Annotated in this window: 62 protein-coding genes, 2 pseudogenes and 1 riboswitch; of the genes and pseudogenes, 14 read left to right on the plus strand and 50 right to left on the minus strand. The window is 42.1% G+C overall.

Going from position 1 to position 57,671, the window contains the following annotated elements; genetic code table 11:
- The 15 genes and pseudogenes from BLT91_RS10710 to BLT91_RS31480 all read right to left on the minus strand — a co-directional run.
- Positions 1 to 264: pseudogene (locus tag BLT91_RS10710) on the minus strand (hypothetical protein); the annotation flags it as partial.
- Positions 265 to 757: 493 nt separating this feature from the next.
- The gene (locus BLT91_RS10715) at positions 758 to 925 is read right to left on the minus strand and encodes an aminoglycoside adenylyltransferase domain-containing protein (protein WP_090820609.1); all 168 of its coding nucleotides are present in this window, start codon (positions 923 to 925) and stop codon (positions 758 to 760) included.
- Between the two features lie 369 nt (positions 926 to 1,294).
- Positions 1,295 to 2,503: an MFS transporter gene (locus BLT91_RS10720; protein ID WP_090820611.1), complete on the minus strand. Its 1,209-nt coding sequence runs from the start codon at positions 2,501 to 2,503 to the stop codon at positions 1,295 to 1,297.
- On the minus strand, positions 2,500 to 2,658 hold the full coding sequence (locus BLT91_RS31475; protein ID WP_175532229.1) for a hypothetical protein: 159 nt from the start codon (positions 2,656 to 2,658) through the stop codon (positions 2,500 to 2,502). The genes BLT91_RS10720 and BLT91_RS31475 overlap by 4 nt, the downstream gene beginning before the upstream one ends.
- A gap of 26 nt (positions 2,659 to 2,684) precedes the next feature.
- Complete coding sequence (locus tag BLT91_RS10725; RefSeq protein ID WP_090820613.1) at positions 2,685 to 3,542, minus strand: carbohydrate ABC transporter permease; 858 nt, start codon at positions 3,540 to 3,542, stop codon at positions 2,685 to 2,687.
- An 11-nt stretch (positions 3,543 to 3,553) separates the two neighbouring features.
- Positions 3,554 to 4,510 carry a carbohydrate ABC transporter permease gene (locus tag BLT91_RS10730; protein WP_090820616.1) on the minus strand — a complete coding sequence of 319 codons (957 nt, stop codon included), beginning with the start codon at positions 4,508 to 4,510 and terminating at the stop codon, positions 3,554 to 3,556.
- Between the two features lie 74 nt (positions 4,511 to 4,584).
- The gene (locus BLT91_RS10735; RefSeq protein WP_090820618.1) at positions 4,585 to 5,946 is read right to left on the minus strand and encodes an ABC transporter substrate-binding protein; all 1,362 of its coding nucleotides are present in this window, start codon (positions 5,944 to 5,946) and stop codon (positions 4,585 to 4,587) included.
- Between the two features lie 223 nt (positions 5,947 to 6,169).
- Positions 6,170 to 7,291, minus strand: coding sequence for a response regulator (locus tag BLT91_RS10740; RefSeq protein WP_090820620.1), 1,122 nt, complete (start codon positions 7,289 to 7,291; stop codon positions 6,170 to 6,172).
- 5 nt (positions 7,292 to 7,296) lie between these two features.
- Positions 7,297 to 9,084 (minus strand): cache domain-containing sensor histidine kinase, encoded by a 1,788-nt coding sequence (locus tag BLT91_RS10745; RefSeq protein ID WP_090820622.1) that lies wholly within the window; start codon positions 9,082 to 9,084, stop codon positions 7,297 to 7,299.
- On the minus strand, positions 9,081 to 10,472 hold the full coding sequence (locus tag BLT91_RS10750; protein WP_090820624.1) for an extracellular solute-binding protein: 1,392 nt from the start codon (positions 10,470 to 10,472) through the stop codon (positions 9,081 to 9,083). The genes BLT91_RS10745 and BLT91_RS10750 overlap by 4 nt, the downstream gene beginning before the upstream one ends.
- Positions 10,473 to 10,795: 323 nt before the next feature.
- Positions 10,796 to 11,668, minus strand: coding sequence for an NAD-dependent epimerase/dehydratase family protein (locus BLT91_RS10755; RefSeq protein WP_090820626.1), 873 nt, complete (start codon positions 11,666 to 11,668; stop codon positions 10,796 to 10,798).
- A gap of 326 nt (positions 11,669 to 11,994) precedes the next feature.
- Positions 11,995 to 12,864 carry a hypothetical protein gene (locus BLT91_RS10760; RefSeq protein ID WP_090820628.1) on the minus strand — a complete coding sequence of 290 codons (870 nt, stop codon included), beginning with the start codon at positions 12,862 to 12,864 and terminating at the stop codon, positions 11,995 to 11,997.
- 51 nt (positions 12,865 to 12,915) lie between these two features.
- Positions 12,916 to 13,230: a hypothetical protein gene (locus BLT91_RS10765; RefSeq protein WP_090820630.1), complete on the minus strand. Its 315-nt coding sequence runs from the start codon at positions 13,228 to 13,230 to the stop codon at positions 12,916 to 12,918.
- 316 nt (positions 13,231 to 13,546) lie between these two features.
- Positions 13,547 to 14,407 carry an alpha/beta fold hydrolase gene (locus BLT91_RS10770; RefSeq protein WP_090820632.1) on the minus strand — a complete coding sequence of 287 codons (861 nt, stop codon included), beginning with the start codon at positions 14,405 to 14,407 and terminating at the stop codon, positions 13,547 to 13,549.
- Between the two features lie 96 nt (positions 14,408 to 14,503).
- Positions 14,504 to 14,668: a hypothetical protein gene (locus BLT91_RS31480; RefSeq protein WP_175532231.1), complete on the minus strand. Its 165-nt coding sequence runs from the start codon at positions 14,666 to 14,668 to the stop codon at positions 14,504 to 14,506.
- Between the two features lie 309 nt (positions 14,669 to 14,977).
- On the opposite strand from BLT91_RS31480, the gene BLT91_RS10775 reads away from it, so the two are divergent.
- Entirely contained in the window at positions 14,978 to 15,892 is a 915-nt protein-coding gene (locus BLT91_RS10775) for a polysaccharide deacetylase family protein (RefSeq protein WP_175532232.1), read from the plus strand.
- A 287-nt stretch (positions 15,893 to 16,179) separates the two neighbouring features.
- Positions 16,180 to 16,338, plus strand: a complete 159-nt coding sequence (locus BLT91_RS31485) for a hypothetical protein (RefSeq protein WP_175532233.1) — start codon at positions 16,180 to 16,182, stop codon at positions 16,336 to 16,338.
- 166 nt (positions 16,339 to 16,504) lie between these two features.
- Here BLT91_RS31485 and BLT91_RS10780 read toward each other — a convergent pair whose 3' ends face one another.
- The 3 genes from BLT91_RS10780 to BLT91_RS10795 all read right to left on the minus strand — a co-directional run bounded on the left by BLT91_RS10780 (position 16,505) and on the right by BLT91_RS10795 (position 20,626).
- Complete coding sequence (locus BLT91_RS10780; RefSeq protein WP_254776883.1) at positions 16,505 to 17,488, minus strand: aldo/keto reductase; 984 nt, start codon at positions 17,486 to 17,488, stop codon at positions 16,505 to 16,507.
- A 715-nt stretch (positions 17,489 to 18,203) separates the two neighbouring features.
- Positions 18,204 to 18,806, minus strand: coding sequence for a manganese efflux pump (locus BLT91_RS10790; protein WP_090820640.1), 603 nt, complete (start codon positions 18,804 to 18,806; stop codon positions 18,204 to 18,206).
- Positions 18,807 to 19,009: 203 nt separating this feature from the next.
- Entirely contained in the window at positions 19,010 to 20,626 is a 1,617-nt protein-coding gene (locus BLT91_RS10795; RefSeq protein ID WP_090820642.1) for an S-layer homology domain-containing protein, read from the minus strand.
- A gap of 375 nt (positions 20,627 to 21,001) precedes the next feature.
- Between BLT91_RS10795 and BLT91_RS10800 the strand changes: the two genes are divergently transcribed.
- The 6 genes from BLT91_RS10800 to BLT91_RS10820 all read left to right on the plus strand — a co-directional run bounded on the left by BLT91_RS10800 (position 21,002) and on the right by BLT91_RS10820 (position 26,362).
- The gene (locus tag BLT91_RS10800) at positions 21,002 to 22,501 is read left to right on the plus strand and encodes a spore germination protein (RefSeq protein ID WP_090821183.1); all 1,500 of its coding nucleotides are present in this window, start codon (positions 21,002 to 21,004) and stop codon (positions 22,499 to 22,501) included.
- Positions 22,502 to 22,517: 16 nt separating this feature from the next.
- Positions 22,518 to 22,763 carry a Ger(x)C family spore germination protein gene (locus BLT91_RS32755; protein WP_254776884.1) on the plus strand — a complete coding sequence of 82 codons (246 nt, stop codon included), beginning with the start codon at positions 22,518 to 22,520 and terminating at the stop codon, positions 22,761 to 22,763.
- The gene (locus tag BLT91_RS10805; RefSeq protein WP_254776885.1) at positions 22,708 to 23,721 is read left to right on the plus strand and encodes a Ger(x)C family spore germination protein; all 1,014 of its coding nucleotides are present in this window, start codon (positions 22,708 to 22,710) and stop codon (positions 23,719 to 23,721) included. Before BLT91_RS32755 ends, BLT91_RS10805 begins: the two co-directional genes overlap by 56 nt.
- A gap of 29 nt (positions 23,722 to 23,750) precedes the next feature.
- A complete protein-coding gene (locus tag BLT91_RS10810) occupies positions 23,751 to 23,957 on the plus strand; it encodes a hypothetical protein (protein ID WP_254776886.1) in 207 nt (68 codons plus the stop codon).
- 19 nt (positions 23,958 to 23,976) lie between these two features.
- Positions 23,977 to 25,062, plus strand: coding sequence for a GerAB/ArcD/ProY family transporter (locus BLT91_RS10815; RefSeq protein WP_090820646.1), 1,086 nt, complete (start codon positions 23,977 to 23,979; stop codon positions 25,060 to 25,062).
- A gap of 514 nt (positions 25,063 to 25,576) precedes the next feature.
- Complete coding sequence (locus BLT91_RS10820; protein ID WP_090820648.1) at positions 25,577 to 26,362, plus strand: class I SAM-dependent methyltransferase; 786 nt, start codon at positions 25,577 to 25,579, stop codon at positions 26,360 to 26,362.
- Between the two features lie 131 nt (positions 26,363 to 26,493).
- On the opposite strand, the gene BLT91_RS10825 is transcribed toward BLT91_RS10820, so the two are convergent.
- On the minus strand, positions 26,494 to 26,829 hold the full coding sequence (locus tag BLT91_RS10825; protein ID WP_090820650.1) for a hypothetical protein: 336 nt from the start codon (positions 26,827 to 26,829) through the stop codon (positions 26,494 to 26,496).
- Positions 26,830 to 27,484: 655 nt separating this feature from the next.
- On the opposite strand from BLT91_RS10825, the gene BLT91_RS31490 reads away from it, so the two are divergent.
- From BLT91_RS31490 to BLT91_RS10840, 3 genes are all read left to right on the plus strand, one after another.
- The gene (locus tag BLT91_RS31490; protein WP_175532234.1) at positions 27,485 to 27,718 is read left to right on the plus strand and encodes a hypothetical protein; all 234 of its coding nucleotides are present in this window, start codon (positions 27,485 to 27,487) and stop codon (positions 27,716 to 27,718) included.
- 258 nt (positions 27,719 to 27,976) lie between these two features.
- Positions 27,977 to 28,684, plus strand: a complete 708-nt coding sequence (locus tag BLT91_RS10835) for an AzlC family ABC transporter permease (RefSeq protein WP_254776887.1) — start codon at positions 27,977 to 27,979, stop codon at positions 28,682 to 28,684.
- Positions 28,681 to 29,004: an AzlD domain-containing protein gene (locus BLT91_RS10840; RefSeq protein ID WP_090820654.1), complete on the plus strand. Its 324-nt coding sequence runs from the start codon at positions 28,681 to 28,683 to the stop codon at positions 29,002 to 29,004. Before BLT91_RS10835 ends, BLT91_RS10840 begins: the two co-directional genes overlap by 4 nt.
- Here the strand turns inward: BLT91_RS10840 and BLT91_RS10845 are convergent.
- The 8 genes from BLT91_RS10845 to BLT91_RS10875 form a co-directional block, all read right to left on the minus strand.
- Complete coding sequence (locus tag BLT91_RS10845) at positions 29,001 to 29,222, minus strand: hypothetical protein (RefSeq protein WP_175532235.1); 222 nt, start codon at positions 29,220 to 29,222, stop codon at positions 29,001 to 29,003. The two genes, BLT91_RS10840 and BLT91_RS10845, sit on opposite strands and share 4 nt — an antisense overlap.
- Before the next feature lie 66 nt (positions 29,223 to 29,288).
- Positions 29,289 to 29,450 (minus strand): hypothetical protein, encoded by a 162-nt coding sequence (locus BLT91_RS31495; RefSeq protein ID WP_175532236.1) that lies wholly within the window; start codon positions 29,448 to 29,450, stop codon positions 29,289 to 29,291.
- Between the two features lie 208 nt (positions 29,451 to 29,658).
- Positions 29,659 to 31,377 carry a methionine--tRNA ligase gene (metG, locus tag BLT91_RS10850; RefSeq protein ID WP_302847486.1) on the minus strand — a complete coding sequence of 573 codons (1,719 nt, stop codon included), beginning with the start codon at positions 31,375 to 31,377 and terminating at the stop codon, positions 29,659 to 29,661.
- Positions 31,378 to 31,606: 229 nt separating this feature from the next.
- Positions 31,607 to 32,365 (minus strand): sugar phosphate isomerase/epimerase family protein, encoded by a 759-nt coding sequence (locus BLT91_RS10855; RefSeq protein ID WP_175532237.1) that lies wholly within the window; start codon positions 32,363 to 32,365, stop codon positions 31,607 to 31,609.
- Positions 32,366 to 32,415: 50 nt separating this feature from the next.
- The gene (locus BLT91_RS10860; protein ID WP_254776888.1) at positions 32,416 to 33,564 is read right to left on the minus strand and encodes a Gfo/Idh/MocA family protein; all 1,149 of its coding nucleotides are present in this window, start codon (positions 33,562 to 33,564) and stop codon (positions 32,416 to 32,418) included.
- Between the two features lie 109 nt (positions 33,565 to 33,673).
- Positions 33,674 to 33,955, minus strand: coding sequence for a hypothetical protein (locus BLT91_RS10865; RefSeq protein ID WP_090820661.1), 282 nt, complete (start codon positions 33,953 to 33,955; stop codon positions 33,674 to 33,676).
- Positions 33,956 to 34,060: 105 nt separating this feature from the next.
- Positions 34,061 to 34,531 carry a GNAT family N-acetyltransferase gene (locus tag BLT91_RS10870; RefSeq protein ID WP_254776910.1) on the minus strand — a complete coding sequence of 157 codons (471 nt, stop codon included), beginning with the start codon at positions 34,529 to 34,531 and terminating at the stop codon, positions 34,061 to 34,063.
- Between the two features lie 147 nt (positions 34,532 to 34,678).
- Positions 34,679 to 35,182, minus strand: a complete 504-nt coding sequence (locus BLT91_RS10875) for an AAA family ATPase (protein ID WP_090820665.1) — start codon at positions 35,180 to 35,182, stop codon at positions 34,679 to 34,681.
- A gap of 509 nt (positions 35,183 to 35,691) precedes the next feature.
- Between BLT91_RS10875 and BLT91_RS10880 the strand changes: the two genes are divergently transcribed.
- Entirely contained in the window at positions 35,692 to 36,207 is a 516-nt protein-coding gene (locus BLT91_RS10880; protein ID WP_090820667.1) for a hypothetical protein, read from the plus strand.
- A 431-nt stretch (positions 36,208 to 36,638) separates the two neighbouring features.
- Here BLT91_RS10880 and BLT91_RS10885 read toward each other — a convergent pair whose 3' ends face one another.
- From BLT91_RS10885 to BLT91_RS10930, 11 genes are all read right to left on the minus strand, one after another.
- Positions 36,639 to 37,151 carry a GNAT family N-acetyltransferase gene (locus BLT91_RS10885; RefSeq protein WP_090820669.1) on the minus strand — a complete coding sequence of 171 codons (513 nt, stop codon included), beginning with the start codon at positions 37,149 to 37,151 and terminating at the stop codon, positions 36,639 to 36,641.
- An 87-nt stretch (positions 37,152 to 37,238) separates the two neighbouring features.
- The gene (locus BLT91_RS10890) at positions 37,239 to 38,156 is read right to left on the minus strand and encodes an alpha/beta fold hydrolase (protein ID WP_175532238.1); all 918 of its coding nucleotides are present in this window, start codon (positions 38,154 to 38,156) and stop codon (positions 37,239 to 37,241) included.
- A 164-nt stretch (positions 38,157 to 38,320) separates the two neighbouring features.
- Positions 38,321 to 38,620, minus strand: coding sequence for a hypothetical protein (locus BLT91_RS10895; RefSeq protein WP_090820674.1), 300 nt, complete (start codon positions 38,618 to 38,620; stop codon positions 38,321 to 38,323).
- An 82-nt stretch (positions 38,621 to 38,702) separates the two neighbouring features.
- On the minus strand, positions 38,703 to 38,885 hold the full coding sequence (locus tag BLT91_RS10900) for a hypothetical protein (protein WP_090820676.1): 183 nt from the start codon (positions 38,883 to 38,885) through the stop codon (positions 38,703 to 38,705).
- A gap of 25 nt (positions 38,886 to 38,910) precedes the next feature.
- The gene (locus BLT91_RS33505) at positions 38,911 to 39,045 is read right to left on the minus strand and encodes a hypothetical protein (RefSeq protein ID WP_302847487.1); all 135 of its coding nucleotides are present in this window, start codon (positions 39,043 to 39,045) and stop codon (positions 38,911 to 38,913) included.
- A 107-nt stretch (positions 39,046 to 39,152) separates the two neighbouring features.
- Positions 39,153 to 40,181: a phosphotransferase enzyme family protein gene (locus tag BLT91_RS10905; RefSeq protein ID WP_254776889.1), complete on the minus strand. Its 1,029-nt coding sequence runs from the start codon at positions 40,179 to 40,181 to the stop codon at positions 39,153 to 39,155.
- 194 nt (positions 40,182 to 40,375) lie between these two features.
- Complete coding sequence (locus BLT91_RS10910) at positions 40,376 to 41,605, minus strand: hypothetical protein (RefSeq protein ID WP_090820678.1); 1,230 nt, start codon at positions 41,603 to 41,605, stop codon at positions 40,376 to 40,378.
- Positions 41,602 to 42,081, minus strand: coding sequence for an RNA polymerase sigma factor (locus tag BLT91_RS10915; RefSeq protein ID WP_090820680.1), 480 nt, complete (start codon positions 42,079 to 42,081; stop codon positions 41,602 to 41,604). The genes BLT91_RS10910 and BLT91_RS10915 overlap by 4 nt, the downstream gene beginning before the upstream one ends.
- Positions 42,082 to 42,575: 494 nt before the next feature.
- Positions 42,576 to 43,625 (minus strand): hypothetical protein, encoded by a 1,050-nt coding sequence (locus BLT91_RS10920; RefSeq protein ID WP_090820682.1) that lies wholly within the window; start codon positions 43,623 to 43,625, stop codon positions 42,576 to 42,578.
- Positions 43,626 to 43,653: 28 nt separating this feature from the next.
- Positions 43,654 to 44,427, minus strand: coding sequence for a class I SAM-dependent DNA methyltransferase (locus tag BLT91_RS10925; protein WP_090820684.1), 774 nt, complete (start codon positions 44,425 to 44,427; stop codon positions 43,654 to 43,656).
- 213 nt (positions 44,428 to 44,640) lie between these two features.
- Positions 44,641 to 45,756 (minus strand): phosphotransferase, encoded by a 1,116-nt coding sequence (locus BLT91_RS10930; RefSeq protein WP_217635206.1) that lies wholly within the window; start codon positions 45,754 to 45,756, stop codon positions 44,641 to 44,643.
- Between the two features lie 282 nt (positions 45,757 to 46,038).
- Between BLT91_RS10930 and BLT91_RS10935 the strand changes: the two genes are divergently transcribed.
- Positions 46,039 to 46,518 carry a hypothetical protein gene (locus BLT91_RS10935; protein ID WP_090820686.1) on the plus strand — a complete coding sequence of 160 codons (480 nt, stop codon included), beginning with the start codon at positions 46,039 to 46,041 and terminating at the stop codon, positions 46,516 to 46,518.
- A gap of 268 nt (positions 46,519 to 46,786) precedes the next feature.
- Here BLT91_RS10935 and BLT91_RS10940 read toward each other — a convergent pair whose 3' ends face one another.
- The 11 genes and pseudogenes from BLT91_RS10940 to BLT91_RS10985 form a co-directional block, all read right to left on the minus strand.
- Complete coding sequence (locus BLT91_RS10940) at positions 46,787 to 47,704, minus strand: aldo/keto reductase (protein ID WP_090820688.1); 918 nt, start codon at positions 47,702 to 47,704, stop codon at positions 46,787 to 46,789.
- Positions 47,705 to 47,834: 130 nt separating this feature from the next.
- Positions 47,835 to 48,491, minus strand: a pseudogene (locus BLT91_RS10945) (amino acid permease); the annotation flags it as partial.
- Positions 48,492 to 48,516: 25 nt separating this feature from the next.
- Positions 48,517 to 49,284 (minus strand): pirin family protein, encoded by a 768-nt coding sequence (locus tag BLT91_RS10950; protein ID WP_090820690.1) that lies wholly within the window; start codon positions 49,282 to 49,284, stop codon positions 48,517 to 48,519.
- Positions 49,285 to 49,298: 14 nt separating this feature from the next.
- On the minus strand, positions 49,299 to 49,754 hold the full coding sequence (locus tag BLT91_RS10955; protein WP_090820693.1) for a MarR family winged helix-turn-helix transcriptional regulator: 456 nt from the start codon (positions 49,752 to 49,754) through the stop codon (positions 49,299 to 49,301).
- 284 nt (positions 49,755 to 50,038) lie between these two features.
- A complete protein-coding gene (locus tag BLT91_RS31500) occupies positions 50,039 to 50,200 on the minus strand; it encodes a hypothetical protein (protein ID WP_175532239.1) in 162 nt (53 codons plus the stop codon).
- Positions 50,200 to 51,237, minus strand: a complete 1,038-nt coding sequence (locus BLT91_RS10960; RefSeq protein WP_090820695.1) for a phosphotransferase — start codon at positions 51,235 to 51,237, stop codon at positions 50,200 to 50,202. Before BLT91_RS10960 ends, BLT91_RS31500 begins: the two co-directional genes overlap by 1 nt.
- Positions 51,238 to 51,740: 503 nt before the next feature.
- A complete protein-coding gene (locus tag BLT91_RS10965) occupies positions 51,741 to 52,124 on the minus strand; it encodes a hypothetical protein (protein WP_090820697.1) in 384 nt (127 codons plus the stop codon).
- Positions 52,125 to 52,211: 87 nt separating this feature from the next.
- Positions 52,212 to 52,349: riboswitch (cyclic di-AMP (ydaO/yuaA leader) on the minus strand.
- Between the two features lie 74 nt (positions 52,350 to 52,423).
- Positions 52,424 to 52,633 (minus strand): hypothetical protein, encoded by a 210-nt coding sequence (locus tag BLT91_RS10970; RefSeq protein WP_175532240.1) that lies wholly within the window; start codon positions 52,631 to 52,633, stop codon positions 52,424 to 52,426.
- A gap of 313 nt (positions 52,634 to 52,946) precedes the next feature.
- A complete protein-coding gene (locus BLT91_RS10975; protein ID WP_090820701.1) occupies positions 52,947 to 53,396 on the minus strand; it encodes a DUF441 domain-containing protein in 450 nt (149 codons plus the stop codon).
- Between the two features lie 195 nt (positions 53,397 to 53,591).
- Positions 53,592 to 54,011: a GNAT family N-acetyltransferase gene (locus BLT91_RS10980; RefSeq protein ID WP_090820703.1), complete on the minus strand. Its 420-nt coding sequence runs from the start codon at positions 54,009 to 54,011 to the stop codon at positions 53,592 to 53,594.
- A 65-nt stretch (positions 54,012 to 54,076) separates the two neighbouring features.
- Positions 54,077 to 55,090, minus strand: a complete 1,014-nt coding sequence (locus tag BLT91_RS10985) for an alpha/beta hydrolase (protein WP_090820705.1) — start codon at positions 55,088 to 55,090, stop codon at positions 54,077 to 54,079.
- Between the two features lie 470 nt (positions 55,091 to 55,560).
- Between BLT91_RS10985 and BLT91_RS10990 the strand changes: the two genes are divergently transcribed.
- Complete coding sequence (locus BLT91_RS10990) at positions 55,561 to 56,052, plus strand: C40 family peptidase (RefSeq protein ID WP_090821189.1); 492 nt, start codon at positions 55,561 to 55,563, stop codon at positions 56,050 to 56,052.
- 290 nt (positions 56,053 to 56,342) lie between these two features.
- Here the strand turns inward: BLT91_RS10990 and BLT91_RS10995 are convergent, their stop codons facing one another.
- Positions 56,343 to 57,542, minus strand: a complete 1,200-nt coding sequence (locus tag BLT91_RS10995) for a polysaccharide deacetylase family protein (RefSeq protein WP_090820707.1) — start codon at positions 57,540 to 57,542, stop codon at positions 56,343 to 56,345.
- Positions 57,543 to 57,671 lie beyond the last annotated feature (129 nt).

The raw sequence follows: 57,671 nt of genomic DNA on the forward strand, positions 1-57,671 counted from the left end.
GTTATTGCGCAATGTCGCGATGTCAATGGACGAAGTACCAAAAGCCATTTGCGGCTGGTGATCGATCATGAGCAGCGTGTGGTTCGTCGGTGTTAACAATCTTGGAGATGGAACAGCTTTTGCATGAATCGCAGTTGTATCTTGGCTAGTTGCAGCAGGTGTATCCGCTTTTGCAACCATCATAGATCCGAATGCGCTTGTCGATACGACAGCAGTTAAAAGTGCGAGTGTTGTTACTGTGCGGCCTGTAAGATATTTTTTCATTGTTTTTAGCTCCTTTTGTTTTTTTGTCAGGTAATTATCTCTAATTCAAATATCTTTGTTTTAAGATAAATGACAACAGATAATATCCAAAAGAAATTTCTGAAAACTTTTTGTGGCATCAAACGCGAACTTACTTTTTCCCGTTATAACCCTCACATCTTTACTGTTTGTATTTGATATTGTGTAAGGAATTCCGATTACATTTATTATAATACTAACTTACATTAAATTAGTCAATACTTTTTTACAAGTTAATTATTTCTATGAAATAGAGTTTAAGTACAATTTTTCACAACATCAAAAATATAATAAAATTCTCAATATTTTAAAGTGATCATTCTATTAGATCAATACTCTGAACATATTTTACAAAGGAATATGCTTCCTGCAAACTTCCTTCTCGTGGCGTAGTATTTTCGTCAAATCCAAGTTTTCTATCTTCCTTTACTTGTTTTAACAGATTCAACCAACGAGAATCTAAATTCTTTGCAGCTCAATCTAAACCATGTGCTTTAGATGTTACTTCACCAGTTTTTATTGTATATAACATTCTACATGCTGTTGTAACAATATATCTTTGTCCCCAAGCGATTGTGGGTGGCATCCAACTGTGAGTAACTTCAACAATATTGACTAGTAATTTTTTTGCTTCATCTCTCATTATTTCTTTAGGTGTCTATATACAACCATTTCGCATCCAATTTTTCTAGGGTCTTGAATTCTGAGGCAATTGGATATGAGCCTTCTAAATGATGTGTCCAGTGTCCTTGTCGGGTAGGAATTTCATCATGTAACTTTCGTAACTCCAATAAAATTATCTCCAAGAATATTTCTAGCAGATGTAACTAGATTAATAAGTAGTTCGTTAAGTTCTGAAAACCTTGTAGGACTTGGATTTATATCATTAAAAGTATTCTCTTTAGTCATAAAATTGGACGACACTCCATTTCCCTCCCCTTCTCGATCGTAGACGGGTGAGCGTTCCAAGGATCCAGCTGCGTGCATCCGAATTCCTTGCAAATGCTGATCTTCATGATTTCCCCTCTGTGAGCTTCGCGTTATTAACCTTGCTATTTACAGCCTTTTCGCGCGCTATAAGCCTTGTAATTATCAAGATGGCGCATAAGACCAAAATAATCGGGATGATAAAAATGGCAGACGAAATCCCCTTTAGAAGCACCGGCAATAAATATCCGATTAAAGAAGCACCCTGCGTCAGAAATACGTATAAACTCGACCCGAATCCCGTACGGTGGACAAACATCCTCTGTACAACTCCCATGGCCACCCCGTACAGAATTGACACGTAAAACGAATAGAAAGGCTGAACCGCATAAAAGAGCGGCAAAGGTGCGGCAGTCGCATAAAGTATATAGGCGAGAACCGCAAATACGCTTCCCAGTACAATTATCTGCTTACTCCCGTACTTGACCGCCCAATAACTGGTTATCGTCATAAACAGCAGCTCAAATACAGCTTGTGCACTCCAGAGGTACGACATTAGCTGCGGCTTCCCGAATAAATGGTTCACAACCAACGGTAAATACAAGCCGCGAATGGAATCGGCACAGGTGAGCATTAGTAGAGCGAGCAGCATCACAAGAGAGAAAGGCTCCGCTTTCCCCCTGGGCACCTCTGAATGAGTAGGGCTGACTTCCTTGTATAACAGCAAAATAACGATCAGTCCGATGTACCCCGATAAATTCCCTATAAACACACCCTGAAAACCGAAAAGCAGATAAAGATTGGCCCCGAGCAGCAGCCCAATAAAAAATCCCACGCTGAATCCGGCCCGGAGCCATACTAGGGACATTTCCAAGATCGAAGGGGCCTTTAACGCAAAATGGTTTCGCGCCATCGCAAACAGTTGACCCATGATAAGCCCCGAGGGAGCCGTAGCAATTGACATGCCGATTAACGCGCCCACGAAACCATCCGCTCGCATATAGAGGGACAGTCCGGCCAAACAAATCAAAGCCGCCAAGAGCGGCAGCTTTTTTTTATGCCTCATGCGATCGCTGACGATGCCTACTGAAATTGTGGTGATCATATTCAGCAGGAGCGAAACGGAATATACTGTAGCCACTTCCCCCTTGGTCAAGCCGAGGAGATCATGCAAATAGATGGCGTTCATGGGCGCCAGGATTCCTGTCCCTATACCGTACAGCAGCATGATGGATATGAGCTTTCCCGCGCCTCCGACAGTCAAAAAGAGTCTCACATCTGAAACAAGTCTCATCGTCGTTCGCGATTATCGTCCATTTGAAAGCCGAGAGGTACGATTTCCACATGCTCACCCCCAACGCCGTCGATCCACTCCACTACATCCAGAATTTTCATTTCCCCTGAGGTTAACGACTTATACGGGTTGTAGGAACTAACATCCCATTTCAAGTTTCCGTCACTTCGCTTTCATGAAGCTATCCTTTAGAACCGGCAATCACAATACCCTGTATAAAATATTTTTGCGCAAAAAAGAACAACAGCAGCGGAGGCAAAACAGCTACTACGGAAGCAGCCATCAACAAATTCCAAGGGGTAGCGGAGTAAGCCGCCGTAAAGTTGGACAACCCCAGGGATAGAGGGTATTTGTCACCGTTACTTAAATAAATGAGCGGACCAATCAAATCATTCCACCTGTACATAAATTCCAAGATGGCCGCCGTCGCCAGAGAAGGAATCGAAAGAGGCAAAATGATCTTCAGGTATATCGTAAAATAGCCGCCGCCGTCGATTTTCACCGCCTCGTCCAAATCTTTAGAAAACCCCATATAAAATTGGCGAAGCAGGAAAATGATGAACGCACTGCCGCCAAATGCCGGAACGACCAGCGGCAAATACGTGTCGATCCAGTCGAATTTATTGAATAACAGATACTGCGGGATCAACGTCACCTGCGGTGGAATCATCATGGTGCTTAAGACAAGCAAAAATAAAAATTTACTGCCTCGCGCACGCAATCGAGCAAATCCAAAGGCCACCAGCGAAGAAGCTAACGCAACCGCAAACATTGTTATGGCCGTATAGCTCACCGTGTTGAGGATATATCGGGCCAAGGGGACATCATGGAACACCTTTGCGTAATTGCTCCAGCGGAACGGCGATGGGATCCAGGTCATCGGCAGCTTATGAACGTCTCCAAGATCTTTCAGGGAAGTAGTCAGCATCCAAAATAATGGGAAAGCAAACAACAACAATCCCAACAGCAAAAGTACGTAAACGACCGTTTTACTAATTCCGCTAAGCTCGCCGTGAGTGATTCTGCGATTTCTCAACATGCCATTCCCTCCTACTGTTTATTGTCATATTCATAATATACAAGCCGTCTGGATACCCAAAGCGACAGCATTGTCAGCAAGAAGATCACAATAAACAAAATCCAGGCTTGCGCCGATGCGTACCCCATCCGGAACTGGGCGAAAGCGGTGTTAAATAAATACAAAACGTAAAAATACGAGTTCCAGTCCGGACCGCCCTTTGTAATAACATAGGCTTGTGTGAAAACCTGAAACGAAGAGATGATGCCGATAATACCGTTAAATAAAATGACGGGTGAAATGAGCGGAATGGTAATTTTGAAAAACTTTTTAAATCTGCCTGCTCCGTCGATTGATGCCGCTTCGTACAGGTCGGACGGCAGACTCTGCAGGCTGGCCAGAAAGATCACCATTGTTCCCCCTAGCGAGGTAAGCTGCATCAGCACCATGGAAGGAATGACGGTATCGGGTTTGGTAAACCAACCTGGTCCTTTGATATGGAACCACTGGCTTAGGAGCGAATTCACAACCCCGAAATCCGGGTTCAGCAGCCAAGACCACAGAAAGGAAACGGCGACGCCTGATACGATCGAAGGAGTGTAATACAACGTCCGAAACACCGCTTGTCCTTTGATTTTGTTGTTTAAGAGCACTGCAAGCACCAGAGAACAAATGATGGTGAACGGGACCGACAATATGGCATAGTAAAAAGTCACGCTCAAAGATTTGTAAAAAAGTTTGTCTTGAAACAAAGCGGTATAATTGCCTAGTCCGACGAATTTAGGGGAGTCCACAACATTATAATCGGCGAAGCTAAGGAAAAGAGACGCTAATATAGGCCCTCCGGTGAAGAGCAAAAACCCAATGGCCCAAGGAGAGATAAAATACCAAAATGCTCGTTCCTCCCTGGCACGCTCCGGATTCCTCTTCTTTTTGATAAGTACAGCCGTTCCCCCAAGTTGAGTTCTAGCCTGATTGGTTTGGTTCATCAAATCACCTCGATTTGACAAAGTTTCCCTTGGTCCATCCCAAGGGAAACTTTGCAAAAAATATTAAGATATTGTTATTTCATGTTCAAGGATCGAAGGTTCTTGTCAATCTCCTGCAGGCCGTCGTCCACGCTCTTCTGGCCGTTCCATACGCCAGTAATCGTTTGGCCGATCGTGGTACTGATGACGGCGAACTTATCGATGAGATGGTTATCCGCTTCACGTCCGTTTTTAATGGCGCCTTCGTTTAACCCCTTAACATCCTCTACCTTCAAGCCAACTTTATCTGCAATTTGTTTGTACCACAGATCTGCAAGCGAAGTATCAGCAGGGGTAGCGGACGTTTTCTCCATGAATGTCTTGCCGCCACCTTTTGGATCGACAAGATATTTAATAAATTCCCAAGATTCCGCTGGATGCTTGCTCTTCGCGCTGATGTTCCACGGATCTACGAAAAGAGGGACTTTACGGCCGTCATGATACGGAATCGGCGCTACGCCCCATTTGAATTTAGCAGACTGGTAGCTCCAGAATCCCCAACCGCCGTTGACTACCATCGCCACTTTGCCGGTCAGGAACGGGTCTCCAATCGCGGAAACCGCGTCCAGTGTCGTTTGGTTTGGAGCCACTTTATATTTCTGAATCAGATCAACGTTAAATTGGATAGCCTCTTTATTAGCCGGATTGGAAGATGCCGTTGGATCACCCATTACAGCTGTCTTATAGGCGTCCGCCTTGAAGAAGTCCCCGCCAAATCCCCAAGACTGAAGATTAGGGCTCATGCTGTTCAGAACGCCGAACACCTGCTTATCCGCATTGCCCACATCATGAGTCAGTTTCTTAGCTGTATCCAGCATCTTGTCATAGGTCCAGGACTTATCGTCCCAGCTTGTTGGCGGATACGGTACCCCTGCCTTATCAAACAGATCCTTGTTGTAGAACATGAAGCTGCCGATTGCCAGCATAGGAATTCCAAGGATTTTCCCGTTAATATTGTAAATGTTCATGATATCTTTGTTAATTGTAGCCATTTTGTCGGCGTCTTTCTTCACGTAAGGAGTCAGGTCGAGGAGAGCGCCCATTTTGTTATAAGTTGCAAAGCCGGAGTTTGCCCAGTTGGCGGACCATACGTCGGGCACTTTGCCGCTAGAGATCATCGTCGTCAAACGCTGGTCAATTTCAGCTTGCGGAATTTGCTCCAATTTAATCGTAATATTGGAGTTTGCCTGTTGGAAACCCGAGATCATATCTTTTTCCCAGTCGATCATGTTAGGGTCGGTTCTAACTAGCCAAGTGATTTCCACTTTTTCTTTACTGCTCCCGGACTTGTCGCCACCGCCCGCTGCGGGCTGCGAATTGGAGCAACCGTATAACAGTGTGGATGTGGCTATTAGCGAAGCAAGTGTAATCAAAATCGGTTTTCCTCTTTTTTGCATTGGATGACCTCCTGATCTCCCCTAAGGATTTTCCTGAATGGAATGACTACAACTGCTGATGTTGGGCATGCCCGTCCATGACCAAGCGGTGCCTTCGATCCCCTTCCCTGCCCAATTAGTCGGCACACCAGATATGTAACCGCTTTCTTGATTTTATGACATTTTCCCTTACTTCCATATCCCACTAAATTACGATATAGTCGAAAAAATTAAACTTTGTTTGCTAAACTTTGCTTAGTTCCCGAAATTCCGAAGGAACAACACCGCAATATTTCCTAAATACATTGGAAAAGTATTTATAATCATTGTAACCAACTGTCAAGGCGATGGTCCCTACCAGCTCCGTGGTTGTTATTAGCATTTCCTTTGCTTTCTCAATTCGAATCTCGTTCAAATATTCATTGAAGGATTTTCCGGTTTCCTGTTTAAAAATGGAACTGAAATAGTTGGGCGTAACATGAATCATTTCGGCGAGCTCCCGCGATTTAAGCTCTATGTGATAGTTCTCAAGCATATAATTCTTGACTCTTTGGATAATCCAGCGGTTTTTCCCGACGCTGCCCCGTTTCAATAGCTCGGAGGTTTTAGCAAGCGTACCCCAAAACATGTGCATAAGTGAAGTAAGGGATTTGCTCCCCTGCACATTCGACGGATTTGACAATTGAGGCGCCAAATCCTTCAAGCAAGCCGTTTCCCGAAACCGACGGTGAACGAGCATAAGTATTTCCAGGCACACCTGAAAAGCATCTTCAAATGAATAATGATGCTGGCTAAAATAGGCAAATAAATGATCCACGGTCTGGCGGAGATCGTCATGGCGATGTTGAAAAAGGTATTCCAGCAGTCGTTTTTCCAGCTCTCTCGGATAAAGCTTACCCTCTGTTCTCTCGGTATGCTCCGGCGTTGGGGACACCCCCTTACGATCGGACCCTTCGGCTGTCTCTAGCCCCGCCTGCCCAGCTGATTCCTTCTTGATTTCCAAAACTAATCTCCTAATAACTTCCATGAGCTCATCGACGTCGACCGGCTTAAGCAAATAATCTCTGACGCCGAAGCGGATCGCTTTTTTTGCATAAGTAAATTCATCATATCCGCTTAAAATAATCATTTTGATTCGGTAGTCCTCACGGTGCAAAATTTCCACGAGCTCAAGTCCATTCATGGATGGCATTCTGACATCCGTTAAAATAACGTCAACCGGCGTTTTTTGTACGATAGCCAGCGCCTGCTCCCCGTTGTACGCCTCGCCGATTATTTCTACCCCGATCTCTTCCCAAGGAACCGTCAATCTGAGTCCCCTGCATATCACTGGTTCGTCATCTACGATTAATACCCTAGCTTTCATTCTCTTTACCCCTTTCCCATCCTATAGTTCATCGCTTCTTCGTTGTGAATGATAGGCAGAGTGATTCGGACGTGAGCCCCATTTCCCTCGCCACCAAAAAATTGCAGACCGCAGGTTTCCCCGAACAGCAGCGTGAGCCGCTCCTGAATGTTTCTTAGGGCAAAGCCATGCTCCGAATCCCCCGTAATAACGCTATGTGCCTGTTGTGGATTAAAACCTTCCCCATCATCCATTACATCGATAAATAAGCTCCCATCCTGGGACGTACAACGGATTTCGATAGACCCTGATTCGCGATTTTCTTTGAAACCGTGAATAATACAATTTTCCACCAATGGTTGAATAATTTTTTTGGGTACAAGGACGTTTGCTAGGTGGTCTTCCCTATCAATTTCGTAATAAAGCGGAAAGCGTACCCTTTGTTTTTGCAGTATCAAATAGTTTCTTACGTATTCCAATTCCTGTTCGAGTGTAATCCACAGCTTTCCTTTACTTAAACTAATGCGAAACAACTTGGAGAGCGCCACAATGAGCTTGCTGGTATCCTTGGCATTCTCCAACCGTGCGGTCCAATGAATCGTATCCAACGTGTTGTAGAGAAAGTGCGGGTCGATCTGATTTTGCAATGCTTTTAGTTCAGACTCCTTATGCTGAATCTCAAGCTTGTACTTCGTTTCTATCAAACGTTGAATCGTCCGCAGCATTTTATTGAAACGAAGACCGAGTCTTCCGATTTCATCATTACTTTTGACCTTGAACTTGGGTTCAAAATCGCCTTGTTCGACCTGAATGGTAATGCGGGTCAATTCGATAATCGGTCGAATAATCACCCAATAAAATCCTATTAAAGCCATGATTCCCAAAGTAATGGAAAACAGAGTCATCCCTTTAATCGAAGTTCGAATTGCATCTAAATTTTTGATAATTTCAAACTCGTCGACCTTGGCGACAAGATACCAATTCGTATGATCGATCTTTCGGGCAACAACGAGATAACCGCCCGATTTGTTCGAATAAGAGAACAGATTCTTTCCCTCATTCATTTGCTTGACCAGCACAGGATCCGGATACGTTTTGCCGATGTAAAATTTATTTTCATAGGACAAAATTTCTCCGGCGCTGTCAACAATAGAGACCGATCCTGTCAATGGCGAAAAGCCTTTCGTGCTAATCAGCGAATAAATATAGGACTCACTCAAACGGATTCGCACCAAACCGATGGTTTTATTTAAATCGTTTATGTCATGGATCTGCCGGATCAAAGAGATGACATATTTTTGTTCCCCTGTCCACGTGCTTCTTACGGGATAAGCGCCGCTCCACACATATCCGCCCTGCGCCTCTTCCGCTGCATGGACCCACTTGCTTTCATCTACCGTCACCGGGTCGCCTATTGTAAGTAACACGCCATCTAGGCCCTGAAGTTGGATGGAATCCAAATATCTCTTATTTATAATTTGAAATGCGCTAAATGCATGAATACTGTCCTGCAGGTTGCTGAACTCCTTTTCTTCTTGATCCTTCCCTCCATACAAGTATTTTCGGAACTGATTGTCATAAATCATGTACGAAGAGACATCCTCTACGTTTTCCATGATGGAAGTTACATTCTGGGCGAGCGTATCCAAAACACGTACAGTGGAATCCACGGCTTGCCGCCTTAACATTTGATCCGTTTGAAATAAAACGATAGCCCCCAGTACAAGACTGGGAATGGAGACAAGTATCATAAAGATGAGGAAGGATTTCCATTTAAGGCTTAGATTTTTGAATCGAATGATGGTCCATTTCATGGTGCCTCTTCCTTTTTTGCGACATTTGGATTATTGACGCTTTTTATGCTGTCGAACTGCCCCTTTCGTATTTCATCCATCTTGGATTGTAACGCTTGAGCGACTTGTTCGGGTCCGAAGCCTTTTCGCGTCGTCATATCTTGGAGGAGCTTATTCATAGTATCTATTAAGTCGCTTGGAAGCACTGCATCGTAAACGGGAGCAATTCCCCTGCTTGTGAGTTCGAACATTTCTTTAAACACCGGATCCACATATCTGGGTACGGGTATATTAGCGGGCACAAGCATTTGGCTCTGCAACAGCTTCTTATAGGTAATTTCGTTATTTATGTATTGAATGAATTGTAGAGCGGCTGCTTTCTTGGCAGGAGACAGATCAGCATTTATGGCAATTCCTTGGCCGGTCACCCCGGATAAGCTCGTTGTGCTTCCATTGCCGCCGCTAACGGCAGGAAACGCCGCCAAGCCTAATTGTCCTTGAAACTGTAGCGAGATTTTGGGCAGGGCCCAAGATCCGTCAATTACCATCGCGGACTTCCCCTCGATGAACAGATCGTCCTGCTGGTTATTGTCCAAACTATTCATGTTTTCATTAAAAGCTCCCATTTTATTCAATTCCTCGATTACGCGTAAAGCGCTTACAAATTCCGGATCGGTAAACCTTCTCTCCCCGCGGATTGCCTCCGACAGGAACTCGTCTCCGGTATAGCGGCTCCCGATCGTCGATAAATAACAGGATTGCAGCACCCATTTGGCTTTATTGCCCAAAGCGATCGGAATCTTCCCATCATTGCGGAGCAAGGTCAGAAGCTGCTTCATTTCCCCGTAAGTTTCAGGAAAATGCGTATATCCTTTGTTCATAAGCAAAGCCTTGTCATAATAAATAATGCTAGTAAAGCTAACAACCGTCGGGATCGCATATTGCTTTCCGCCGACCGCGTAATCCATCAGTTTGTTGGCCGGAATCAATTTGTCCTTATAATTGCCTACAATCTCATCTATGGGCGAAAGCGACCGCCCTGCCACAAGCGGACGCATTTCCGCTCCTGGCCATACCACCAGGAGATCGGGAAGTTCCCTCCCGGCCGCGGCGGCTTTTACTTTGATTTTATATTCATCATGAGGAATGGCATCCATATGGAGTTTGATCTCCGGATGCACTTTTTCGAAACTTTTCATTCTTTCAAAGATAATCTCCTGCCAAGGTTCATTATGAACCCATGTATTCCAAAACTCCAATTCGACTTGAGGCCCTCGCTCTTCTTCCAGTGTGCCGACGGATGACCGTTCCTTTTCAACGGTCGTATGGATGAACAAGAAGAACACAGATAAGAGGGAAAGAGGAACGAAGATGAGAAAAACCCGTATAAACCATCTGCCAAGCAACATGTTCCCACCTAATCTCCGTGAATTATACTGCGAATTTCTTCACGATTCCTAAGCATTCATCTAGATAATCGTATGGATTGAATCTACTGATGTGTAGAAAAATAATTATCCATTATTATCCAAAACCCTTCTTGCGGTTTTCTGTCCGTTACCTGAATGAACAAAAAGAGGAGCTGCCGTGAGGTAAGCTCCTTCACTATCGTTCTTCGTTAGATTCCTGTAGATGAATTATTATCTTCTAACCATCTCGTTGTTGGCTTAGAAATCGCTCAAGAGATTCAATGTAGCTAGTAGTTTCGAATTAAGAGATTACCCTTTCTATATCACATCGCCGGGATTTCTGAAGGCACCTTCAAGTGTCTAACATCGATCCCTTTTTCATCGCGTGCTTTTAAGTCTTTTAAAAACTCAAGGAAGCCATAACGAGGTTTCCAACCAATTGTCTTTTCAGCCTCAGAAAGGTCATGTTGTTCCACTTTCTCAGGCAATTCAATCTCGTATTTCTTTAGCAAATGTATTGCCCCAGGAACCTGTGTCTCACACCACTCTGGACCATATTTGTTGAAGTCTTGGATTACTTCTATAGGCATACCGTGATTCGTATGAACAATTGTTCGAAAAAGCCCCACTTTCTTCTCCAGAACTGCCTTGACAGAAGCAACTGTAGCAGTAGCAACGTCCCTTCTATCCACTCCATTCCGAAGCAACCGTGCCCCGAACTCTAAGTAAGGGCGAGGTATGAACTCGTGGTAACGAAGCATGGCTATCGATGCACCAGTCATTTCATGATAAGTCTTACACAGATCTTCCCCAATAACTTTAGTAACTCCATAGACCGACCCCCATCCATATGCCATTGAAGAGGCATATACAATAGATTGAATCCCAGCTTGCCTGCATGCTTCCAGAACATGGAATGTTCCATCAACATTTACAGCAAAAATCGTTTCATCGCTTACGGGTGGATGATGTGCGCAATGCCATGCTGCTAGATGAACAACAGCATCCATTCCTTTTACAGCTAGACGTACATCACCAGGGGTTCTCGTGTCGCACCTAACGAATTCGATTTCTCGCAAATCGTCCGCATTTGGAGGCATAACGTCTGCCATCCTAACCGAAAAACCTGCTTGAATTAATGCTCTGCAGACTGCTTGACCACCATTGCCGGCAGCACCGGTAACAAGAACTTTCATGAATTAACACCACCAAACTTATTATTTATGTTATCTATTCGTCAACCTCAAATGATACACCTCCAAGTGTATAAAAAATTAATCAATTGCAGACCCTTCATACCTTTGAATTTATTTTACTTTTAACATGAATGGGGATAATAGAAACACGTCGAAGACCATAAACTGCCGTCCCATTTACAGGACTTGTACCGTTAGTTGAAAATAAAAACAGCGATGGACGCGTTCCATCGCTGTTTCTACTCTTTTCTTATTCCATGAAATCCACGAATTCCTTTTTTATTTTCGAACACTGATAGCGACAAGTCGAGCATGCTGCTTGCGAATCACGTAGAGTGAATGGAAACTGCCTCAATAGGTGCCTTCCAGCTCAATACGGTTTCTAGCATAGTTTTCAACTGCTCAGCCTTGTGAAGTTCCGGCTTGGCCTCTACCAATATGAATTCATCACGGATATACTGGATAAAATCATTTTGCAAGCGCTCAAGCTGCTCGTCAGCTAAAATATATGTATATTCTCGAACGGATTCGTAGGTATAATACCATTCCCTGTCTTCAAGGAACGTAAAGGATGAACACTGATACCACTCTTTTACAAAAGCTTTTAATGCGGTTGTAATGAGCTCATTGTTTCCCGACATCGAGTACAGTCGATCTGAAGAAATCAGGTTTCTGTAGCTGATCATATTGCCTGCAGAATGCGTATTGGGAAGCCTGTAAAACCGGATGAGATGATCCAGTATCTCGATATATGCCTCCACTCCAGCACGCTTCGGATTAAACTGGCACCTGACCGCCGCATGTGCGATGCTTTTGAGCAGGGAAAGCGCTTCTGCCACTTCTTTTTTGTCGGTATTACCTTCAAAAAACAAGCTTTGCTTGCTTGGTCGAATTTCAGCCCGGTCTATCGCATCGTGGAGCTCATCCTCGAGTTGATCTCTGCTATACGGCGCCCATTTATCAATATGATTGGCAAGTTCCGATCGCATACCAAATTCTCTGCGGATGATGCTAATGATGTTGACCCCGCCGCTGCCGTTAACAGCTTGAAATACTTCGTGCAGAAACCTTTCCAGATTTTTCGCCTTTTTAACAGCGCTCATGATCTCACCCGGAATCGTATAAACGGTCTCTGCCTCTTTTTGTTTGAGTTCAGTGATAAGCTGTGTTAGCTCTGAGAGTAGTGTATGCTGCATCGTTAGTCAACCTTCCATTCATCTCGCTGCTCACAACCGGCAACCCTTGTTTTATTGAACGAAGGAATTGTTTCTTAGCCAAGACCCGCCTTCATCAGTGCTTCGGTAACACATGGTTGCAGCTTGTAGTGCCCCCCTTGCTGCTTCCTCTAGTGTGGTATAACGGTTTTCCATTGCAACTAAAGGACCGGCATTGTCTGCGCCTCTGTAATAGTGACTGAGTTCATAAAAGTAATTGCCCTCTCGATTCTTAAGGATGTGAATTCCAATATAGATGCCTTCGATTCTAGCTTTTAAACATTGGACGACCTCGTGAACAGATTCAATATCCGTATGAACATTCTCGAGCTCGGATAAATTTAACATGCTTAATCCTCCACGTCATCTTATTAATTATTTCACTTTTTATTTTTTACTTAAAAAATCAAGATGAATCTCACGGTCGCGAACAACCTTATCTTCCGATCCTATAGGATCAAAGTTGTTCATTCGACTTAAGAAGTGGGCTCACCAAAAATAATCCGACGAAAAAACAGCAGAAAAATACTAGCTACTCCCTTTATTTTCTTGTTTATCGCCATTTGTTACTATAACCAAAAACCGTAAAGCATATGTAAGGAATTGGAGTATTTTGAGAATTGCATTGCTCAGCGCAAACTGCCAACGTGTAATATTGGTGAGGTTATTCACTAAAAAATTGACGCAATTCCTCTGCTACATATTCCGGCTTACCATTGTTTTCTGCTGCTAAATGACCGACTCTTGGAAATTCAATACGCTTTGCATGAGGTAAGGCTGAACTTAATTCATCAAGCGCAGATTTTAAAAAGGCTTGGCTTTTGCTTCCGCCAAGCAAAAGTACCTTGGCTTCTAAAGCCATGATATTCTGAAGTTTTCCTTCCATTTCATTTACGAGTTGAGTATCGTATTTCATAGTGGGGATGAGTACCTTCAGCGGTACATTATCGGTTTTAGCCTCTTTTCCTTCAGTCTTGATTGCAAATGTCATCAGCGGCACCAATATATAACGCGGTAATTTACTAAATAGTGAAGAATCCCCTGTCCCTTTCAATATGCTAACAAATGCCGAACCCAACTTGCCTTGTGCTAACTCCCGATTAAATCGCGGCACCCAGTTGGTTAACGATGAGGAATTACTCATAACTGGAATGGGCGGTTCATAGAGAGCAACTTTCCGAATTATTGATGTTTCGAGTGCCGCCTGCAGAGAGACAATAGCTCCTGAGCTAAGCCCAAAGATATTCTGTGTACCCGTCTTTTTAATAAGTGCCTGCATATCCTCACATTCTCTGGTTAAGCAGTAATTATCTCCATGAGGTCCACTTAAACCTCTACCACGACGATCAGGCACATACACGGTAAACTCATTTGATAGTGCCGTGGCAAGCTTCATAAAGTTTTGCGAAGCCATTATACCACCATGTACGAGTATAAGACTAGGTCCTTGCCCGAGTTGTCTATAACCAATGATAGTGCCGTCTTTTGAAGTTACAAAGTCAGTTATGTATGACTGTAAGTTCATGGCTTTCGCACCTTCCTTATAAGTTAGCACAATTGATATATATTTACGTTATATCTTCTTTAAGGTAAATAGCCTTTCTAACGTATCTGAAAGTAATCATCCTTTACTGGCTTCTTCGTTGCTAATATCACTTAAAGTAATTGCAATAGAATTTCTTGAATTATTACTCTCGGTGCTTTTTAAATATTCTATGCGTAGGGGAATGGCTTCTTTAAGTTTACTTCGCCCTATCTCCTCTAACATACTTTCAACTATATCCATCTTATTACGTTTTGCTGCCGGTTACTACAGTGAAAACTCAGAAAGAAGCCTATTAATGTAACTCGCTGGCATAATGAAAACCATCCTCAATTTTCTGATGATGGTTGTTTGTCAATTGAACTTTTCTTTTCTTTTATGCCTTTCATTATTTGAAATAAGCTGCTGTTTGATCGTACGAAAATTGAATTGAATCAAGTGATGAATTACAATAAAACTTGTGTGTGGAGCGATGATATGTGCGAAAGTAAATACCACTGTCCTCTGTATTCAAAAATCATATTAAACTTGGAAAATGGGGACTGCCACTATATGTCGAAGCATTCTTTGCTTAAAATCTTTTGTATAACTTTTGTTTTGTTGATCTTCATTTATTCAGTTTTATATGATCGGTATAAAGGTACGGGTGGATACCACTATAGCAATCGTGTTGCCGTGCTTGAATATCACAATATTGGTCCAAATGCATCCGATTATACAATTACACCCGAGACATTTAAAAGCCATCTAGAGGCACTTAAGGCGAATCATTACCATGTAATTTCCATGAAAGAATTTGTTGATTTTCTTAATGGTAAAAGCACAGTGCCTCCGGACGCAGTGGTAATTACTTTTGATGATGGATATGAATCTTTCTACAAATACGCTTATCCAACCTTAAATGAGCAGAAAATGTCTGCTACCAATTTCATTATCGTCAGTTATTTAGGTACGAATCCCGGAACTCCTTTTTTGAACTGGGACGAAATTATAAGAATGAAGGCTGACGGTTTCAATTTTTATTCCCACACTTTCAAATCTCATGACTTTTCAGCAGATCAAAATGGAAACCCTGTTTCCCCATTAACGAATCCAATTTATTTAGATGAGAAAAAAAGGATGGAAACCGACGATGAGTACAAACAACGGGTAAAATCCGATCTTGCGGAGGCAGAAAAAATCATACAAGAAAAGCTTGGAATTCAAGACAAGCTGTTTTGTTTCCCTCATGGAAGATATAATAAAGCTCTGATTGATATAGGCGACCAGTTGGGCTATAAATACTATTTTACTGGCTTGGATGGATTAAACACACCCGGAACAAAGTTAATAAAACGTATAAATGCTGGTTCAGCGAAAATGAAAGCTTCTAGTCTGCTCCGGATACTTAATGGGGAGACAAGTGTTACTGGAAACTTGAGAATTCTTTTGAAAAATATTGTTGTCACGCAGCGGATGTCAGATTAAGCATGGAAAATAAAGTATCAGACTGACAGGTGACTACCTAAATAAAAAAATTGGCAGTCTAAACCATAAAATAAAGTTTTGGACTGCCGCGGGCATTAGCAGCCGCTTGGTACTGGGTTTTTCATGTACTTAAATGGACGTTCATCTATACCGTAGTAGAAATAATTCTTGATGCCATGTGCGCTTGGGGGGAGCATCATATGCAACAAACAGATATAGCTCCAAAAGCAACCTAATTAGGTTAAATGCCGAATAGATTAGTGTAACTAACACAGGAGGTGTTTGCTTTGAAGATCATGATATCAGCTTCGGAAGCCATGGAAAAAGGGATATGGAAGGAGATACTTCGTCTCTTCGGCCGAGATAAAGACGAGGAAATTTGGCCTCAAGAGGAATTTATATTAACGGAGGAGCAGGCGCTTAAACTGAATCTTATAAAAAAATAGCGAGCTTATCCATGTAGAAGAAGACCATCCGCCTGAAGATGGTCTTCTTCTTGTGTTCCTGATCTTTTAGACTTTGATTAACTCCATCATAGCCTCTGATCTGACGAGGGTCAGAATATATTTGTTATCAGTCCAACCCACTTAAACGTGATTGAGGCTTTATCTGTCACTTTTTCAAAACTAAATTAGAAACATCGCTAATTTGTTGCATATCTGCATTCGTAAGCATGAATTGCATCGCCTTCACATTCTCTTCAGCATGATGCACTTTGGAGGCTCCAGGAATTGCGAATACCGTCTCGCCATTGGCATGGATGAGCCAATTTAGCGCAATTTGGGTAGGAGAAACATCATATTTCGCAGCCATTTCATCCAGTTTCTCAATAAGCGGCTTCGACTTTTGAAGTCCGGACTCACGGAAAGCAGAAGCCCATTTGCGTGGTCCTTTAATCGCTTTTACGAGTGCCGGATTTTTATGAAACTTCCCACTCAAAATCCCTTGTTCCAGCGGTGAGTAAGCAATAACGGCAATGCCCAGTTTCTTTGCTGTATCTAGAATACCATTGTGCTCAATGCGACGATCGAGCAGACTATATTTCACTTGGTTGGAGATTAAGCGAAGCCCCTGTTCCCGCAGGACACGGTCAGCTTCTAGCATTTTATCCGCTGAAAAGTTGCTGACCCCAACGTGCTTAATCTTGCCCAGCTTCACAAGCTCAGCCATCGCTGTCATTTCGCTGCGAACGGATGAAAATGAAAAAGGCTGATGAACCTGATGCAGTTGAATCGTCCGATTCTCAAGCAGGCGAATACGTTCATCAATGGTACTCGTGATGCTGCTCGCTGTGCGAAGCAAAGGCCACCACTTCGTTGCGATGTGTGCTCCTTCCGCTAGAGTTCCTGCTTCACGAAGCGCTTCCGCCAGCATTTGCTCGGATAGCCCTTTTCCGTACACCTCGGCTGTATCAAACCAGTTAATGCCGCCTTTGAGACTGGTATGGACGATACTGCACACGTCCTCCTTCTTCAATACCGGCCAGAACTTGCCGACCATGCCTTGCCCGTTGCTGAACTGCCAACAGCCTAGCCCCAGTGGCGAAAGCTCCAACTCTGAGCTGCCCAACTTGCGAAGAATTGATTTCCCCACCATGATATTCACCATTCCCTTGCTATGATCAGATTCTCTTATTGATTATACACAATATCGCTCGGCTTCAGTTGATCCTTACTTGCAAGATCATAAATGGATAAATGAGAATGACATCTTGTTTTCTTCATTTAAGCTGCTTCCAATTAGCTTTAACACCACGGTTTGCCACTGTATACTAAACATTTCAAACGGCACGTAATCATACGTTTTCCATTCCCCGCTTGATTTCATTCCACCCATCGTCGGCCAAAGAGGAGAAAAAAGCAGAAGCTCACACGCCAGTGAAACCCAAACTCCCAATTACGAATCGGGCCTTCGGGTAAAAAACACTTCACTCATATTCAGAAGCCAAGTACACTGCCGAATGAAGTAAAGGATACTAAACTAAATAAGGTCGTGATTCCCACGATGCTCAAACATTTCAAATTATCGTTTCCCGTTAACCAATTTCAAAATGAATCTAAACAGTGTTGTAGCTATCCCCTTGTTTTTCATGAGATGAAACGGATAACCACCCAATATTGTAGCATGGAATCAAAAAGGAGCCGCTTCAAAGCAGCTCCTCCCTCTATTGTTCTCTGTTAACAAAATATTGGGCATAAGCAACGATGGTCAAACGTTGATCAACGACTCCTTGATCAATTGTTCATTCCATAAAACAAATAAAGTTCTAGATTGCCAGGTTTGTTAAACTATAGTTTTCTTTAGGGCACAATCACGCTAGTATCTCATACAATCCAATACATACAAGTAGAATGCCTCCCAGACGATTTGACCATTTGCCAAGCCATGTCCTGGCAATCTGCTGACCTGCTCGAACGCCAATATCAATTGTAATCAGTGAAAATACACCGATGGATATCGATGCTAGCAATGGAGATACTCCAGTTACTCCAGCTCCAAATCCACCTGCAACACAATTTAAGGCAAGTGCAATACCGAGAGTGAATGATTCCTTCCACGAAAGTATACCGTTCCCATCTCTGTCAGCTTTATTAGGACTACGAAGTAAAGATGTGATTTCGTTTACACAGTTTTCATGTACTTGTGGACTAATCTTTAGATCAGATTTAATTGTCCAAAGCCCTATTATCATAATCAGGGCACCGCCACTCCAGTTTGCTAAATTACTTGGAATGTAATGGGAAAAAATACTGCCCAACGTGGTAGACATATAAGCCGCAACCATGGAGAGAACGGAGATAATTAGATTTGAGAAAAAAGGAACCCTTGTAGAACGAGCACCAAAAGAGACGCCAATCCCTAAATTATCCAAATTCGCAGCAAGACCTATTCCTAATATGGAAAGCCAATGCATAACTATACCACCTCACTTAGTCGATGATAAGATATGCGTACTGAGCCCAAATGTTTCGATCTAAATTCACTGAGTACCCGTAGAACCGCCCGGAGTTATACTCGGAGAACTGAATATCGGATCGTAATCATTATAATTTCCAGACCACTAATGAAATACTGAAAAGACGTGCTGCCTAAGCAGCACGTCTTTCCTTAATGAAATCAATTAATAATGATGATGGAAGTTACGAGGCTATTATTCCCATTAAGTTGAATGAGATGACCTACGAGGAACAAAGACAGGTTCCCATTTAGTGTTACGCTTGGTGATACATTATAATATGTCGTTTGTTCGATACTGTTGATTGTTTGAGTGATAGAAATTGTTGCTATTCCACCTTGGGCATTGAGTGTGGTGCTATTCAACTTTCCTACCAGCGCAAACGGTTGACCTGCGTCAATCATTTTGGTTACTACAATGTAGATAGCTTTATTATCCGAGGTGTTAATCGTCACTTCGTCACCGACTTTCAGATCGGCAGCATTAGCTCTTACGCCATTGCGATAAATAATAACATTCGGATCCAGTGGGTAATCGGTTGCCATTCCAGAACTCGCTACCTTCAGCACATTATTGCTAACTGTCGTAATGATCGTTCCACTGCTTGTAATAGGTAATACGGGACTGGTTACTTCGATGTAAATGACTCTATTATCGAAGGTTCGAATGTTGACGATATCACCGATTTTCAGATCAGACGCATTAGCCCTCACGCCATTACGATAGATGATGACATCCGGATGAAGTAAAAGTGATGTAGTAGTTCCGGCATTTGTAAGAGTCAATGTATTATTCGTTACAACTGCATTGACTGTACCGGTGCTAGTAAGAGGGATGGACTGCACAGATCTGGTCACTTCGATAAATACGATCTGATTATTAAATGTACTTACTCTCACTTCATCACCGGGTAAAAGCGCTGAGGCGTTCACTTTGGCCCCATTCCGGTAAATGAATACGTCTGGATGCAAAATATAAGCCGACGTTACACCTGAGCTTGTGATGCTCAGTATATTGTTGCTAACAGGCGTGCTAACTGTTCCCGTGATTGTGCTATTACCTTGATTTGGCAATTGTCCGCCGGTACGGTCCAGTAAAGCGGCAAGTTGAGCCCTCGTTACAGGCTGATTGGGTCTAAAGGTATTGTCTTCAAAGCCATCAACCAATCCTTTCTCAATTGCGACAGCTACATAACCCACAGATCCAGCAGGTATTTGTTTCGCATCTTTAAAAGGCAATGTCGTGTTCATTTTCGCCTTCGCTTGCGCATCCAGCTTCAATGCTTTGACCAAAAGTGTCGTCGCCCATAGCCGGTCCCCGTCCTTTTGCGGCTGAACCATATCATCGGTTTCCGTGAACAAATCATTTTCCAGGGCAACAGCCACATAACCGATAGCCCATGCAGGAATTTTATTCGCATCTTTGAAGTTTAATTTGGTACTCATTTCTGCTGGAGATTCAGCTTGGGTTCGGAGTCCCATCAAACGAACGGCTGCCGTAATCGCTTCAATGCGCGAAACGGTATTTTGCGGTTTGAAGGTCCCATCCTCATAGCCTTCGAATACGCGCTTGGAAGCTAAGCTGGCAATGTAGCGCATCGCCCATTCCGCGTTTTTCAAATCGTTAAAGGTAAGATGAATATCTACTCTTATGTCGTCTCGTTTGTCGTCTCTTTTATCATGATTCTTGTTGTTACCTTGAGCGAATGCTGCCGTTCCGCTCCCCATCATCATCGCGAAAACAAGACCTGTTGCTACTGCCTTTTTCAAAAACAACATCAAGTTTCCTCTCCCTTATACATAAAATTATCTATGATGACTGTACATGATAGGAGTTCGTTTTAATGGTTATTTTTGGGAGGGTATCCTTGTATTTTCCACACAATAAAATTCAGTCGAATCCAGTAGTAACACGAGGCAAAGTTAGTCTTACTATTAACGTATTCTGAATAAGCACTTTCCATTTCTTTTCATAGCGGTTTCTAACATATCTTCGATGTTCCCTGTCTCGATTTCGTTTTCTTCAATTTCCTGGATGCTTTTCTATTTCGAACAAATACCGCCAATACCTCCAGATGTTTATTCGATTACACTCAAGGGAATAATTTGGTTATTGCAATACATTTAGGGGATGAGACAGTGAATGGGAACATAATGAAAGATTTGAGCGAGGATATTCAAAATAATTTGCAGCAGATCCAGTCGGATTTTGGCAGCAGCACGGATCTTGTTGTTCGCGAGTTCCGTATCGCTCAGTTGGACAATACCAAAGCTGCGCTCATTTACATCGAAGGCATGGTTGATAATCTACTGATTGCCACTTCGATTATGGAATCACTCATGCTCTCGGGTCAACCGGAAGATCAAGTACTCGACTTCTACGAAGACGAGCTTTCGTACATAAAGGAACACCTTCTGGCCATTGGAAGTATTGAGGATATTTCAACTTTCCAATCTCTTTACAACTCTGTGTTATCCGGAAAAGCTGTGATCTTGCTCGAAGGTTGCAGTCAAGGCATATCAGCGGCCACCCGCGGCGGCAAAGACCGCGGCGTTACGGAGGCGACCCGTGAAACCGTTACGCGAGGCCCGCAAGAAAGCTTCTCAGAAGTATTACGTACAAATACTTCTTTGATTCGCAGAAAAATTAAAGACCCCAATCTTTGGATGGAGACCAAACCCATTGGCCGGGTGACCCAGACCGATGTGGCTATCATGTTCATCCAAGGAATCGCAAATGAAAAAATCGTCGACGAAGTAAGAAGACGTTTAAACGAAATCGATACTGATTCTATATTGGAAAGCGGATATATCGAAGAATGGATTCAAGACGAAACATTTACTCCATTCCCTACAATGTACAATTCCGAAAGGCCGGATGTTATCGCAGCGGAATTATTGGAAGGAAAAATTGCCATTTTAATTGATGGAACCCCGATGGTCCTGATCGCACCTGCACTTTTCGTATCGTTTTTTAATGCATCCGAGGATTATTACCAACGAGCAGATATCAGTACGATCATTCGGTTTCTTCGGTATATTGCCATTTTCATTTCCTTGTTAGGCCCTTCATTATATATCGCGATCACCAACTTCCATCAGGAAATGCTGCCTACGGATTTATTGATCAGTCTGGCTTCACAACGCGAAGGCGTACCTTTTCCCGCGTTTGTGGAAGCGCTCATCATGGAAGTCGTATTTGAAATCTTGAGGGAAGCTGGAATCAGAATGCCCCGGACAATTGGACAGGCGGTTTCGATCGTGGGAACTTTGGTTCTGGGTACAGCTGCGGTAGATGCAGGGATCGTCTCGCCTGCCATGGTCATTGTCGTTTCCATTACGGCCATTTCGAGCTTCGTCTTCCCTTCGTATAACATGGCGATCGCTTTCCGCATGTTACGGTTTCCTTTAATGGGTCTTGCCGCCGCATTTGGACTTTATGGCGTTTTTGTCGGACTGATTACTCTTTTGCTGCATTTGTGCAATCTACGATCGTTCGGCGTTCCTTACATGAGTCCTTTCGCTCCTTTGATCGTTTCCGATCTAAAAGATGCGATCTTTCGTTTGCCGCATTGGATGCTATTCACACGTCCGCGCTTAATTAATCAAAAAAACATCATTCGTCGAAACGCTAACAATCAAAAGAATAATTAAGTAGGGGACTCGTCCTATGATCCGAAAATCTATGATACTGTTTCTTCTTACAACGATGGTCCTCTTGTCCGCCGGATGCTGGAATCGAAGGGAGCTCAATGAACTTGCAATTGCAGGGGCGATCGGAATCGATAAAGCAGGCAATCAAATCCGGCTCTCCGTTCAAGTCATGAATCCAGGAGAAATCGCTGTGAAAAAAGGCGGCGGTGGCAACCGTTCCCCCTGTCGTCTTATATCAAGGGACGGCCGACACCGTTTTTGAAGCGCTGCGAAAAATTACAACCATCGCCCCGCGTAAACTTTACCTTGCTCATCTGCGTGTACTGATCATTGGCGAATCCTTAGCTAAGGAAGGGATCGGTCGAAATCTGGAGCTGTTTTACAGGGATCAGGAATTGCGTCCGGATTTTTATGTTGCCATTGCAAAAGGAACGACTGCGGAAGATACATTAAAGGTGCTCACGGGTTTGGAACCAATCCCTGCGTCTAAAATTTTCCATACCCTTGAAACATCACAAAAAGTATGGGCGCCTACTCTTGCTGTAACACTCGATGATCTTGTCAACAGATTCGAAAGTGATACCAATACGGCAGTACTTACCGGTATTCGGGTGAATGGGGATCCGACAATAGGAGAGTCTCCCAAAAACGTGACTGTCATCGATTCACCTACCCGACTGCAATTGTATAACTTAGCTGTGTTTAAGGGGGATAAACTGGTCGGCTGGTTATCCGAAGATGAGAGCAAAGGATACAATTATATCATGAATAATGTGAAAAGTACGGTTGGCTTTGTCCCCTGTCCGGATGAAGGGAAAATCGTTAACGAAGTCATCCGCTCCAAAGCGGAAATTAAGGGGATAACGAGTAAAGGTACGCAAGCAGTCCGGATTCTTATACGTCCCATGGTAAATCTCGCTGCCGTACAATGCAAAATAAATTTACTCGATCCGCAAACTATTGCCTACGATGAAAAAAAAGTGGAAGAGGTTATAAACGGCTATATCGACAAAGTGCTTCATAAAGCTCAAAAAAATTTGCACGCGGATATATTCGGCTTCGGAGAAGCAATTTCCCGTTCGGATCCCAAAGCATGGAGCAAGCTCAAGAAAAATTGGGATGAAATCTTCCCGGAATTGCCGGTGCAAGTCCAGGTACAAGTCAGAATCCGAAATATTGGAACGACAAATAAATCTTATTTGAATGACATAAAGGAATGAATACAATGTGGATTGCTTCCATTTGCGTATTGAGTGTAATATTGGCCTTTCTCGAAGTTCCTTCTTTACTAAAAAAAGGATGGACCAAAGAGCTTGCGGTTTTTAGCGTATTGCTTCTAGCAGGCACAAGTTTATGCATAGCTTTATCGCTGCAAGCCAAATTGCCGAATCCTGTCAATGGCATTCGCTATTTCTTCGAACCTCTAGGCAAATGGATCATGGCAAAATTGAGTTAAGAAAGGTGTTTTTCCGAAAATGGAAAACAAACAACGTATTGCCGGGAGGCAATTTGCCATACTCGTATTTTTTTTTACCGTTGGGACTTCCATTATTTTGGCGCCTTCCATCACAACAGCGGAGGCCAAACAAAGTGCCTGGATCTCCTCAGCTATCGCAATGGGAATTGGATGTTTGCTGGTCTGGATGTACAATACGCTCGGCGGGAAATTTCCCGGCCAGACGATTAATGAATATAGTGAAATCGTATTAGGCAAATGGCTTGGAAAACTGATTTCGCTGTATTTTCTTCTAAACCTCAGCGTTCTTTCCGCTCTTGTACTCAGGGACATAGGTGATTTTGTCACGATACAATTGATGCCGGAAACCCCTATACAGTCGATTATTATTTTATTTTTGATCATTACCGTTATGGGAGCCCGAATGGGAATTGAAACGATTGGAAGAACTTCTGAAATCGTACTGCCCTGGTTTCTCTTTCTTTTTATCATTTTTATTATACTAATTTCTCCAAAAATAGATGTCAAACACCTACAGCCCTTGCTTGGAATCGATATAAAATCTATTATTCGCGGCGCGATGCAGCTTCTTTTTTTTCCTTATCTGGAGCTTGTTTTGCTTTTAATCGTTTTCCCCCATGTGAATTCGGTAAAAAGTGCAAAAAAAGGCTTCATGATCGGAGTATTATTAGGAAGCACCTTGCTCTTGACGGTAACAGTCATGAGTATTCTGGTACTCGGAGCAAGCGATACTTCAAAACATTTCTTTCCCAGTTATGTGATGGCGAAAAGAATCAATATTGCCGGATTTCTTCAGAGGATTGAAGTCATTATGGCGATCATTTGGTTTTTCTCTATTTTTTATAAGTTAGTTCTTCTCTTTTACAGTTCTGCCATCTCGCTCTCTCAATTGTTGAAACTCAAGGATTATCGTCCGTTGACTTATCCTATGGCAATGATATTATTTGTTCTTAGTATGGTCATAAGTCCGAATTCCGTTCAAAACCTGATTTACTTCCGGTTCATCGGATTCCCCTACAATCTTACTTTTGGCTTTCTGATTCCATTTGTCTTGTTGGTAATGGCCAAAATTCGAAAATTTTAACTGACAGATAGCATAATACCCTCATAGACATAATCCCATGCATTATCATCAACACTCATAATTCCCACCACCATATGAGAACTTGTATTTTCATGTCGGAAGGTGATTTTACGGTTCTGGTGCCAAAGAAATCATGTGATGTCCGAACGAGGCATCTCGATTTCTTATAGAACAACGACAAAAAGAGGCGACGAATGATTACATTCGACTTGCCTTTTTTTGATCTTATTCATTGCTTCAATTTCTTGAATCGTTTAGGCGTAATTCCAACTATCTTTCTTATAAAATTTCCTCCATTTTTCACGGACTTGAGATCAATGGTTATCTCCATTTTTATACATCATAACCTCGTTATATTCGTTTGCGCAGCAGTAATCGCGAGCTTTGAAATACCTCCCTTTTGTGTCTTTAGACCCTCTATCCTTCCAATTGTTTTCGTGATAATATAAAAGCGTTAGTTTTGTATAGTGGTATATAGTTTCAACTAATGAAATATATTTTGGGGGTGTTTCTTATGGAAAACGAACAGTCCATAAAGCAGCATGTACAGCAGCAATTCGCCAAACATGCAGACAAGTACGTGACAAGTGAGTCTCATGCAAAAGGTGATGACCTAGCGCTGCTGTTAAGCTGGCTTCCCTTAGAAAATACTTGGAATGTACTGGATATTGCAACAGGTGGCGGACACGTGGCCAAACAGCTATCTGCTCATGTCCGGCAGGTCATCGCTACTGACCTCACGCGTCCCATGCTGGCTGCAGCTGCTGACCACTTGAAACAGGCGCAGTGCAACAATGTAACCTTCGTTGTGGCTGATGCCGAACAGCTGCCTTTTCTCGACAGTTCGTTTGACGCAGTAACGTGCCGTATTGCTGCTCATCATTTTCCTCATCCTCATCTATTCCTAATTGAAGCGGCACGTGTACTCAAACCAGGTGGCAAATTGGTTCTCATCGATAACGTTGCTCCCGCCGATGAAGCGCTTAGACGATTTATGAATACATTTGAAGCGATGCGTGACACCAGCCATGTTCGGTGTTTATCCGTCTTGGAATGGCAATCGCTTGCGGAGAAAGCAGGGCTTCATGTGGAGCAATCCGAATTGAATCGCAAACAGCACAAGTTCGCCGCATGGGTCATGCGTACCGCCGAGAACGAAGAACAAGCGAAAAACGTTGAACACTTTATTAGCGAAGCGGATCAGACACTTCGAGATTATTTTTCCGTTCATATTGAGAATAGTAAGCTTCAATCCCTCCAAATCGATGAATGGCGAGCTCTGCTCAGTAAGCCTTCATGATGAAATTGTATTTGCGTAATCGCGATTAGCTTCCAGACCTATCAACTCTCAACAAAATATAACCTTCATTATTTGTTTGTATCGAACATTACTCCCCGTTTAGTTGAGCAAAGTTAGACCCGGTGCAATCTTCACTTCGGCCCTCCCACTTTTAACAAATTTAAATGCTTGTTTATATTCAGGAAGGTATTCAATAATATCTTGTTGTTCAGTACCTTCGTTGACGAATCCTTTCTAATTTTATAGGGAATCAATGATAAACGACCATCTTGGATGACCCACTCCGAATATCTGCTATCTCTTTTCTCAATTAGTTTTCCATCTTCAAAAAAGATGTCCCCCTTATAAATATCCTCATTGCCCGCTAATTCAACCATTTTTCCTTTTTGTTTACTATTGATACTTAAAGATAAATTTCTGTATATTCGGAACTTATTCCAAAAATTTGATTGATTCTGTTTATCCAATCAATCTCCTCCTTAAAGCATCCAAGTAATTTAGGAACCATAGATCCTATTCGAGGCTGGCTTAATTGGAGTCTATGGCTTCCTTCAGCAATATATAGAGAAACACTACAAGAAGCTCCTCTATTATGAATGGATTCCGTCTACACAAGCTGCGAATCGTATCATATGCTGAACCAAATAGCAAAAAAAGCTAGGAGGATGTGAAGCGATTGATAAAAAGAATGCGACTTCAACGAATCGTTCATTACGGTATCAATACTACGTAGAGCAGCTGCGCGCATGATCCCTTTTTACACTCGAATTGCTTTTAATCGAAAATATGCGGAATCTTGGACATTAGGCGTACGGAAGGCCGACCTGACGTATAGGGAGAAAAACTATTAGTTTAGAGGACGTGGTTATTATAAAAAAAATAGTTAAAAAAAGTAAACCAAAAGTAAATCATAATCTTTCTGTAGCCCTCTTAAAACGACCTGATTTTATCTTATACCAAGACCCGAAGTATGGATTCAACCTTAAACTTCCCCATTGGTGGAAAAGTTATATTATCGTTAAAAGAGAAAACCGTCTGATCGATGCGGAATACGGCGTATCTTTCCTTTTTAAGTATAAAGGAAAGGTGTATGAAGAGGTATTAACCCTGCTAGTATTCCGAATGACGCGGAAACAATGGCGTGAAAAAGGCTATGATGACTCTCCTGTCGTCTTCCTTGCCGAGCGCAATGGACGTATTTATGCTTATACGCTGCCAGGAGAGCTTCCTAGCGATTTTCTCGATAAATCAGGGCAGGACTACGATTACAAAAAATTCGGCAAACCGATTCGGCTGCTAAAACGCATGGTGAATGAAGATGTCCCGAATATTGTCAAAACGTTCCGACTTACATGATATTTTACGAAAAAGCTGTTGTTACGGATTCCAAAGAGTTCCATTATTTGCTTTCGGGAATGGAATAAAGTTCTTGTCATCAGCGAATGACAAGAACTTTATCTCATAAATAAAAAAGCCGCAATATTAGCGGCTTGAAATGGGACAAGATTCTAGTTTGTAGAGGGTTAGTATCAGTAAAAAGATGAAGCTCATCCCGCACTGTGCTCCTAGCTTGCTCTGTTGTATAATTATCGAAACAAGCAAGGAGGAATTGTCTTGGAAACTAGCATAAAATCAATACCTACATTCACGGAGGGAGTCCGGGACTGCATACCGACTCTTCTTGGATATATCGGTATAGGTATCTCTATGGGAATCGTGGGCAAAACCGCGCATCTCAGCATCGTTGAAATTGGCTTACTTTCGGCTTTTGTGTATGCAGGAGCTTCCCAATTTGTCATTTGTGCAATGCTCATTACCATGAGTCCACCTTCTGCAATTATCGCGACGACGTTTATCGTTAATTTTCGCCATTTCATGATGTCCGCAGCGCTTGCACCGCATTTCTCTGCCTATTCCCTTCTAAAAAATGTTGGAATCGGCACTCTTCTAACAGATGAATCGTTCGGTGTAGCGACTCATCGTGTTTCTAGAGGATTAGCAGTCAACGACAGATGGATGAATGGATTGAATGTGATGGCTTATCTCACTTGGATCGCCTCCAGTATGGCAGGTGGATGGCTCGGCAGCTGGATTCCCGACCCAAAAATGTTTGGCCTAGACTTTGCTCTAACGGCTATGTTCGTAGCGTTACTCGTTCAGCAGCTGCACGCAATGCCTGCCTCCAAACTGAAACATTATCTGTCTTTGATTGTTTATATGGTTATCACAATGTTCGTGCTATCTATCTTTTTCTCCACGTATATGGCTGTACTTCTGGGAACAGTAATCATTGCTACCATTGGGATGGTGACAGAGAGATGAGAGTAGATCTTTCTGTATTGTTGATTATCTTGGGTTGTGCTTTAGTTACTTTTGCCCCCAGGATTCTGCCTTTCGTGGTCGTCCGGAAATTGAATTTACCTCAAGCTTTCATGAAGTGGCTGTCGTATATTCCGGTTTGCCTTCTTACTGCACTCGTAGTTCAGGAAATGATTCAGAAAACCGAGTCGATACCTATGGTGAATTGGTTAAACATAGCAATGGTCATTCCGACGCTGCTCACAGCTTTAAAGACTAAAAGCTTGTTAGCCACTGTCCTCGTGGGTATTGTTTCTGCGGGTCTGCTGCGTTGGATCTTCTAAACACTAAACAACTCATGCTGAACGCCATCCAAGATCCCGCTAGATATTGTAATTAAGGCGAGCGTCAGTAAAAATGTGGAGATCCCGAACCAATCGAGACAAGCGCCGGTGGCAATCAGCGAAATCTGGAACATCACGCGGTCAAGCATTCCTCGAAATGAGAAAAAGCGGCCTTGTGCTTCTTTCGGCACTTTGATTTGGAATAGAGTAGATACCATCGGAAAGAAAAAAGCGACTGCGCAACCGAACATAACTTGTTAAACGCAATCGCGCCACATTTAAAATTAATGAACCACCGTTACCAATGCCTCTGCTTGTTGACCCATCTTACATTGTCCGATTGTAACGTCGGCGGCGATTCGGGCTCGTTTCACTGCTATGCCTGAATTAGCCTTCAAATGAAATCGAATGGTTTCAACTGCCAGCGGGTTTAGTTCAAGCTGCAATGTAAAAATTCACCATAATCAATGGATATCCTTCTAAATCTTTCATCACTTCGGTTTATTATTCAAACTTTACACCAGAAAGCTGCTGTGTTAAGAAAATGAAGACGAAAGCCAAAGGTTTAGCCGGTATAATCGTCACTAAATTGGAGCTAGCCGTTTGCTATAAATGCTTGTAAAATGAAAATACTGTCTTTTTGAGCCAAATATTTCACTGGGTTTTTAGTAGCTGGACTTCCTCTTCAATCCGACTGACGTCAATCCTTTGGAATAATACTTCAACTTGCGTAAGTTTTCTACCAGATGGGCTCTCAACATAGTCCCAGGAAGGCTCTAACAAGTCTAGCAAACCTCGAATCTTTTTACATGAAAAGGGTACAAAAGGTTCCAGAAGAATAGACAAATTCGCAATGATTTGAACACAAGTAAAAAGAGTGTTGCTACACGAATCCACATTTTCTTTTATCTGAATCCAGGGTTTTTGTTCATCAAAATATTTATTACAGCTTCGAATGAAAGCAAATACGGTCTCTAACGCTTCTTTCAGCCTACCATGTTCGATAAGGTCTCCACAAAGGATATACAGTTCTTCAATTTGTGGTTTAATTTTTATATCTATCGCACCATTTGGGATTTTGCTTTCATAATATTTCTCTATAAATACCAAGCTTCGATTCACAAAATTACCAAATGCACCAAGTAACTCCCCATTATGGCTGTATATAAATTCTCTCCAGGAGAAATCCGTATCGCGATTTTCAGGTCCATTTGCAATTAAAAAATAACGCACAGAATCCGCTTCATACTTCTCTAATATATAAGGCACCCATACTGCCCAGTTTCGACTCGTTGAAAATTTTTTACCTTCTAAAGTAAGAAACTCGCTAGAAACGATTTGATCTGGCAAGTGTAGATTTCCAATACCAAGCAGAATAGCAGGCCATATTAACGTATGAAAAGGGATATTATCCTTACCATGGATATAATAGGCTTTTTTTACACCCTCTTTAGTCCAATACTTCTCCCATGATTCACCAATCTGATTTGCCCACTGCTTACTTGCAGAAAGATACCCACTAACAGCCTCCACCCAGACGTAAATTTTTTTCCCTTCAAAACCTTCTAAAGGAACATCTACGCCCCAATCTAAATCCCGAGTAGCAGCTCGGTCTTGCAGCCCTTCTGCCAAATAACGCTTGGTTAGCCCAATGGCGTTCTCCCTCCAGCCGTCCGCCTGATCAACAAAGTTTTCTAGCTCATTCTGAAATTTCGATAGTGCCAAGAAGTAATGATCTGAAAACTTTAAGGATGGAGTCCCGTTGCATAACTTACATGAACGATTATCAAGTTCCAATGGATCCAATAAAGCAGAACAGGAATCGCATTGATCACCACGTGCCGCACTTCCGCAATTTGGACAGTTCCCCTCAACATAGCGGTCCGGCAGAAAGCGTTCACAGCCATCACAATAGGTTTGATCAACTGCTTTTTTATACAGGACACCATTATCCAGCAGTTGAATAAAAAGCTCTTGAACTACTTCGTGGTGGAATGGATTATCCGTCCGAGTATATAGATCATAGGAAAATCCGATTTTACGGAAACAATCCATAAATTCATTATGGTACCTATCGGCAATTACTTTAGGGGAAACACCTTCTTTGTTAGCTTGAATTGAAATTGGCGTTCCATGACAATCACTTCCTGATACATAAAGCACCTCTTCTCCCTTTAACCGAAAATAGCGGGCAATCACATCACCAGGTAGCAAGCTCGCTACTCGCCCTAAGTGAAGTGATCCGTTTGCATAGGGCCACGCTCCACCAATAAAAATGCCCATTACTAATTCCTCCTTGTTATTCAAATATTTTCGAAAACAAAAAAAGCTCTCGTCCTCAAAAGGACGAAGCTGTCGCTCACGTGTTTCCACCTAAATTTACCGATCCCTCACGGTGACCGGCCTCTACAGGTACGTCACCACATGAGGGATTATACCCTGGCAAGCCATACACAGCCATAAAAAAATTATACCGAAGTTGCACGACTAATCTACTAAAGTTATTCGTTAATTCAATATAGTATGCTTCAGTTTTCGGAAAGTGACAGCATAATCTCCTTCTTCAAACATATCGTAGTGCATTGGAATGACCTACTCATCGTTATCGATTAATGAGGTCTAAATTTCGCAAATTCCTGTAACTGATCGCTAAGCTTTCGAACGGATCTCGACGGCTTTGATCCTGCTCCACGACGAGCCACTGAGTCCCAATTGCTTCCGCCACCTTCGAAATCTTCGTGAAGTCCAGAATACCTTCGCCGATCTCCGCAAAAAATTGCTCCTCGCCAGCTTCCATGTCTTTAATATGGAGCAGCGGACAACGATTTTGGAGCTTGCTTAAGTAGTCAGCCGGATCTTCCCCACCGCGTTTGACCCAGTACGTATCGATTTCCATCTTGACGAGCTCAGGATCAGTTTCACGCAACAGAATATCCATAATTACTTCACCGTCGATCCGTTTGAACTCCCAATCATGATTATGATAGAGGAACTGCTTACCGCGTCTGCGAAAGGCCTCGCCTATTCGGTTCATCTGCTGGGTCTTGTTCAGTACGTCATCCAAAGTACCGTCGAAAAGCAAGGAAACCGTGATGAAGCTGCCACCTACTTCGTCCAGATAATCGGAAATTTGTTCCGCATCGATATTGAGGCTGTTGAAGCCGCCCCACGTGTTGATCACCTGCAGCCCAAGCCGATCGAGAAGCGCTTTCAGCTGGGATATCTTCATGCCTTCCGGAGGCATACCAATCTCAACGCCTTGATAACCTATAGCGGCCACCCGTTCCAGAGATCCTGCATAATCTTCAGCTAACTGTTTTTGGATTGTATAAGGCTGGAAAGCAATCGGAAACGTTGGCATGGTCATCGTTCCTTTCAAATGGGTAATTTATATAAATCGATTATGTTGAACTACGTATCCAACTGGTTGAATTTCAAACCAAGCGGGAGTGGAGCGGGACGCTCGACATTCGTCTGAAGATGAATATGCCGCTCCTCTGCGGACGCTTCAAAGATAGCAAGAGATATATCCAGAACATGTTCCGCCATCCGTCCGCTTGCTCTATTCGCCCGGCCCGACCGGATCGCGTAGGCCATGTCGGCTACGCCAATTCCTCTGCTGTCTTCCGTAAAGCCGTGCGTAAGTGGAATCTCCTTCGATTGACCGCTGCGGAATTGAATGTTTACAGTCGTATCCAGACCCGGAACCGGACCGAAGAAATTGGGATCCGGCACCGTCATATTGCCTTCCGTGCCAAAGATCTCAAGTCTCGGTTTATAGCCGAAGCTTTCCTTGGCGGCCTGCAGACTCGCTACCGCGCCGCTGTGGAAGTCGAGTACGGCAGTCACGTTCGTAGGCGCTTCCACCGGAACGGTATCGCCATAGCGTGGAGATTTCGGGTTCTGAACCGTGATTTCCGCGTGAAGCTGCTTAGCGGAACCTGTGACTCTCCGAACGGGACCGAGCAAGTTAATTAATGCCGTTAAATAATAAGGTCCCATGTCCATAATCGGGTCCCCGCCAAGCTTGAGGAAATTTTGAAAATTAGGATGCATCCCGTCTCCGGCACTCCCCATAATAATGGTTGCGTTAGCTCCATAAGGCGTGCCGATCCAGCCGTCATCGATAAGCTTCCGGCATGTTTGCAGACTCGCTCCCATGAAGGTATCTGGAGCGCAGCCGACCAAAAGTCCCTTAGATTCGGCCAGAGCCAACACTTCCTGCGCATCTTCGCGTGTTAGAGCAAAAGGCTTCTCTGTATAAACATGCTTCCCTGCGTGGAGAGCCTTTAGATTTAACGGGGCATGAGCTGCTGGAGCAGTTAAATTGAGCACGATGTCGATGTCTGGATGTGCGAGTAACTCTTCCACCGTACAGACGGTAGGAACACCGAATTCTTCTGCCCGTTTGCGTGCAAGCTCAGGCAGGAGATCGGCACAAGCGACTATTTCAATAATATGATTGAACACCTGCGTGCAGTTCTTTAAGTAAATACTGCTGATCATTCCGCATCCGACGACGCCTACTTTCACCTTCTCCATAACATTCACCCATTCCATTCAGAGTTGTTGTCTGCTTGCCATTCATGGCCATCCATGTACAACTGACGCAAATTTGAACAAACAAAATGCAGAAGCGGAGCGCAATAAGACACTCCGCATTAAAGTATTAGCTTGTAAACTGCTGAATACGATCCTGCAGCAATTGGTTAAATTGATCTTCCATTTTGTGGACGCCGGCTTGCTCGAGTTCTTTCATGAAATTATCCCATATCGTGTCAAATTTGTCCGGCTTGGCCAGAATCGCTTCCGGTATGCGTTTCTTCATTAAGTTCTCAGCCTTCTGGAAGATTAGGGCCGCATCCGTATCCTGCGGAATATTAATTTGCCAAGTTGCTCCCAACGGTTTGACTGGGAACTCGGACGCCTGCGGGTACAGGTCCTTCCACATCTTTGCATTATATTTGCTGAGAACTTCTTTATCGGTATTGGAACATCATATAACTGGAGCGCCATTTTATTTTTGCGAAACAGGTTACCGATAAAATCAATTTAATTAAAGGCTCTTTCGCATATAAATTACATTTTCTGAGTCAATCCTTTTATTTCCGTTCGTCTCGATAAACTCCCAGCTAACTGTACACTCGCCATATTCCCAGTCTATATAGCCCAACTTTTCATACAGTTGTTTAGACCCTGGATTATTTGTACTAGCTACAAACAAACCTATATGAGCGCACCCTTTTTCTTTCGCTAGACGCTCCGCTTCTTGAATTATAGCAGTTGCCACACCTTTTCTGCGGTATTCATCTATCGTCAATCCCCCTTCAAGCATAGCACTATGGGTAATATCCAAATATTTTGTAACATGATCATCATTTGGACCACTCCAATGTACCAAGAAGCCACCAATAGGGGTGTTATTATACCAACCGATTAGATATACTCCTTCACCTCTCTGTTGTACTTCAAATCGCCGGTACTGAGGGTTTGACATATCATCTGGAGAAAACATATTTTCAATCATATCCAATTGAGATTCTTCTGCTGGCTTGATGTCTATTCATAATTCATTTTCCATCATAATCTCTTCCTCCTTAGAATCCAAGCAAGCAAGTGCTCTGAAATCCCCCTCCTAAGCGAATCTATTATGGAGCTATCGTTCTCCGTTTGCTTAGTTGATGATATGTCCACGTACCCATTCACTTATTTGAAGAGCCACTTCATTTACCACTGTTTTAGAAGTATCGACGGTCGGCATTGGTGGTGTGTATGCTTTGTCAGCATTTTCGAGCAACCACTTAGCAAAGGATTTATGCTCTTGAATCATATCCTCTGACCAATTCCTTGCACGTAATCGTAATTCACGGGTTTCATCGTCACAATGTAAGTTCAAATAGTAAATATTCTTGAAGTATTGATAATCCTCACACTTTTCAGCATCCCAAGGCATCATTGTTCCGCATATGATAGTTATTCGTCCACTTTCGGCTATATTTCTTGCAACACGAAGCCAAATATTTTGAATTTTGTGCCAGTCGTCTCCGACAAATTTATGAATGGAATCAATGTCGAAAATATCAACTTCTGGTAATAATCCTCTCAGTTCCTTAATAACTGTTGTCTTCCCTACACCACTTGCACCTGTCACTATAAACAACGGTATTTTTTCGCCCATGGTTCTTCCCCTTTGAAAAGTTTTGAATTATTTTCTACCTTAGGAGAAAAACCTAATATTGTAAAGTGAAAGTTTGAATATAGCATAACTGCCCGTTTAGCTTGCTATAGGTGCAGCCATCCAGCATTATTTTTAGGAATAAAGGAACTCAGTATGGAATTTTCTGATATCATCCTTTTCTGACAAGCTAACTTTATCTCAAGGGAAAATGCGTGTATTAATAATGAGCACGTGCTAATATTTTTTTCAATTTCAACCACCTGTCTTTCGTCGGGATTAGAAATCTATTAGTGATTGCAGCTTCTGCACTATATTCGCTTGAATTCTTTCTTGTCATATAATGACTTCAATTAAGAACACTAATTAAGTAAAGGGGTAATTTTAATACACTCTCTTAGCATTTCGAAGTTACCTATATACAATGTGTGGGTCTTTTATTCCTTAACTTTGAATAAAATTATTATTACAGGTAAGAATTCTAATAATATATTAAAAAGTGGGTGTTAGATTTGAGTGATAAAAAACGCGAAGATTCATGGAATGATGTTCATGACAAAGAATTAGCTAAGACAGTATTGACTCACATAAGGAACGGCAGTACACAACTAGCAGCGTTTGAAGAAGTCGCTTCTAGAATTAATCGGACACAATCAGCTTGTGGATTTAGATGGAATAAAGAACTTAGAAAACAATATGAGAATGAAGTACTTGAGGCTAAGCAAAATCGCTCTAAACAGAAACCAGTAAAGAAAGAAAGAGAAATCTTTGTTACTGTTTCTAATGTATCCGCAGATTCTCCAAGTGTACCAGTTTCTTATAATGAAGCTTTAAAACAGATAATTATTTTAGCCAATGAACAAATACAAAAGTATAATGAGCTTCTTCAAGAAAACATTGAACTCAGAGAAGAAATAAATAATTTAAAGTCACAGAAACAACAAGAAGTTCCTGAAGGTTTAGCTAAAGAAGATCTCGATGCTTTTCTGCAAATTATGAAAAGAGCAAAAAGTTTGACACATGCATAATATTCCCTTCACTCCTCATAACACGCGATGCTGTGGCTATAGGTGGAAGCATTACAAAACGATTGATACAAATTGCTGAGTAACAACTTTCTGGTTCCATGTCAGATTTCAGACGTGAATTTTGATGTATATTAAACAAGAAAAGAAGACTGCTCTCACCTCTTCCCCTCAGGTGATTACAGTCTTTTTGTTTTGTTTTGAATTTAATATTTTTTTTAATAATTAATACCTATATTTGTCCTATTGACCAGAGAGAAGGGTTCACCTCCAAAAAGAAATCATTCATTCTCACAGCACCATGTCAAAAATGTAAGCATTGTTTGAATGGATGATGCACAAAAAAAATAACAGGATTTCCCAGAATTACGGAGATATTTATAAACCCTGGTACTTTGTAAAGGTATCAATCTCTCCAGAAGAACTCCTTATTTTCATTTCGTTTTTGTCAGAAACAAGACCAAATCATCATCTACACGAACTTGACTTCCCGGTTCGACAGGCATGTTATTGTACATTATTCCTCTACCATCGGGGACGAAACCACGCTTTATGTAAAGCCTTTGTGCAGTTCCATAGTCAGCATATAGCCCAAATCCAATCCCAATAGTATTCGACTTAGCGAAAGCATTTTCTTCTAGAGCCTCAATTAATATACTTCCTATACCACGTTTCCTAAATGGCGGAATGACGTCAAAGTTTTGAATGTCAGGTATGCCGTTTTCAACAAAATAAGGATATTTTGATTTATATACTACATGTCCCCATCCTACAAACTCACTCTCATAAAACGCTAAGAGTGTGACTCTTTTTATACTTTGGTTCTCTTCCCAGCATCTCTTAACATAATCACGAGGTTTGCTTATGTCATGACCAGACAACCCCTTATATATCAAATCAATGTCGTCGTTCTGAGACATCGGACGAATTTGAATAGGTATACTCATATCCTTTTCCTCCCAAGCATTAAAATGAACCCAAATAATTACCTAAATACCTAACATGATAACAAATTAATTAGGATTAAGCTTGTGCTATCGCTCGAAACTATCCCGTAAAACAAATTGAATAACCGTTTCCGCGTATCGTTCAGGCTCCTCAAAACGAGGCATGTGACCGCTATCCTCAAAAAATTTTAGATATCCGTACTTTACGTTTTTCAAGAAAGTTTGTACATGGATATCACAGGTGACATAATCATGTACTCCTTTTAGCAATAAGGCAGGACATTTTATTTGATGGAGCATTGACATAATTGATTGGTATATTGCTCCTTCACTATAAAGTTTCTTTTGAAACATTTGTTGCTTACCCCACCACTCTTTTGGAAAAGGGGCTTCCGAAACCACACGATCAAAGAAATATTTATCTGGACCATGAGTATACAGGTCCTCACGCCTATCTCCTAAGTTGTTAAGAATCTGATTAAAACATATATTAAACAACTCTTCTAGTGAAGAATAATCTTTCTCAGCGGCTTTTAAACACATAGTAGCCCGTTCTTCATCCCCAATGTTTAAATAAATTCCAGCAGCTCCTCGAATCAAGGATCGTGCAGAAAGACTTAAATCAAAAGTCGGTGACTCAAAAATAAGTTTATCTATCGAATCAGGATAAGTATTTGAATAAAGTAACCCAATATATCCTCCAAAAGAGTGCCCAAGAACGGACCAACGGTCGATTCCTAATGATTTCCTTAAAGCCTCACAATCTTCAACGAGATCATTTAATTCAAATTTTTCATCTTCTTGGAGTGGGTCGGAGCGAAGTACTCCTCTTTGGTCAAAAGTAATTAAATGAAGTTTTTTTGAGATTCGTTGTCCTTGAAATAACTCAAAATCGTAAGAACCTACGCCAGGTCCACCATGTAAGTATAACAATGGAACCGAATTCTCATTGCCAAAAGAGTTTACAAATAAATTTTTACCACGGATGTTTATTTTTCCACTCACTTTTATCCCCTCCTGGTCTAATTATATGTTTCTAAAAATTTTTTTCCTCCTCCTGTGGTCTGAAAAACCCGTATTTTTAATACATCTCATTTATTGAACACAACTTGATTAAACATAACTGAATTTTGAGTCAGTCCAAGAAAAGGTACCTAAGTCGATAACCGCTATATTAATTTGGTTATTGCTAAAAATCCCCAATAAAAAAATAAACAAGCAAGAAGAATTAGAAAGGTTTTCGCCAACCACCAAGGACTATATTTCATAATCACTCCATATATCAAGCTCGACACGATATCAAATATAAAACCGAGTAATGAAAAATTACCAAAGGAGGGAAAGGCAGCAGAATGTTCAATTACACCTTTCTTTTCATGGTTTTCTTTTGTTAAACGCAACCCTGTTAGCAAGATACCGAATCCAATTAACCAAAGTACTGCAGTAACTACAAGCCACCACCACTCCATTTAAAAGCACGCTCCCTACGGTTTATCTAAAACTCAAATAACAATAACAAGAATACTAAACATTGTTACCTTGGACTGTAGCTTATAATACTTTCTGTTCTTCTCGATACAACATCCAACCTACAACAAGTCCATATACCGCAGTAACAATATGAATCCAAGAAGGTGTTTTATCTACGAGAAGAACCAGCTGGCTGAATAAACAAAAAAAGTGCCAACGGATCTCTCCGATGACACTTCGCTCTAAATCAGTGAATGGTATCAAGGAGGCGGTTTCCCGCCCCCTTTTCTTAGGTAAATCTGTTTTTTATCCGCTCAAGAATGTTGCTGTTTCTTGCTCTGTAAACGCCAAAAATAACCGATCCCATGACTGCTGCTGCGGCTGCAGTTGATGCAACGATCTTTGTTTTATTTACCTGACGCATTACGAACACCTCCACATTTTTTTGAGCGAACATGCTTAGTTTACCTTAGAATATGAACAAAAATTCAAGGTCTGGCTTTTTAAGGTGATTAGCTTAACGAAAGTAGTTTATAAGTTATAAAATATACGTTCCCCAGATAAAAAAGGAAGACAGTGTTTAGCACATAATAAAGGCATCCGTTCACTAATCCAAGGATGAACAGCTTCATTTTCCATGTGAAAAGCGTAATACCCGAAAATAGCCAACAACATAAATCCTTCCAGTACAACAAAAACATCTTCAGGTACATCTATAAACCCATAATATCCCTTGAGAAATTGTATTCTATACTCAGCCGGAACCATTAAAGCCCCCATTGAAACATCCAATAAATAATACCCGTATCCAAATAACCCAAAATCAATAAAGCATATTTCTTCTCCACTAGTTACAATAACATTACCCATGTTCAAATCACCGTGGATGATGCCCCATGAGTCCTCTGCCTTGCCTATACTTTTGAGGCGAGAGTTAATCAACTGAATCGTTTCCTCAACAATGCGAAAATCTGGAGGAAGAATTATTTCCATCTTAACACCGCGTTGAATTTGCAATAGCATTTGATCGTTCCGTTCAATCCCCTGATTAGGTCTAGAGTTAGAACTAACACACTTGTAATACTCACGAAAAAATTTGTGAAGTTCAGCGATCATTGCCCCAAGTTTGGTGACAAACTCCTCGACTAGTACATCTTCCTTTTTCATATCCTTTCCGGTTACCCATGTAAGTAACGAACAATTAATATTCTTTCCATCATGCTCTATTTTTGTAATGAAGTCTCCGTAACAGTTACGAATAGGTTGTTGAACTATTAGCTTTGTTTGGATAGCTATTTCCTCTAGCAGTTGTAATTCGCTTATTAAGCCATTATTTGTATGTTGTAATCCTTCCAAATTTCCTGTAATTGGTTGATGAATGCGAAGCAAGTATGAGTTCCCTTTGACTAGATCGCTGACTTTATAGGTCCTATTTTCACTATGTCTTAGAAATTCAATATCAGGATGAAAAATGCCATATTTGCTAAGAACGTCGATTATAGCTTCATCAATCATATAAGGGATTCCCTTTCTTTGTATGTTAATTACAGAATCTAACATATTCGTTTTGTTTCCTCAAGTATCCTGCCTATTAGAAAAGAATTAAGGCAACCGATTGACTAAATCGGCTGCCTTTTCTTGGTGATTATTGCCCGTTATATACCATACGTCGAACGGCCTGAATTGGAGCAGCAGCATCAATGAATAAAGGCTGCCGGTGTGGGCGATGGCCTTCGTTGCGGTGGTGATGCCTATTACAGCTTCAAATAATTAACATTGCGGATATAAACAGTATCATCCTTGGCCGAAGCCTCGTCTGGTTCGTCATTAACCTCTTCGTCGCGCCGAACGTCGAACGCGCCTTCGTTCTTGATCAGCTTCGTTTGGACTACGCCGTACTGCTCGCCGTTACCGCTGATGACGCCATAATTCACGATGGATTCGATCGAGTCGAACAGCAGCTGCGGATCGATCTCTGCCGCAATGTCCAGCACCCCGTTTACGATGAAGGAAAGCGGCTCCGGCGAATATTTCAGCTCGTTCGGGGTTAAGCGATACTCGCCTTCCACGACGCGTAGCTTGCCAGCGTAGCTCAGTACCTCGACGGCGGGATCAGCAGTTACGGCCAACACGCTGTCTTTCAATTCCACTGGGCACAGGATCGCTCTTTCAGAGTGCAGACGGTCGACCGCCGCAGCAAGCCGTTCCGGCGTCACGTCGAGCTCGAACCGAAGCAGGCCGGTCGCATGGATGCGTCTATGTGGCAGTCTCCGCAGCACGCCCGCATCTAATGTCAGGTCGCGGTCGATATAGTAAGTATCCGCAGGGATAGTCACGATCTTCGCCTTGTGCGCGTTTACGAGCTTGCCTGACAGCGCGGCCAGCAGCTGCTCGCGGATTACTAGCTCGCCCGTGAACTCCATATTGCGAAGCTTTTCTTCCAGTAGGGCGGCGTCGGCGTCAAGCAAGACGGCCTTGCCGCTGAAGGAGACCCTGGAGTCGGAAGGTAGTGTGCGAAGGAACAGGTCGTCGATATGGACCGGATCGCTAATCAGAAGCGCGTTATCCATGTATAGGGCGAGACGGCCGTTGTGCTGCACGATCTTCTGTTGGACGATGCTGAACACACCTTCCGGGCAAAAAATCGTGCCATTGACGATGATGCCGGCGATGCCGCGTTCCAGTGATTCGGCATCGGCATCCGGCCGGATGATGAGCGTCCCGTTGACCACAAGATACAGTGGGCTGCCGCCGTCAGGTGCAGCTCCGACCTCGTACCGGTCGTTCACCATGTGCAGCTTGCCGCCTTCCGGTATCTCGGCTTGCACGTTGATGTTTTTCTGGGCGACGTTTGCCAACAAGCCGATGGTCGCTTTGCTGTACAGCAGTAAATTCACGTTCTTGATCTTGCTTACGCCGTCCAGCGCCTGTTCTGCTGCCGTCGTGATGTCAAGCACATTGACGTTTTGAATCACTTTATTCATAGCGGGAATCCCTCCTTTTCTTGGTCTAGCTTTTTGCGCAAAAGTCGCAAAGCGGTATGAAGACGATAGCGGACGGTGGGGTGGGGGACACCTGACCGATCGGCGATCTGCTTGCCGGTCATGCCCAAAATATAGCGTTGACGGACGACTTCGCAAAGCTGGGGAGGAAGGCACTCCAGCAGCTCTTCCGTCTTCAGACCCGCAAGGAAATCGACGTCAGTCCAGGGGTCGTACCCTTCGGGCAGAGCGGTCTCGAACTTCGTTCTCCGACGGCGGTCGTAAAGTATGTTCCTCATCACCTTATAGAGCCACGCCCGTCGCTCGTACACCGCCAGACGCTCGAGTGTTACTGAATGGGCCAGAGCCCGGGCGAACGTCTCCTGCAGAAGATCTTCCGCTTCCTTGTCGTTGCCGGCGATGGACCTGGCAAACCGGTTCAATTCGGCATAGTGCACCTTGTACAGCTGTTCGATCATCGCGGCCCCCCTTTTCCCGGATCTGTCCTTTACATCTCCATTCGTCCTTCGCCTTTATAACGTTCGAGCGGGGAAAAGTGTTGGGCACGGCGCGAACTTTTTTTTCTGGACAGCGCAATCCTTTCACAGCCCCAGAGTTTGGTAGTGAACCTCTGTATGAACGTAATATTTCTTGTGTCAAACTTACGACTTGTGAATCAACAAACACATCATCAATAGGTCTATACGCGAACTTCTGAAATCTCTGAGCCATCTGCATTTCAATCACATGCAATCAATTCCATCTCAAAAATGAAATATATTCCTAGCTCTTTTTCGCTGAACGATGTTAGATATTAATATTTCAAGATATACTTACCAATACCTGGTTTTGCAAAGTTCTAGAGCAGCACAAAAAAAACTGCTGGGCTGAAACCCAGACAGCATGAATGATGTAATTGAACTAACATTGAATGTTTCATTAGAAGCGATTGGACCTACTCCAAGTTTACTGGTTATAAATTGAGATAATTATCTCCTACCATTGAATGTAAAGCGTGCCGAAAGCTTCCCTCATAGTTTTTATTTTTTGGGTCAAGTGCATATTCGCAACGTGCAACGTATGCTAAACAATAAGTAGCCGCTGCAGAAATTTTAGTCATTTCTTCCATAGAAAATGTTTTACCACGGAAAAGTTCATATTCCTTTACGAAGTGATACGATTCTTCTTGTGATGGCGTGATCTTTATAGGGATATCCCATGTGGTAGTAAAAGTAGCTGCTGCGATTCCCAATATATTAAGCTCATCTTCTAATTTTAAACTATCCCAATCATAAATCATTACTACCTCATTGTTTTCAAATCGAAAATGTTTGAGTGACCAATCTACGTGTCCTAACACAATGTGACCATTTATATGAATGACTGTTTTCTTTGCATTTGCAGCGATTGCATCAATCCATTCAGCATCTTTTGATTTTTTATCAAAGTTGAATAAGGCATTATGAGGGATTGGATATAGGGTTTTACTAGAACAAAATTGTCCATTAGTTAAATCATGCATACGTTTATGCGGCTCGGTTCTTCTGATCAACTCAACCAATGTTTTAGCTATTGCTCTTCTAATCTCTGGATTGTGGGCATCATTGATTTCACCGGGAGTTGCGAATACGTCTACTGTTGCAATTCCAACACCTAACTCCATAGGATCTAATATAACGGCTGGACATGGAAAGCCGCTTTCCGCAAGGGATTTTTGTACTCTCGACATAGCGGTTAAAGATTCTTTGGAAATCGCAGTTATTGTCTTCGTTGATGTAGGTTTATGTACTTTTAAAAATATGTTATTTCCGTTTTCCAGTGCTAGTCCAAATGAAGCCCCCACACTAAATCCCAAATACAAACACGAGGATGTTGCACTTCCAAGATTATTTTCACAAAAATTGTTTATTTCTGACACTATTTCCTCAGCGTTAGCTGTGCCAAGTATGGAATTAGAAAGAATTATGTTCTCCTTGTCTTGTAAGGCTTCGTTTAAAGCTTCCTTCAAATTTTGTTTGTTCAATGCCTCATCCCTCCTGAAGATAAAGGTCCTACAACTTTCGGGCTGTCACAATAGGTTGGTAATATCCTGTATTCGTGGGGAGATGCCACTCAATATCTGAGAAACTAGTTATACTTAATGCTTTGTTAATATCCTCACGCAACAGTGCTCTGTATTCGGTTTTTTTATGTTTTGTTTTCCATTCACCGTTAATTTCTTGCATGATAAATTGGTTTATCGTATAAGTTTTACCGCCTCCCGCCCAATCCCACACCTGAAAAACAATCCGCTTACCCTCATCGAAAACACGCGGCTGTGTGGCTGATGGCTTCTCTTTTACCAACGAATCGTAGTCTCTTATGGTAATTAGAAGCAAGCCATTCTGATTAAGTTTTGTATTGATATTTTGAAAAGCTTTATATAAATCTCCATCTGTAAGGAGATGCGGAATCGCATTATCCGCAGACATAACTATATCAAACGATCCCGATACATCTTTATCCAACGAGCGAAAATCGGCCACACCAAAGTCTATTTTAACTCCGAAAGCTACTGCTTCTTTTTCGGCTCTTTTTACGGAACGGGGACTTATGTCAGTCGCACTTACATTGTACCCGTATTTCGCCAACCCGATTGCTTGTGTACCAATGCCGCAAGAACAATCCAAAAGTGAAATATTATTCGTGGTAGAAACAGTCAGTTTTGATTGGATGACTTTGTTGAGAACCTCACCTTGCCATGAGATCGCATGATTCCAATCAACAAATAAAAGATGATATTCTTTTGCCAGTTCATCATAAAACTTTAGAACCGAATCATTCATGCCTCTCACTCCAATCATTTGTATTTTGTATTAATTCTTCAAACTTGTAAATATGCCTTTTAAATTATTTTTTCCGTTAGCGTAATAAAACCTCAATTAACTCCAATTAAAGTCTTACTAAGTGTTTGAAAAATGACCAAAGCTTATAGTATAATCCGGTTTGGAATCAATTCCTCTCAAGGAAATTATGTAATTTCATTTCCTAAGTCGCTCTCATACACCGTTCCTGTAATCGGTGAGAACTTCATCTATTATGCATCTTGCGACGCCGGCGAACATTGGGTTGGTGTCCTTGTAGTAAGGGAGTGCAAACAATCCCATTGACAGCGCATAGCCGCGTCCACGAGCCCAGGTTGCGTCATCAGGCTGCAGCGCTGCACGGAATATTTCCCGTGTTTCTGCGGTGAGGATGCTCCATGCAAACAGCATGTCCCATGCGGGATCGCCCAAACCCATACATCCAAAGTCGATAACGGTACTTATCCGCCCTTGTTCGATAAGCAAGTTCCCTGCATGAATGTCTCCGTGAATCCAGACTGCCGGCCCTTGCCACTCTGGCGCCTTAAGGGCTGCTTCCCAAGCTAAGGTTGCCATATCTTGATCGATCATCTCCTGCAGTTCTGCGATTGCTTTGCGAACGCCGATATCTCTCGGTGCAAGCGACATGCCTCGGGAAGATGCTGGGGGCGTAACATCGCCGAGATCGATCCGCTGCATGGCGGCTACGAATTGACCCATCACGGTCGCTGCTTGGCCTAGATCGTCGATGCGACCGACTATCGCGTCCTCGCCTTTGAACCACCGATACACAGCCCATTGCCAAGGATAGCCCTTGTCAGGCACCCCAATCGCGAGTGGGGCAGGAATGGCAAGAGGTAGGTGCGGGGCAAGTCTTGGCAGCCACAACTGTTCCATCTCAGCCTGTCCAGTGGCCGATTCGATGCGAGGCATTCGCACGGCCATATCCTCCCCGAGCCGAAAAATTACGTTGTCCGTCCCGCTTGAATTGACTCGTTTGAGCGGTAACTCTGCCCATTGCGGAAATTGTGCAGCGAGTAACCGCTTCACGAGAGATGCGTCAATCTCCACCTCGTTGGCATGCATCCTGCTTGTGTTTATCTGCGAAGTGTTTTTGTCTGAATCCGCTTCAGCAGTTAATTCCTCCAATGTGATGCCCATTACTCGCGCGATTTGAACCATTTGATCCGGCAATAAGTCATGTTCTCCGTTAAGGATATACTCCATCAATGAATGGCTCGCTCCAATCTCGTCAGCAAGCCATTGAATCGACTTTTTATTTTGCTCTAACCACGTCTTCACTTGATTCATCTGAGTAGAACCTCCCACAAATATTATTTATAATTGTTGCATGTCCAAACCATTTTAGTGATTTCATAACATCCATTCGCTCTCACTTTGTTTCCTATAGTTCTATCACCAGTTTCCATGACACGCTTTGTATTTTATAATAAACAGGTCCATCAGATAAAATAAGACAATAGCTTTACGATTCAAAATAAGCCTCTATAAATGACAGTTTCCTTTTAAATGAACGATGATCATAGTTCCAACGTCTTAATTACGTAACAAGTTAAAAGAAGGAGCAATATCATGAGAAAATTTTTCGCATCTCGATTTTACTGGAATACATTAAGTGAACAGTTGGAGACTTATCTGGAAGCAAAAGTGTTGAAATGGAAAAAACGTTTAAACCCCTTGACTAACAAAATCGGATTTGGTATCTACTTTTACAAAAATATTACCATAAACCTAAATCGTCTGAACAAAGAGATATTACAGATTGCTGAGGACAGTGTCAATCACTCACATTTCAAGAGATCAGCGTTTCCTAGTTTTATATCCGTTGTCGATGGCATTAATGCAACGACGATGTTTATGAAATTGCCAAACCATGTCATTCAACAGATTACATCTTTGGTCAGAGCGCTCCCAGGGTTTAAAGCGCTGCAATCCATATCACATGCATATGGGTACAAATGTGAACTTCATTACAACCAAGGAAAAGCATTTTTCGGCTCATTACAGATTCACTTTATAAAAATCAAAAACTTTCCTTCTTTGCCAGCATGATTTACAATCATTTTCGTTACATGTAAATGGCTGACATCCTATACAACTCATTGGGTCGGAACAAGTTGGCACTGTCCATAACCACTGTTAAACGGGACGATTCCATGGTACGCAACAGCAGTTTACCTTTATGTGCATTATCAATATAGCTAACAAAAAAAATAATTTCAAAATACAACACTCCATTGTTTACAACTAAAAAGAAACCTCTGGCTTTTCAATGTCCAGAGGTTTCTTTTTGTGCAGTCGTGGTGGGTTGAATTATCGTTTATGGAAGCACATTGCCTGCTGCACGATAAATCTCATACCATTCCTGGCGTGTCAGATGAACATCGCCTGCTTTACAGCAATCGATTAATCGATTTACATTCATTGTACCGGTAACCGGTTGCATCCGTGCTGGGTGGCGTAGAATCCATGCAATGGCTATAGTCGTATTGTTCACTTCATATTTTGCCGCGATTTCATCGATCTTCTGATTCAACTCTGGGAACTTATCGTTTCCGAGGAATACGCCTTCGAAGAATCCATATTGGAAAGGCGACCAAGGCTGAATCGTGATATCGTTCAGTCTGCAGTAATCAAGCACACTGCCGTCCCGGTTCACTGCGGAATCATTAAGCATATTCACATTCATGCCATTCGAGATCATCGTGGAGTTGGTGATGCTTAATTGTAATTGATTGGCTACAAGCGGCTGCTTGACCGATTTCTTCAATAGTTGAATTTGCAGAGGAGTTTGATTGGAAACTCCGAAGTGCCTAACTTTTCCGGTTCTTTCAAGAAGATCAAAAGCCTCGGCGACCTCTTCCGGTTCTACTAGAGCATCCGGGCGATGCAAAAGTAGAATGTCCAAATAATCGGTTTTTAGCCGCTTCAGAATGCCGTCCACTGATTCCAAAATATGTTCTTTGGAGAAGTCAAACATACCCTTCCGAATGCCGCACTTGGATTGCAGGATGATTTTCTCGCGAATATCATCGTTCATATGGATGGCATCCGAGAATATTTCTTCACAGTTACCTCCGCCGTAAATATCCGCATGGTCAAAGAAATTGGCCCCTTCATCCAGCGCTGCCTGGACGAAGCGCTCAGCCTCGATCTTGTCCAACGAATTAATTCTCATACAGCCTACCGCTATAACCGGAACTTCTAAAATGCTGGTACCAAGCTTCATGGTTCTCATAACGTTGCGCATCCTCCTTCAAGGCTCTTCACTCTTTTAGTTCAAATTATCTATCATTATCATTGTCACACATTAGCATAGTACTTTTCAAGAATTGCTTATGAAAATGACCATCCGAGAACGTGCTGATGCTTTGGCCAATAATGACAATCATACACATTAAGCCTGCCAAAATCGGCCCGAACGGGAACCATTTGGAGCAGTATGGAAGATCAGATATTTTACGCCCTTGTGCAACGTAGACTTTACGGAAACGGTATTGGCTAATCGCAATACCTAGCCATGCGATGAATCCAGGCATACCAGACGCATTCAACAGCCAAATGTACACTTGACCATCGCCAAAGAAGGAAGCAAGGAAAGTAAGCATTCCGAGTGCAGCTGTCGCGAGCAAGGCGTGGACTGGAATCCCTCTTTTATTTATTTTAGAAAACAATTTAGGCGCTTTGCCTTCTTTCACCAACACCCACAGTATTCGAGTGGAAGCGTACATACCTGAGTTACCTGCGGATAGAACCGAGCTTAGCGGCATTCATCACAGAAGCAGCAATGCTTAAACCTGCTTTTTCGAAAATAATCGTAAACGGACTTGCCGCTAAGCTGTCGCTAGCCAAAGCATCTGTGGAATACGGAATCAGCATACCCAACAACGAAAATAGCCAAGATGTATAGAACTTCTCCAGAAAACACATCGGATCGCGCGAGGTACGTTCTTCCGAGGATTTTCAAACTCTCCTGCTGCAATACCCACGAGTTCTGTTCCTTGGAAGGAGAAGCCGGCAGCCATACATTTCTTTGAGTATATTTTCTAGTTATTTGCGTTTTGGATACAATGGGTATTCTACAAAAGATGGAACTTCAATGAAAACAATACGCAACGTCTCTCCATTTGCTTGGAAGCTGATTTCTTCCTCATTTTCAGACTGAAAAATCAGAAAGTCTTTATGAAAAAATGTGCTTACATCCTTTCCTATGGAAGAGAAAGAGCCATCTCCTCTTATCGCAAGTCCAGCAAGCGTTCGATGTTGTAATAATTTATAGGTAAATGTCGCTCCTTTGGCAATCTCAACATCAACCATTTGAGCATCAGTCACCAGATGAACGGGAGAATTAGTACCTAAAATCGTCTTGATCTTGATTCCATCTTGGATATCAACTGGGAATTGTTCACTCTTAAATAAATCGTAGGTCGGAGTTTTTTTCACGGCATCATTCAAGTAAGGTTCAAACCAAATTTGAAACCCCTCGAAACCTGCCTCTACTCCTTCAGCATGTGAAATCCCTGAACCCGTCTGCATAAGTTGAACATCACCCGCACTTAGATGACTTACCGTACCAAGCGTATCTTTATGAGTGCTTTGCCCTGATAATCCATATGACATAATTTCGAAACCTTGATGCGGATGAAGCCCAAGACCTGACTTCGATTCTGCTTGAGCCCAGGCCCAGTAAAATAGTGGGCCAAGTCTAACTATAGATGCACCTTCACCTGAAAATCCAATAGGTTTTTGTTCTTTTATTTTCCCGCCATCAAATTCACCTGTTGCTTGATCCTTCGGTGGTATAATATTCGCATTCATCTAAGATGCCTCCTTTATTTAAGATCGCTTGCGCTTGCACCAAGCCCAAGCGTTTTGAGTAGATTCATCAACTGTACTTTTTCCTCATTACTTAGAGAAGATACATTTTTGGATATTACTTCTACGTGTTTAGGAAAGATTTCATCAAATAAACATTGACCTTTGTCAGCAAGAACTACAATTGAAGCTCTACGGTCTGTGGGGCTTGGTTCTCTTTTTACATATTCTTTCTTTTCAAGCTTATCAACAAAGTAAGTAATGCTCCCGCTAGGAATAGACAATTTCTCACTGATTTTTTGAACAGTTTGAGGTCCTTTATTATAAAGAAGTTCCAGAATCATAAAATTCTCAGTACTAATTCCATGTCTTTCTATATCTTTGCTGACATTATCAAAAATTATTTTGCTAGCTTTTAGCCAGATGCGAAAAAGTCTTAAATCAATCTGACTTTGTTCATCTCCTTGATACATTCACAAGCCTCCTTTTACTTCAACTTGATACCCTTTTACCCTAACACCATTTATCCTATAACTAGGATAAAACAATCTTAGCATTAGGCTATATAATTGTCAACTAAAAAAAGCAACCCAAATTAGTGGTTAAGTTGCTCATTACCTGTATCGTTTTTCTATGTAAAAATACAATAAAAAAACCTCAAGGACAATACCCTCGAGGTTTTGTTGGCCTGATGATACATAATTAATAAACACCATAAAACTGCTCATTGAACTATTAACCCTCAGTTAATTTATTTCTATTTATTTAAAATTTTTGGATAGTAGTACCAGATAAATTCAATCCAAGGTGGCGCTATATCTGTAAAATGTCCCCAACTGCCAGGCAATGACTCAGGATCGTTATTTTTAATTTCAGAGAAGTAAGCAAGAATAAATCCTTCTTTTATTAATTCATTCATTATTTTCTACTCTGCAATATTGCATCCACAGTTCTCACCTTTGGTTCAATACTATCCCAACGATTCATACAATGACAAAGAATCATTTCCAAATCATTTTCATTCTGGGCTTCTTCAGTGTTTCGATAGAGAATATTCATTAACCAGTTGGTTAGATTCCGAAGATGGTGGCGATATGAGTAGAACCGAAATAATTCAAGATTAACCGTCACAGATCGACCTAAATGCTTTTCATAAGAGGAGAAGAAAACATCGAACTCCTCACCTATATAGCCAACCAAATCAAATTCTGGCGGCGCAATAATCGCTGACTCCCAATCAATAAAATACAACTCGTTTTCATGCCGAATTAAATTTCCTCCCCAGATATCACCATGACACAACACCATTTCTTTTTTATTTGTTATTGCAACGCTCCGAAGTTTACGAAGGAGATTCAATAAGTCAAGGATTTCCTCTTTCTTTGGCAAAATATGCTCACGTAAAGCCTGTTTAATGTTGTTCTCAAATGTTACAGTACTTTCAAGCACCGAATTACATTTCTTAAGATCAGCGTCAAAGGAAATATCAAATGTGTCTACCAAGAGCATGGTATTGTCTATAAAGGGGGTAATCCGCTGGATTGTAGCCACTGATTTAGCAATATCTTCTAAAATCTCCTTTGAGAAAGGGTATGCTTCTGCCAATGTCTCTCCTTCAATAAAGTTAAACAATACCGTAGTAATATCATTGAACGTTGTTTGAAACAAGCCATTCTGATTTTTTATCGGATATGTGATATTTCGAAAGAGTCCTTGATGGTACATTTGCCAAGTTAAAGGTAAATAGTATTGAAGTAGCTCAATACTCTTAATTTGTCGATCATTTTGATGGTCAAATAATTTCAGATAATAGCGATCTCCGTTCGCACAATTCACCCAATAAGAGTAAGCTGAATCTCCCAATGGAATGAAATGAATGCTTTCAATTTGAATCCCGTATTCTTTATTAAGGTTAATCAAAAGTATGTTATCTTCGATACGATATTTAACTTCCAAACTTTTCACTCCTTAAAATATTTATTTTACTTTCAATTTCTCGAAATTCTAGCACTTCTCCTTCTTTACATTATCTCTCTTGATTTTGTAGCTGTACCACGTTTTCGAATGCGATTGTCGAAATAGTGACGGAACTTATTTCATTAAACTGTCCGTTAGGTGAGAAAAGGCCACCGAACCACCGGCAGCCTTGTTTTGGTTCTTTATTGAGCTTAAGTTTTCAGCCACATCCAAAGGTTCCCCTGCCTCAACATTTCCCCCCTGGCTTTTCCCTCGTATCTGAACTCCAAGAAGTGAACCATTTAATTCCTTAAATAGCTGATTTTATCCTGCAATAAAAAGAGGAACCTTCATCAAGAAGGCTCCTGCTGCTCTCAAAATTAGGACGCAAATAAAGAAATGAAGGACTTCCATAACATACGATCAAAAAAGTAGGTTATGACGGGCTTAATGGAGAAGTAGCACCCGAAAAATATATAGAAGCAGCCTTACATCAACGAGGCTCATGTAATACTGCTTCTGATGTACTTTCTGAGGCAAGGATATGGACCACCAAAAATATGAGCCATGGTTACGATAAATTTGTGATGTTCCTTCATGATTTTTGGGGAAATGCCGACTTGATTGGCTAGTAATTGTTGAACCGCTAATTCCTTTTCTGAACTTAGTTGGTTTAGCAACTCATTGTTTTGTGCGACCGTTATGCTTATTTCCATTAATGTCTGTGTTTCGACGCATGGCCGATAGGCCAAATTCGAAAATTGAATGTCGTATTCTTCCAACCGTCGTTTTAAGTGAAGAATCTCTTCTTGACGTTGTAAAGAAGCTTTTGATCTTTTCAATTGAAAAAGCTTCTTTACCTCTTCGGTTACTCTTTTAAGAAGCATGTCTAATTCCTCCTTTTTTCTCTTGAACGAAAAAAGGAAGCGAGGGAATAGAGTCCTAAATTAGTAAGGTCCCATTTAATGTTTCTATCATTTTCTTTCTACGCTGACGAAGTTAGCTGACGGATTCGGGTTGAAAGTTAACCCTAACACAAAAAAAAGTGTACTCACCCCAGAAAACTTGGTTCCCCCGCTTCTTTAATCCAAAGAATTAAGCGTAGTATGATTCATTCTTATTTTATTAATTTACCTCAATACATATTTAGAAACAATAGTAATATTTACTTATATTTTCTATGTCATTAGTCTTGCACTGCCACAAGTTTATTGATCCACGTCTGGCTATTTTCAATTAATATTTCAATTTTACTGCAATTTCTTGCCCCGAAAATTCTAACAAGGTATGCAGAATGCTTATTTCTATTTGCAATCCCACCAATAACGTCCATGTATCTGACTAATTTATTAGTGTCTTCCGCTACGAAAATAGTTGAGTTTTCTTCTTGTTGCATTGCTTCAATTAGTGTTATAGCTGGATCCAAAAGCGTCTTACAGTCCCGTTCCGAATGTTCTGCGGGAATGGTGAAGCATGGTTATCGATCATGCTTATGGACGAAACGGACGTTTAGGTGGCGGTCAACTCGAAATCATCGAAAACAGCCCCCCCCCTTAATATTCATAATGACGGTTACCTATCCTCAACAATCCTGACCGTTAACACAGCGAAGGGGGCAGCCTCACGACCGCCCCCTTGGAATTAAAGTTATTCTTGACGTTTTTCTCAAATCCATAAATACTTGTTTAATTGCACATAAGGCTTAGCTGTCATTTCCCAATCAGCAGCGATAAAATTCCGGCAGCGATCAAAGGCCCAACAGGCACACCTTTTAGAAAGGCCACGCCTATAATCGTCCCAATGACGAGACTTGTCACTACCGTAGGGTTGCCGGACATCAAATGAGCACCGCGTCCGCCTAGATACGCTACCAACACGCCAACGGCGATGGCGGCGATTGATTTCCAATGCAGGAAGGATTGGTAAAGCTCCTTGAAGCTGATCGAGCCGCTGGCTAGAGGCGATAGAATGCCAATCGTCAAGATAATGATGCCAAGTGAAAGTCCATTCTTCTCAATCCACGGGAAGGCTTGGTCCAACTTGATGACTCGAATAAGCAAAAGCACGACGGCAGCAATCGTAATTGAATTGTTGCGGCTGATGACACCAAGCAAAGCCAGCAGAATCAGCATGACCGATGGCATATCTAGCTGAGGCAAACCGGCCAACCTCCTTCTCGCTTTGTAGTGGGCTGAATAGTTTAATTATAAATCTTATCGTTTCACGATATCAATATCACATTCCCTGGGGTCTGGCCTTACCGTTACTTCAACGGAAATCAAAAAGGTACCGCTTCAAAGCAACTCCTCCACTTTTGCTCCTCAAAAGTTCTGTTTAAAGGGTTGGAGAAATCATTAAAACTCCACACCGCGAACTTTAGAAAATACCACTGTATCTCTCAATGAACCATCTGAATCACACTTTTCATTTCGTAGAATTCCTTCTAATGTGAATCCCAGGCGTTCGGCAATTCGTGAACTTCGTGCATTGCGTCCATCACATCGGATTTCAATACGATTAGCTTGTAACTCATGTACAGCATAGTTTGTAATAGCTTCTACTGCTTCAGTAATATATCCTTGATTGCCAAAAGATGTACGCACCCAATATCCAATTTCAAATTTACGCGATTGCCAATCAATTCGATGTAAACCGCTGCTACCTATTAATTGACCTGTTTCCTTCAGAATAAGGAGTAATCTTAGATCGGTGCGTTCTAAAAATTGTAGTCTAGATTGTCGGATACTTATTTCGGACTCTTCAATTGTAGGAATGTTCCGTGCCCACGGCCTTTAATAAGTTTTTTCCATTTTCATCAAAGCAGTATGCAAGCTCCACGTCATGCCCAGACTCGACGAAACCAATCGTAAGCCACATTCCCTGATATTTCATGATCACCCTCAAAAAGATCTAATTCCAATTTTCCTTCTACTTCTAAAAGCTGATAAACGCTGCGAATCTTCTCAAATGCTTCTAAAGAAGCGTGTACAGGAAAAATAGGATCTCTTTTTCCAGCTTCGACCAGAAGAGGCCTCGGAGCAATCAAACCGAGCAGATCTGGCATTTCTGCAACTAATGACAGACCCGGTACATAATTGTCTACACAATGAGGTATTGATAAAATGCTTGCTTGAAAAGTATTTGTATAACCACTAACGACTGCAGCAGAAATCCGATTATCTATTGCTGCTGCATACGCGCAGACAAGTCCCCCGCCTGAAATCCCCATACATCCGATTCGATCCGAATCCACATCATCGCGTTTAAGTAGATAATCTACGCATCGCAGTGTTTCAAATACTCGATATCCAGCCATTGTTTGTCCCATAGCTAAGAGAAAAGTAGATAGACGTTTACAAGAGTCCGATTCCTGTGCTTCCTCAATCAGTTTACGATCACCAAAACCTAATAATTCCGGAGCGACAATGACATAACCTCTATTAACCAGTTCAACAGCAAAATTTTTTTGGTAGCCTTTGTCTCCTGTCTTTTCCTCACCATTTATGGTTAATCCGACAATATCCTTACTTCCATAACCGTGACCATGACAAGCTATTACTGCTCCAGATCGTTCTCTCCGATCTTTCGGAATGAGTACATAGACCGGCATGTAAAGTCCCGGATATGTCTGAATTTGAATCCTTTGACGTATAAAAGTATCACAATCTTTAGATTCAAGAAGCACCGGACAAAGATCGGTAATCTCCGATGGAAAGCCACCTAGCAATTCCACGAACCGTTTCCGTAAACGCCTATTCCAATTGCTCCATTCCTCTTGTGAACATGCCTGAAATCTCTCGGATGGAGTTACACTCCCGTATAAATTTTTAAAATAATTATCTGGACTCCACATAAAAGGATATCACCTCAATTTGTATTTGTAATCTTACTTCTAGTAATTCAAGGCCTTTCAACAAATTCCCACCTTTGTATAATTAAAGTTTATATCATATGTTTATGATGTTCTTAATAGCACTCTATTTCCGGTTTGCCAAGGAAGTTCCCCTCTCCCTTGCCTTAGCACTGCTGATTCAGCCTTAGCCTTATTGAAAGCTTATTGCAAAGCAAAGGGCAGCAAAGCATCAGTCCTACTGGTATTAAACTAATGTTTCTCGTTAGCCGTAATAACTTCACTAATTAGAATATTCAAGGTATTTTCTCTCATGTTTTTCTAATGGATTTCTAATAATAACCACTAATACTAGGAAGGGCTTACATTTTCATCATTTTAGGTAAATATTAGTTGAATTAATTTATGTTATGATGTTTTTAGGCGAAGAGCCAAATACGATCCAACACAGGAGGAATTACAACATGATCGACATGAAGAAAAACCGCCTTGGCAAGTCGTTAGTGGGGATTAGCCTAAGCTTGTCCTTGCTTGTAACAGGAAGTATTGTGTTGAGTCCACAATCTGCTCACGCTGCTACCGTCTATACATCATCTACAGCAAGCAACATTATTAATACAGGTGAACAATTTATGGGTGTGCGTTACCAATTTGGTTCACGTACCGGAAATACAAGCAGCTTTGATTGCTCTTCTTTTACTCAATATGTTTTCAAAATGAATGGCGTGAATATCCCTCGTTCGTCTAGACAACAGTCTCAAGCAGGAACTTATGTTTCGAGAGACCAATTGCAACCGGGTGATCTTGTGTTCTTTTATAGCCCAATCCATCACGTAGCTATTTACATGGGTAACGGAAAACTTTTGCATACTTTCGGCAGCGCTGGAGTAACGATCACTGATTTGAACTCCGGATGGTGGAACTCGCACTATACGACAGCCCGCCGCGTATTACCAAGCGTATAACCCGGTAAACGTATATCACCGTCCTGCAAGATCTTCCGACGGAGGGAATAAACAAGAAGGTCTTTAATGCTATTGATAAAACATTCGATTTTTTCCTAATTTACTGCTACTCCTTTATCCTGCCCGTTTAAAGTTTCTTGCTCCTAAGTTCTTGCTTCACAACCCTGCCCGTAAGCCAAAAAGGCTGCACGCGGCAGCCTTTTACCCCTAATTATTTAATGGAAGTAGACTAGTACCACTTGCATGTAATAAGAGAAGGATTTGCTGTGGAAGCGAATCCTTCTCTTTATTTATTTTGGACCCGAACCCGGTCTTATAGAATCCCAAATTTCCTGGCTGTCGAACAAGGGAAGCAGCCTTGAACGTTGGTCGTGAAGTGCTATGCCATCTATATGCCTGCGATCCATCATGACGCTGTCCGGTTTAAAAGCAAGGTATGGAACCGGACCCACGGAACACATTATGCGAAAGCCCTCCTCCACGAGGAACTGGTATTTGCGATCTTCAGGCAGCACACTGCTACCGAATGGATAAATGTATACAGAGGTGGCGCCTATCAACGGCTCTACTTCTTGCTTCCAGCGCAGCGTATCCTGCTTGAATCGATTCAAGGTTATTTTGGACGTATCCAAATGCCCATAACCATGCGAGGCGAACGACCATCCGGTCTCCTTCAAGCGCTTAATAACAGGAAGCACACCTTCCTTTGCGTTCATATAATTAGGCGAGTCGAGTTGATCTGTGCGGTACCCCAGAATGCCCTCGTATCCAGTTAGGGCAATAACGCCCTTAGCTCCCTGCCAAGAAAAATCGGGATGAGCAAGAACAAAATCATCCAATATAGGGACAATTTCATTATTTCGAGCCGTAATCGGTTCCCTTTGAGGTGTCATGGAATAAGCCGCAACCTCTCCATGTTCATCCAAGACTAATCGAAAGGCATTGCCATTCTCGCGCATATAGGTGTAATAATTGAGGTCGTCAATCGAGAGAACGAGGGGTTTTTTATCAGCGGGCAGCCACAGCTCTTTGGGCCTGACAGCACCATCTTTTTCCGTATATAACGAACCAATGTCAATGAGTACATACTGATTGCGGTATAACGAATCTAGGATTTTGTTGAATTCCTTCACCGTGATGAACCAGTCATTATAGCCTTGCGCCATAGAATCTCCATCAAAGGCAAGCTCTGGAAATGCGATCAAAGGGTGAAAAAAGACGTGTTCGATCTTTCCTTTGAATAGGACTAATGGCGTCTTGACAGGTACTGGTTGAGGAGTAGTGGGTGAAACCGCTGCTAAATCTAATGTTGGCATAGGAGCAGATACAGGAACAAGATCTAAAGAGGCAGACGCTTGAGGTGATTCAGTAGAACTTAGATCTTGCAGCAGAGTAAATACATGACGACTTCCAATTTCAATAAATATAAATAAAACAAGTAATATCCCCACAAGCAAACCTCTTAGCGTCAAAACGTATTTCTTATTCAAAAGAATCCCTCCTTATGCATCAACCCTCAAGAAGACGTTGCAAAGTAAGGTTCTGTTCAACAAAGCACTCCTTATTTCGGAGTAAATCTGCACTAATTTGAAATACCTCTATCTATTACGCATAACTTG

This window comes from Paenibacillus sp. yr247, assembly GCF_900103825.1.
GTDB lineage: Bacteria > Bacillota > Bacilli > Paenibacillales > NBRC-103111 > Paenibacillus_E.

Coding starts and splice junctions, on each gene's coding strand:
- BLT91_RS10715 (WP_090820609.1), bottom strand. CDS start 925: ATGAGAGATGAAGCAAAAAAATTACTAGTCAATATTGTTGAAGTTACT.
- BLT91_RS10720 (WP_090820611.1), bottom strand. CDS start 2,503: ATGAGACTTGTTTCAGATGTGAGACTCTTTTTGACTGTCGGAGGCGCG.
- BLT91_RS10725 (WP_090820613.1), bottom strand. CDS start 3,542: ATGTTGAGAAATCGCAGAATCACTCACGGCGAGCTTAGCGGAATTAGT.
- BLT91_RS10730 (WP_090820616.1), bottom strand. CDS start 4,510: ATGAACCAAACCAATCAGGCTAGAACTCAACTTGGGGGAACGGCTGTA.
- BLT91_RS10735 (WP_090820618.1), bottom strand. CDS start 5,946: ATGCAAAAAAGAGGAAAACCGATTTTGATTACACTTGCTTCGCTAATA.
- BLT91_RS10740 (WP_090820620.1), bottom strand. CDS start 7,291: ATGAAAGCTAGGGTATTAATCGTAGATGACGAACCAGTGATATGCAGG.
- BLT91_RS10745 (WP_090820622.1), bottom strand. CDS start 9,084: ATGAAATGGACCATCATTCGATTCAAAAATCTAAGCCTTAAATGGAAA.
- BLT91_RS10750 (WP_090820624.1), bottom strand. CDS start 10,472: ATGTTGCTTGGCAGATGGTTTATACGGGTTTTTCTCATCTTCGTTCCT.
- BLT91_RS10755 (WP_090820626.1), bottom strand. CDS start 11,668: ATGAAAGTTCTTGTTACCGGTGCTGCCGGCAATGGTGGTCAAGCAGTC.
- BLT91_RS10760 (WP_090820628.1), bottom strand. CDS start 12,864: ATGCAGCATACACTACTCTCAGAGCTAACACAGCTTATCACTGAACTC.
- BLT91_RS10765 (WP_090820630.1), bottom strand. CDS start 13,230: ATGTTAAATTTATCCGAGCTCGAGAATGTTCATACGGATATTGAATCT.
- BLT91_RS10770 (WP_090820632.1), bottom strand. CDS start 14,407: ATGAACTTACAGTCATACATAACTGACTTTGTAACTTCAAAAGACGGC.
- BLT91_RS31480 (WP_175532231.1), bottom strand. CDS start 14,668: ATGGATATAGTTGAAAGTATGTTAGAGGAGATAGGGCGAAGTAAACTT.
- BLT91_RS10775 (WP_175532232.1), top strand. CDS start 14,978: ATGTCGAAGCATTCTTTGCTTAAAATCTTTTGTATAACTTTTGTTTTG.
- BLT91_RS10780 (WP_254776883.1), bottom strand. CDS start 17,488: ATGGTGGGGAAATCAATTCTTCGCAAGTTGGGCAGCTCAGAGTTGGAG.
- BLT91_RS10790 (WP_090820640.1), bottom strand. CDS start 18,806: ATGCATTGGCTTTCCATATTAGGAATAGGTCTTGCTGCGAATTTGGAT.
- BLT91_RS10795 (WP_090820642.1), bottom strand. CDS start 20,626: ATGTTGTTTTTGAAAAAGGCAGTAGCAACAGGTCTTGTTTTCGCGATG.
- BLT91_RS10800 (WP_090821183.1), top strand. CDS start 21,002: ATGAAAGATTTGAGCGAGGATATTCAAAATAATTTGCAGCAGATCCAG.
- BLT91_RS32755 (WP_254776884.1), top strand. CDS start 22,518: ATGATCCGAAAATCTATGATACTGTTTCTTCTTACAACGATGGTCCTC.
- BLT91_RS10815 (WP_090820646.1), top strand. CDS start 23,977: ATGGAAAACAAACAACGTATTGCCGGGAGGCAATTTGCCATACTCGTA.
- BLT91_RS10820 (WP_090820648.1), top strand. CDS start 25,577: ATGGAAAACGAACAGTCCATAAAGCAGCATGTACAGCAGCAATTCGCC.
- BLT91_RS31490 (WP_175532234.1), top strand. CDS start 27,485: ATGACGCGGAAACAATGGCGTGAAAAAGGCTATGATGACTCTCCTGTC.
- BLT91_RS10840 (WP_090820654.1), top strand. CDS start 28,681: ATGAGAGTAGATCTTTCTGTATTGTTGATTATCTTGGGTTGTGCTTTA.
- BLT91_RS10845 (WP_175532235.1), bottom strand. CDS start 29,222: ATGGTATCTACTCTATTCCAAATCAAAGTGCCGAAAGAAGCACAAGGC.
- BLT91_RS10855 (WP_175532237.1), bottom strand. CDS start 32,365: ATGCCAACGTTTCCGATTGCTTTCCAGCCTTATACAATCCAAAAACAG.
- BLT91_RS10860 (WP_254776888.1), bottom strand. CDS start 33,564: ATGGAATGGGTGAATGTTATGGAGAAGGTGAAAGTAGGCGTCGTCGGA.
- BLT91_RS10865 (WP_090820661.1), bottom strand. CDS start 33,955: ATGTGGAAGGACCTGTACCCGCAGGCGTCCGAGTTCCCAGTCAAACCG.
- BLT91_RS10870 (WP_254776910.1), bottom strand. CDS start 34,531: ATGATTGAAAATATGTTTTCTCCAGATGATATGTCAAACCCTCAGTAC.
- BLT91_RS10875 (WP_090820665.1), bottom strand. CDS start 35,182: ATGGGCGAAAAAATACCGTTGTTTATAGTGACAGGTGCAAGTGGTGTA.
- BLT91_RS10885 (WP_090820669.1), bottom strand. CDS start 37,151: ATGAGTATACCTATTCAAATTCGTCCGATGTCTCAGAACGACGACATT.
- BLT91_RS10895 (WP_090820674.1), bottom strand. CDS start 38,620: ATGGAGTGGTGGTGGCTTGTAGTTACTGCAGTACTTTGGTTAATTGGA.
- BLT91_RS33505 (WP_302847487.1), bottom strand. CDS start 39,045: ATGCGTCAGGTAAATAAAACAAAGATCGTTGCATCAACTGCAGCCGCA.
- BLT91_RS10905 (WP_254776889.1), bottom strand. CDS start 40,181: ATGTTAGATTCTGTAATTAACATACAAAGAAAGGGAATCCCTTATATG.
- BLT91_RS10910 (WP_090820678.1), bottom strand. CDS start 41,605: ATGAATAAAGTGATTCAAAACGTCAATGTGCTTGACATCACGACGGCA.
- BLT91_RS10915 (WP_090820680.1), bottom strand. CDS start 42,081: ATGATCGAACAGCTGTACAAGGTGCACTATGCCGAATTGAACCGGTTT.
- BLT91_RS10925 (WP_090820684.1), bottom strand. CDS start 44,427: ATGAATGATTCGGTTCTAAAGTTTTATGATGAACTGGCAAAAGAATAT.
- BLT91_RS10930 (WP_217635206.1), bottom strand. CDS start 45,756: ATGAATCAAGTGAAGACGTGGTTAGAGCAAAATAAAAAGTCGATTCAA.
- BLT91_RS10935 (WP_090820686.1), top strand. CDS start 46,039: ATGAGAAAATTTTTCGCATCTCGATTTTACTGGAATACATTAAGTGAA.
- BLT91_RS10940 (WP_090820688.1), bottom strand. CDS start 47,704: ATGAGAACCATGAAGCTTGGTACCAGCATTTTAGAAGTTCCGGTTATA.
- BLT91_RS10950 (WP_090820690.1), bottom strand. CDS start 49,284: ATGAATGCGAATATTATACCACCGAAGGATCAAGCAACAGGTGAATTT.
- BLT91_RS10955 (WP_090820693.1), bottom strand. CDS start 49,754: ATGTATCAAGGAGATGAACAAAGTCAGATTGATTTAAGACTTTTTCGC.
- BLT91_RS31500 (WP_175532239.1), bottom strand. CDS start 50,200: ATGAATGAATTAATAAAAGAAGGATTTATTCTTGCTTACTTCTCTGAA.
- BLT91_RS10965 (WP_090820697.1), bottom strand. CDS start 52,124: ATGCTTCTTAAAAGAGTAACCGAAGAGGTAAAGAAGCTTTTTCAATTG.
- BLT91_RS10970 (WP_175532240.1), bottom strand. CDS start 52,633: ATGCAACAAGAAGAAAACTCAACTATTTTCGTAGCGGAAGACACTAAT.
- BLT91_RS10985 (WP_090820705.1), bottom strand. CDS start 55,090: ATGTGGAGTCCAGATAATTATTTTAAAAATTTATACGGGAGTGTAACT.
- BLT91_RS10990 (WP_090821189.1), top strand. CDS start 55,561: ATGAAGAAAAACCGCCTTGGCAAGTCGTTAGTGGGGATTAGCCTAAGC.